General features: G+C 66.9%; 49 protein-coding genes, 1 tRNA gene and 3 pseudogenes (2 of these 53 cut by a window edge). 30 read left to right on the top strand and 23 right to left on the bottom strand.

What is annotated here, in order from left to right; genetic code table 11:
- The 5 genes and pseudogenes from QM789_RS13665 to QM789_RS13645 form a co-directional block, all read right to left on the bottom strand.
- Positions 1 to 178, bottom strand: the 5' portion of a protein-coding gene (locus tag QM789_RS13665) for a transglutaminase family protein (protein ID WP_420352418.1). The gene continues 710 nt to the left of window position 1, outside the view; the window shows 178 of its 888 coding nt (coding positions 1–178); the start codon lies at positions 176 to 178; its stop codon lies beyond the left edge, outside the window.
- Positions 179 to 184: 6 nt separating this feature from the next.
- Positions 185 to 2,605 carry a circularly permuted type 2 ATP-grasp protein gene (locus tag QM789_RS13660; RefSeq protein WP_420352417.1) on the bottom strand — a complete coding sequence of 807 codons (2,421 nt, stop codon included), beginning with the start codon at positions 2,603 to 2,605 and terminating at the stop codon, positions 185 to 187.
- A gap of 26 nt (positions 2,606 to 2,631) precedes the next feature.
- Positions 2,632 to 5,637 carry a DUF2126 domain-containing protein gene (locus tag QM789_RS13655; RefSeq protein WP_420352416.1) on the bottom strand — a complete coding sequence of 1,002 codons (3,006 nt, stop codon included), beginning with the start codon at positions 5,635 to 5,637 and terminating at the stop codon, positions 2,632 to 2,634.
- Between the two features lie 235 nt (positions 5,638 to 5,872).
- Positions 5,873 to 6,061, bottom strand: a pseudogene (locus tag QM789_RS13650) (transglutaminase N-terminal domain-containing protein); the annotation flags it as partial.
- 181 nt (positions 6,062 to 6,242) lie between these two features.
- Positions 6,243 to 6,803: a YcbK family protein gene (locus QM789_RS13645; RefSeq protein ID WP_420352415.1), complete on the bottom strand. Its 561-nt coding sequence runs from the start codon at positions 6,801 to 6,803 to the stop codon at positions 6,243 to 6,245.
- Between the two features lie 315 nt (positions 6,804 to 7,118).
- Between QM789_RS13645 and QM789_RS13640 the strand changes: the two genes are divergently transcribed.
- From QM789_RS13640 to QM789_RS13625, 4 genes and pseudogenes are all read left to right on the top strand, one after another.
- The gene (locus QM789_RS13640) at positions 7,119 to 8,747 is read left to right on the top strand and encodes a L,D-transpeptidase family protein (RefSeq protein WP_420352414.1); all 1,629 of its coding nucleotides are present in this window, start codon (positions 7,119 to 7,121) and stop codon (positions 8,745 to 8,747) included.
- 27 nt (positions 8,748 to 8,774) lie between these two features.
- Positions 8,775 to 9,878: a UDP-3-O-(3-hydroxymyristoyl)glucosamine N-acyltransferase gene (lpxD, locus tag QM789_RS13635; RefSeq protein WP_420352413.1), complete on the top strand. Its 1,104-nt coding sequence runs from the start codon at positions 8,775 to 8,777 to the stop codon at positions 9,876 to 9,878.
- 6 nt (positions 9,879 to 9,884) lie between these two features.
- Positions 9,885 to 10,157: an acyl carrier protein gene (locus QM789_RS13630; RefSeq protein WP_420352412.1), complete on the top strand. Its 273-nt coding sequence runs from the start codon at positions 9,885 to 9,887 to the stop codon at positions 10,155 to 10,157.
- Positions 10,157 to 11,351: pseudogene (locus QM789_RS13625) on the top strand (beta-ketoacyl-[acyl-carrier-protein] synthase family protein). The gene QM789_RS13630 and the pseudogene QM789_RS13625 overlap by 1 nt, the downstream one beginning before the upstream one ends.
- 39 nt (positions 11,352 to 11,390) lie before the next feature.
- On the opposite strand, the gene QM789_RS13620 reads toward QM789_RS13625, so the two are convergent.
- The gene (locus tag QM789_RS13620) at positions 11,391 to 12,074 is read right to left on the bottom strand and encodes an invasion associated locus B family protein (protein WP_420352411.1); all 684 of its coding nucleotides are present in this window, start codon (positions 12,072 to 12,074) and stop codon (positions 11,391 to 11,393) included.
- A 410-nt stretch (positions 12,075 to 12,484) separates the two neighbouring features.
- Here QM789_RS13620 and QM789_RS13615 point away from each other — a divergent pair, with 410 nt between their 5' ends.
- Entirely contained in the window at positions 12,485 to 14,008 is a 1,524-nt protein-coding gene (locus tag QM789_RS13615) for a helicase HerA-like domain-containing protein (RefSeq protein WP_420352410.1), read from the top strand.
- Here QM789_RS13615 and QM789_RS13610 read toward each other — a convergent pair.
- Entirely contained in the window at positions 14,005 to 14,316 is a 312-nt protein-coding gene (locus tag QM789_RS13610; RefSeq protein ID WP_420352409.1) for a DUF6477 family protein, read from the bottom strand. The genes QM789_RS13615 and QM789_RS13610 overlap by 4 nt on opposite strands.
- Before the next feature lie 215 nt (positions 14,317 to 14,531).
- On the opposite strand from QM789_RS13610, the gene QM789_RS13605 reads away from it, so the two are divergent.
- Complete coding sequence (locus tag QM789_RS13605) at positions 14,532 to 15,635, top strand: DUF6456 domain-containing protein (RefSeq protein ID WP_420352408.1); 1,104 nt, start codon at positions 14,532 to 14,534, stop codon at positions 15,633 to 15,635.
- Between the two features lie 12 nt (positions 15,636 to 15,647).
- Here QM789_RS13605 and QM789_RS13600 read toward each other — a convergent pair whose 3' ends face one another.
- Together QM789_RS13600 and QM789_RS13595 are read right to left on the bottom strand one after the other, a co-directional pair.
- Positions 15,648 to 16,619 (bottom strand): phosphotransferase enzyme family protein, encoded by a 972-nt coding sequence (locus QM789_RS13600; RefSeq protein ID WP_420352407.1) that lies wholly within the window; start codon positions 16,617 to 16,619, stop codon positions 15,648 to 15,650.
- A gap of 7 nt (positions 16,620 to 16,626) precedes the next feature.
- Positions 16,627 to 17,241, bottom strand: coding sequence for a TetR/AcrR family transcriptional regulator (locus QM789_RS13595; RefSeq protein ID WP_420352406.1), 615 nt, complete (start codon positions 17,239 to 17,241; stop codon positions 16,627 to 16,629).
- Between the two features lie 142 nt (positions 17,242 to 17,383).
- On the opposite strand from QM789_RS13595, the gene QM789_RS13590 reads away from it, so the two are divergent.
- Entirely contained in the window at positions 17,384 to 19,408 is a 2,025-nt protein-coding gene (locus QM789_RS13590; RefSeq protein WP_420352405.1) for an NAD(P)-binding protein, read from the top strand.
- A 222-nt stretch (positions 19,409 to 19,630) separates the two neighbouring features.
- Here the strand turns inward: QM789_RS13590 and QM789_RS13585 are convergent, their stop codons facing one another.
- Positions 19,631 to 20,701 (bottom strand): zinc-binding metallopeptidase family protein, encoded by a 1,071-nt coding sequence (locus QM789_RS13585; protein WP_420352404.1) that lies wholly within the window; start codon positions 20,699 to 20,701, stop codon positions 19,631 to 19,633.
- A gap of 73 nt (positions 20,702 to 20,774) precedes the next feature.
- Positions 20,775 to 24,195: pseudogene (gene putA, locus QM789_RS13580) on the bottom strand (bifunctional proline dehydrogenase/L-glutamate gamma-semialdehyde dehydrogenase PutA).
- Between the two features lie 110 nt (positions 24,196 to 24,305).
- Between putA and QM789_RS13575 the strand changes: the two are divergent.
- Positions 24,306 to 24,776 carry an Lrp/AsnC family transcriptional regulator gene (locus QM789_RS13575; RefSeq protein WP_420352403.1) on the top strand — a complete coding sequence of 157 codons (471 nt, stop codon included), beginning with the start codon at positions 24,306 to 24,308 and terminating at the stop codon, positions 24,774 to 24,776.
- Positions 24,777 to 25,215: 439 nt separating this feature from the next.
- Here QM789_RS13575 and clpA read toward each other — a convergent pair whose 3' ends face one another.
- A complete protein-coding gene (clpA, locus tag QM789_RS13570; RefSeq protein ID WP_420352402.1) occupies positions 25,216 to 27,537 on the bottom strand; it encodes an ATP-dependent Clp protease ATP-binding subunit ClpA in 2,322 nt (773 codons plus the stop codon).
- Positions 27,538 to 27,825: 288 nt separating this feature from the next.
- Positions 27,826 to 28,593, bottom strand: coding sequence for a hydroxyacylglutathione hydrolase (gene gloB / locus QM789_RS13565; RefSeq protein ID WP_420352401.1), 768 nt, complete (start codon positions 28,591 to 28,593; stop codon positions 27,826 to 27,828).
- 61 nt (positions 28,594 to 28,654) lie between these two features.
- On the opposite strand from gloB, the gene QM789_RS13560 reads away from it, so the two are divergent.
- From QM789_RS13560 to QM789_RS13535, 6 genes are all read left to right on the top strand, one after another.
- Positions 28,655 to 29,434: a methyltransferase domain-containing protein gene (locus QM789_RS13560; RefSeq protein ID WP_420352400.1), complete on the top strand. Its 780-nt coding sequence runs from the start codon at positions 28,655 to 28,657 to the stop codon at positions 29,432 to 29,434.
- A 245-nt stretch (positions 29,435 to 29,679) separates the two neighbouring features.
- Positions 29,680 to 30,240, top strand: a complete 561-nt coding sequence (locus QM789_RS13555) for a F0F1 ATP synthase subunit delta (RefSeq protein WP_420352399.1) — start codon at positions 29,680 to 29,682, stop codon at positions 30,238 to 30,240.
- Entirely contained in the window at positions 30,240 to 31,769 is a 1,530-nt protein-coding gene (gene atpA / locus QM789_RS13550; protein WP_420352398.1) for a F0F1 ATP synthase subunit alpha, read from the top strand. The genes QM789_RS13555 and atpA overlap by 1 nt, the downstream gene beginning before the upstream one ends.
- An 18-nt stretch (positions 31,770 to 31,787) precedes the next feature.
- Complete coding sequence (locus QM789_RS13545) at positions 31,788 to 32,663, top strand: F0F1 ATP synthase subunit gamma (RefSeq protein ID WP_420352397.1); 876 nt, start codon at positions 31,788 to 31,790, stop codon at positions 32,661 to 32,663.
- A 19-nt stretch (positions 32,664 to 32,682) separates the two neighbouring features.
- A complete protein-coding gene (gene atpD, locus QM789_RS13540) occupies positions 32,683 to 34,101 on the top strand; it encodes a F0F1 ATP synthase subunit beta (protein WP_420352396.1) in 1,419 nt (472 codons plus the stop codon).
- 10 nt (positions 34,102 to 34,111) lie between these two features.
- Positions 34,112 to 34,513 (top strand): F0F1 ATP synthase subunit epsilon, encoded by a 402-nt coding sequence (locus tag QM789_RS13535; protein WP_420352395.1) that lies wholly within the window; start codon positions 34,112 to 34,114, stop codon positions 34,511 to 34,513.
- A gap of 58 nt (positions 34,514 to 34,571) precedes the next feature.
- On the opposite strand, the gene QM789_RS13530 is transcribed toward QM789_RS13535, so the two are convergent.
- Complete coding sequence (locus QM789_RS13530) at positions 34,572 to 34,910, bottom strand: hypothetical protein (protein WP_420352394.1); 339 nt, start codon at positions 34,908 to 34,910, stop codon at positions 34,572 to 34,574.
- A 77-nt stretch (positions 34,911 to 34,987) separates the two neighbouring features.
- On the opposite strand from QM789_RS13530, the gene QM789_RS13525 reads away from it, so the two are divergent.
- Entirely contained in the window at positions 34,988 to 36,118 is a 1,131-nt protein-coding gene (locus QM789_RS13525) for an S-(hydroxymethyl)glutathione dehydrogenase/class III alcohol dehydrogenase (RefSeq protein ID WP_420352393.1), read from the top strand.
- A gap of 92 nt (positions 36,119 to 36,210) precedes the next feature.
- Here the strand turns inward: QM789_RS13525 and QM789_RS13520 are convergent, their stop codons facing one another.
- Positions 36,211 to 37,692: a DEAD/DEAH box helicase gene (locus tag QM789_RS13520; RefSeq protein ID WP_420352392.1), complete on the bottom strand. Its 1,482-nt coding sequence runs from the start codon at positions 37,690 to 37,692 to the stop codon at positions 36,211 to 36,213.
- 206 nt (positions 37,693 to 37,898) lie between these two features.
- Here QM789_RS13520 and argS point away from each other — a divergent pair, with 206 nt between their 5' ends.
- Genes argS through QM789_RS13490 form a run of 6 tightly spaced genes read left to right on the top strand, consistent with a single transcriptional unit; the run spans position 37,899 to position 43,252 of the window.
- Positions 37,899 to 39,641: an arginine--tRNA ligase gene (gene argS, locus QM789_RS13515; RefSeq protein ID WP_420352391.1), complete on the top strand. Its 1,743-nt coding sequence runs from the start codon at positions 37,899 to 37,901 to the stop codon at positions 39,639 to 39,641.
- A gap of 46 nt (positions 39,642 to 39,687) precedes the next feature.
- Positions 39,688 to 40,719, top strand: a complete 1,032-nt coding sequence (locus tag QM789_RS13510; RefSeq protein ID WP_420352390.1) for an SPOR domain-containing protein — start codon at positions 39,688 to 39,690, stop codon at positions 40,717 to 40,719.
- On the top strand, positions 40,719 to 41,681 hold the full coding sequence (locus QM789_RS13505; protein ID WP_420352389.1) for a glycoside hydrolase family 3 N-terminal domain-containing protein: 963 nt from the start codon (positions 40,719 to 40,721) through the stop codon (positions 41,679 to 41,681). Before QM789_RS13510 ends, QM789_RS13505 begins: the two co-directional genes overlap by 1 nt.
- 1 nt (position 41,682) lies before the next feature.
- Positions 41,683 to 42,480, top strand: coding sequence for a segregation and condensation protein A (locus tag QM789_RS13500; protein WP_420352388.1), 798 nt, complete (start codon positions 41,683 to 41,685; stop codon positions 42,478 to 42,480).
- Complete coding sequence (gene scpB, locus QM789_RS13495) at positions 42,477 to 43,094, top strand: SMC-Scp complex subunit ScpB (protein WP_420352387.1); 618 nt, start codon at positions 42,477 to 42,479, stop codon at positions 43,092 to 43,094. The genes QM789_RS13500 and scpB overlap by 4 nt, the downstream gene beginning before the upstream one ends.
- Positions 43,091 to 43,252, top strand: a complete 162-nt coding sequence (locus QM789_RS13490) for a hypothetical protein (protein WP_420352386.1) — start codon at positions 43,091 to 43,093, stop codon at positions 43,250 to 43,252. The genes scpB and QM789_RS13490 overlap by 4 nt, the downstream gene beginning before the upstream one ends.
- Here QM789_RS13490 and QM789_RS13485 read toward each other — a convergent pair.
- From QM789_RS13485 to QM789_RS13450, 8 genes are all read right to left on the bottom strand, one after another.
- A complete protein-coding gene (locus tag QM789_RS13485; RefSeq protein ID WP_420352385.1) occupies positions 43,249 to 44,325 on the bottom strand; it encodes a 2'-deoxycytidine 5'-triphosphate deaminase in 1,077 nt (358 codons plus the stop codon). The genes QM789_RS13490 and QM789_RS13485 overlap by 4 nt on opposite strands.
- 52 nt (positions 44,326 to 44,377) lie before the next feature.
- A tRNA-Pro gene (locus tag QM789_RS13480) sits at positions 44,378 to 44,455 on the bottom strand.
- A 63-nt stretch (positions 44,456 to 44,518) separates the two neighbouring features.
- Complete coding sequence (locus QM789_RS13475) at positions 44,519 to 45,091, bottom strand: MerR family transcriptional regulator (RefSeq protein ID WP_420352384.1); 573 nt, start codon at positions 45,089 to 45,091, stop codon at positions 44,519 to 44,521.
- A 12-nt stretch (positions 45,092 to 45,103) separates the two neighbouring features.
- Positions 45,104 to 45,406 carry an integration host factor subunit alpha gene (gene ihfA, locus QM789_RS13470; RefSeq protein WP_420352383.1) on the bottom strand — a complete coding sequence of 101 codons (303 nt, stop codon included), beginning with the start codon at positions 45,404 to 45,406 and terminating at the stop codon, positions 45,104 to 45,106.
- Between the two features lie 109 nt (positions 45,407 to 45,515).
- A complete protein-coding gene (locus QM789_RS13465; protein WP_420352382.1) occupies positions 45,516 to 46,490 on the bottom strand; it encodes a beta-ketoacyl-ACP synthase III in 975 nt (324 codons plus the stop codon).
- Complete coding sequence (gene plsX / locus QM789_RS13460) at positions 46,487 to 47,599, bottom strand: phosphate acyltransferase PlsX (RefSeq protein WP_420352381.1); 1,113 nt, start codon at positions 47,597 to 47,599, stop codon at positions 46,487 to 46,489. Before plsX ends, QM789_RS13465 begins: the two co-directional genes overlap by 4 nt.
- 75 nt (positions 47,600 to 47,674) lie before the next feature.
- Positions 47,675 to 47,881 (bottom strand): 50S ribosomal protein L32, encoded by a 207-nt coding sequence (gene rpmF / locus QM789_RS13455; protein ID WP_420342681.1) that lies wholly within the window; start codon positions 47,879 to 47,881, stop codon positions 47,675 to 47,677.
- A gap of 185 nt (positions 47,882 to 48,066) precedes the next feature.
- Complete coding sequence (locus QM789_RS13450; RefSeq protein WP_420352380.1) at positions 48,067 to 48,624, bottom strand: YceD family protein; 558 nt, start codon at positions 48,622 to 48,624, stop codon at positions 48,067 to 48,069.
- Positions 48,625 to 48,725: 101 nt separating this feature from the next.
- Here QM789_RS13450 and QM789_RS13445 point away from each other — a divergent pair, with 101 nt between their 5' ends.
- The 9 genes from QM789_RS13445 to proB form a co-directional block, all read left to right on the top strand.
- Positions 48,726 to 49,199 (top strand): outer membrane protein assembly factor BamE, encoded by a 474-nt coding sequence (locus QM789_RS13445; protein ID WP_420352379.1) that lies wholly within the window; start codon positions 48,726 to 48,728, stop codon positions 49,197 to 49,199.
- 65 nt (positions 49,200 to 49,264) lie between these two features.
- Complete coding sequence (locus QM789_RS13440) at positions 49,265 to 49,990, top strand: GNAT family N-acetyltransferase (protein ID WP_420352378.1); 726 nt, start codon at positions 49,265 to 49,267, stop codon at positions 49,988 to 49,990.
- A 38-nt stretch (positions 49,991 to 50,028) separates the two neighbouring features.
- Complete coding sequence (locus QM789_RS13435; RefSeq protein WP_420352377.1) at positions 50,029 to 51,840, top strand: ABC-F family ATP-binding cassette domain-containing protein; 1,812 nt, start codon at positions 50,029 to 50,031, stop codon at positions 51,838 to 51,840.
- Between the two features lie 93 nt (positions 51,841 to 51,933).
- Entirely contained in the window at positions 51,934 to 53,040 is a 1,107-nt protein-coding gene (locus tag QM789_RS13430) for a CaiB/BaiF CoA transferase family protein (RefSeq protein ID WP_420352376.1), read from the top strand.
- Between the two features lie 165 nt (positions 53,041 to 53,205).
- Positions 53,206 to 53,592: a 50S ribosomal protein L21 gene (gene rplU / locus QM789_RS13425; RefSeq protein WP_420352375.1), complete on the top strand. Its 387-nt coding sequence runs from the start codon at positions 53,206 to 53,208 to the stop codon at positions 53,590 to 53,592.
- A 15-nt stretch (positions 53,593 to 53,607) separates the two neighbouring features.
- Positions 53,608 to 53,877: a 50S ribosomal protein L27 gene (gene rpmA / locus QM789_RS13420; RefSeq protein WP_420352374.1), complete on the top strand. Its 270-nt coding sequence runs from the start codon at positions 53,608 to 53,610 to the stop codon at positions 53,875 to 53,877.
- Positions 53,878 to 54,061: 184 nt separating this feature from the next.
- The gene (locus QM789_RS13415; protein ID WP_420352373.1) at positions 54,062 to 54,601 is read left to right on the top strand and encodes a GNAT family N-acetyltransferase; all 540 of its coding nucleotides are present in this window, start codon (positions 54,062 to 54,064) and stop codon (positions 54,599 to 54,601) included.
- 146 nt (positions 54,602 to 54,747) lie between these two features.
- Positions 54,748 to 55,773, top strand: a complete 1,026-nt coding sequence (gene obgE, locus QM789_RS13410) for a GTPase ObgE (RefSeq protein WP_420352372.1) — start codon at positions 54,748 to 54,750, stop codon at positions 55,771 to 55,773.
- 44 nt (positions 55,774 to 55,817) lie between these two features.
- A protein-coding gene (gene proB / locus QM789_RS13405) for a glutamate 5-kinase (RefSeq protein ID WP_420353314.1) crosses the window boundary here: on the top strand, positions 55,818 to 56,870 show its 5' portion. 24 nt of this gene lie beyond the right edge of the window; only the first 1,053 of its 1,077 coding nucleotides appear in the window; the start codon lies at positions 55,818 to 55,820; its stop codon lies beyond the right edge, outside the window.

Here is a 56,870-nt window from a genome sequence, read left to right as displayed (position 1 = left end):
TGCCGAAGAAATCCAGCATGTCGCGGCGTTCGTCCGGCGCGGGATCGACGTTCAGGTGCCGCACGATCACCCGCTGCCTGCCCTCGATGTCGAAGGGCAGCAGCCGCAGCAGGTTGCGCGTATGGTCCGAGGGCGCGGCATAGCTGTAGTCGATCACCAGGCGGATGTCGTAAAGCATGGTCCCTCACCGCAGATAGGCCGCCCCGATCAGGTCGGAGATATGGGCCAGTTCGCCGCGCAGCCGGTTCAGCCGGGCGGTGTCGATTTCGGACGGGTTGGCAACGGCGAATTCCGCCTCGATCGGCGCGATCGCGCGCGACAGCGGCGCCAGCCGTCCGTTCACCTTGGCATTCGGCAGATCCGCCGCCAGAAGCCGCAGCCGCTGCACCTGAAACAGGATCGCGCGCGGGTTGTCGGCATCGAGCGCCAGCAGATCGACCACGGTATTGCGCGAGGTCTCCACCCGGTAGCGGCGCTGATGGGTGATCACGCTGTCCGCCACCTCCACCGCCATGCCGAGCGAGCCGTCGGGCGCCTTCGGATCGGCGAATTCCGCGAGGAGCGCGGCCAGACTGTCGGCCCGTTCCAGCGCGCGCCCAAGGCTGAGGAACCGCCAGCCAGAGAAGCGATACATGTTTTCATGCACGAGGCCGGAGAAGCCGGTGATCTTGCGCACCAGAACCGACATCGCGCGGGCGGCATCGTCGCCCGGCTTCGCGGTGGTCGTCATCCGCCGCGTGGTCTTGGCCAGATCGTTCAGCGCGGCCCAGCCATCGGTTGAAAAGCGGTCGCGCACCTTCGCCGCACAGCCGCGCGCCCATTCGATCCGGTCGAGCAGCGCTTCCGGGATCGGTTGCGACAGGTCGTAGCCGTAGCCCTCCATGAAGGTGTCCAGCCGGCTCAGGCGCGGATCGGCGGGGTTGTCGGTCTGTGCCAGCCGCAGGTTGTAGGCCCGGATCAGGCGGATCGCATCCTCGGTACGCTCGACGTAGCGGCCGAGCCAGAACAGGTTGTCCGCCGCGCGGGCGGGCAGGATGCCGGGGGTGGCGCGGCGGAAGTTCTGGTCGTCCTCGCGCGGGGCGAGGGTCTCTTGCGGCACCGGCCGGTCGGAGACCACCCAGACATCGGCGACCGAACCGCCGCGCTGCATCGCCAGCGCCATCGCATCGCCGGTGCGGCCGATCCGGGCATAGCCGCCCTTCATGAACTGCCAGCCCGCAGGGGTGCGCGCGGCAAAGACCCGCACCGTCATCGGGCGCGGTTCGACCCGGCCGCCCTCGTCGCTATCGGCCCAGGCGGGGGTGGTCGAGAGCGACACGGCCTCCTGCCCCACGAGCGTCTTGCCCTCGGCCTCGATCCATTCGGCGATCGAGCGGCTTTCCTTGCCGACGAAGGCGCCGCCAAGCGCGGTGGTCGAGCCCATGTCGAAGGGCAGGTCCACCGCATAGGCCGAACCGATCATCATCTTCCCGGCATTGGCGCGGACATAGGCGCGTTCGCTGTCGCCGCCACACCACCACGTCGCGATATTCGGCAGTTTCAGCGGCGCCCCGGTCAGCACCTGCGAAATGCGCGGGAAAAACGCCATCATCGCCCGCATTTCGAGAATGCCCGAGCCGAGCGCATTCACCAGCGCAAGGTTCCGGTCCCGCGCCGCCTCCATCAGGCCGGGCGTGCCGATCTGGCTTGACGGGTCGAGCTCCAGCGGGTCGGCGAAGGCCGCGTCGATCCGCCGCCACAACAGCCCCACCGGCTGCGGCCCCTGAATCGTGCGCACCATCGCCTGGCCGTTCTCGACCAGCAGGTCTTCGCCTTCGAGCAGCATCATGCCCAGATAGCGCGCGATATAGGTGTGTTCGTAATAGGTATCGTTCGACGGCCCGGGCGTCAGGATCGCGGCGTAACGGTCGCGCCCGCCGGGGCCGCGGGCCAGATGTTCCATCGCCGTGCGGAAGGCACCGAAAAAGCCCGCCAGCCGGTGGATATGCGCGCGCGGGAAGCGTTCGGGGAAGATCCGCCCCGTCGCCATCCGGTTTTCCAGCGCGAATCCGGCCCCCGAAGGCGCCTGCGTCCGGTCGCCCAGCACGAACCACGACCCATCCGGCGAGCGCCCGATTTCAAAGGCCAGGAAGTGCAGGTAATGCCCGCCGCGCGGCTGCACCCCCACCATCGGCCGCAGCCATTGCCGCGACCCGGCGATGAGTTCCGCCGGAAGATGCCCGTCCTGCACCAGCCGCCCGGGGCCATAGAGATCCGCCATCACCGCTTCGAGCAGATCCGCCCGCTGCGACAGCCCCTCGCAGATCTGCTGCCATTCGCCCTCGTGCAGGATCACGGGGATATGGCTCAGCGGCCATTCGCGTTCCTGTAGCGGATCGTTGGAATACTGCCGGTAGAACACGCCCGCATCGCGCAGATAGAGGTTGCCGCGCTCGAACCGCGCGGCAATCTCCTGTGGTGTCAGGCGGGAGAAGCGGTCAACGAAGCGGCGCCAGACCGGCCGCATCCGGCCCTGCGCATCAAACAATTCATCCGCGACCCCCGGGGTCAGCCGGTAGTCGGAAAAAAGGTCCGGGGCAGAGCGCTTGGGCGCAGGGTCTGTCATGTTGACTCACTGGTCAAAAATTCCGTCTACATCAGCCCGATCGGCCTGCGAAGGTCAAGCGTCAACGGAAACTCCGGGTGCGGAACCTCGGTGTGCGGGGTGTAGGCGCCGGGGCTGTGGCCATAGGGTTCGAACCGGGCAAGGCGCCGCGCCTCCGCCTCATAGGCATTGACCGGGAAGACATCGTAGTTCCGCCCGCCCGGATGCGCGACGTGATAGGTGCAGCCCGCCAGCGCATGGCCCGTCCAGTCGTCGTAGATGTCGAAATGCAGCGGCGCATTGACGGGCAGGGTCGGGTGCAGCGCCTCGGGCGGCTGCCAGGCCTTGAACCGCACGCCGCCGACCGACACGCCCGAGGTCTGCGTGTGCTGAAGCGGCACCGGGCGGCGGTTGACCATCACCCGGTAGCGGTCCTGATGCAGCGTCGTCAGCTTGACCTGCAACCGTTCCACAGAGCTATCCGTATAGCGCACCGTGCCGCCGATCGCGCCGGTTTCGCCCAGAACGTGCCAGGGTTCCAGCGCCTGCCGCACCTCCAGATGCACGCCTTCGGCCTGAATCTGGCCGCAGAAGGGGAAGCGGAATTCGGCCTGCGCCTCGAACCAGACCGGATCGAAGTCGAAGCCGTGCAGGCGCAGATCCGCCAGCAGCGAGAGCAGATCCTCCCACAGGAAATGCGGCAGCATGAAGCGGTCGTGCAGCACCGTCCCCCACCGCACGGGCCGCCCCTCCACCGGCGCCTTCCAGCAGCGCGCGATCAGCGCCCGGATCAGCAGTTGCTGTGCCAGCGACATGCGCGGATGCGGCGGCATCTCGAACCCGCGGAATTCGACCAGCCCCAGCCGTCCGGTCGGGCCATCGGGGGAATAAAGCTTGTCGATGCAGATTTCCGCGCGATGGGTGTTGCCGGTGACATCGGTGAGCAGATTGCGCAACAGCCGGTCCACCAGCCAGGGCGGCGGCGCCATGCCGGGCTTGATCTGGCTGAGCGCGATTTCCAGCTCATAGAGCGTATCACGTCGGCCCTCGTCGATGCGCGGCGCCTGCGAGGTCGGCCCGATGAACAGGCCGGAGAACAGGTAGCTGAGGCAGGGGTGCCGCTGCCAGATCAGGATCAGCGATTTCAGAACATCGGGGCGGCGCAGGAACGGGCTGTCGTTCGGCGTCGCGCCCCCCACGACGACATGATTGCCGCCGCCGGTGCCGGTGTGGCGCCCGTCGATCATGAACTTGTCGGCGCCGAGGCGGCTGAGCCGCGCCTCCTCGTAGATCGCTTCGGTGGTGGCGACGCAATCGTCCCAGCTATGGGCGGGGTGGATGTTCACCTCGATCACGCCCGGGTCGGGGGCGACGCGGATCACGTTCAGGCGGGGGTCGTTCGGCGGGGCGTAACCTTCGATATGGATCGGCAGGTTCAGTTCCGCCGCCGTCGCCTCCGCCGCCGCGATCAGTTCGAGATAGTCTTCGAGCCTGTCGCAGGGCGGCATGAACAGGCACAGCTTGCCGTCGCGCGGCTCCATCGCGATGGCGGTGCGCACGCCGCTGCCGGCCGGATCCACGCCGTCGCCCAGATGGCGGTCCTGCGGCACCCATTTCTGCCGCTCGGCCTCCGCCGCGCCGGGGCGGGCGCCCTGACTGCGGCCGGGGGTGACGGGGGGCATCATCTCGGCGCGCTCGGCGTCTTCCTGCGCGAGGCGGTCGATCTCCTCCTGCACCTTGCGGCGGCGCTCCATCATCGCCTGATAGTCGGGCAGGGGCTGTACCGGCACGGTCGGATCGGCGGGGTAGCTGTAGGGATATTGCGCGGGCGGGATATAGGGCAGCGATCCCAGCGGCAGCCGGAACCCCACCGGACTGTCGCCCGGGATCAGGAAGATATGGCCGCGCCGGGGCCGCCACAACTCGGACCGCCAATGCGAGGGCTTGTCCGCCGATTGCCACCACCGCTGGATCGGCAGGACATAGCCCGAGGGTTCCGTCAGCCCCCGGTTGAACACGCGGGCATAGCGGGCGCGGTCCTCGGGGTTCTTCAGCTTGCTGTTCTCGGGCGTGACATTCGGCGGCAGGTTGGCTTCCTTGAGGATCCAGTCGCCGGGGTCTTCGTAGGCCGGTTGCGCATAGCCCGAATCGAGCCCGAGGTTCTGCGCGAAGGCGGCCATGAAGCGGCCCGCCTCGGTGGAGCCTGCCTGTTGCGCCGGGGTCTCGCGCGCGATCAGGTCGGGGTTCTTCCACACCGGCAAGCCATCGTGCCGCCAGTAAAGCGAGAAGGTCCAGCGCGGCAGGCTTTCGCCCGGATACCACTTGCCCTGACCGTAATGCAGGAAGCCGCCGGGCGCGAAGCGGCTTTGCAGCCGCCGGATCAGCGTATCGGCCAGCCCGCGCTTTTGCGGGCCGACGGCGGCGGTGTTCCATTCGTCCGACTGGAAATCATCGACCGAAACGAAGGTCGGCTCGCCCCCCATCGTCAGGCGGACATCATCCGCCGTCAGGCTGGCGTCGACCTGATGGCCAAGGGCGTTCAGCCGGTCCCATGCCGCGTCCGAGAACGGCTTGGTGATGCGCGGATGTTCGGCCACCCGCTTGATCTGCATGTCAAAGGCGAAATCGGTGTTCACCGGGCCGGTCGCGGTGAAGCCGCCCACGATCGGCGCGGCATTGCGGAAATGCGGCGTCGCGGCCAGCGGGATATGGCTTTCACCGGTCAGCAGGCCCGAGGTCGGGTCGAGCCCGATCCAGCCTGCGCCGGGCAGGTAGACCTCGCACCAGGCATGCAGGTCGGTGAAGTCGTGATCCGTCCCGGCGGGACCGTCGAGCGACACCACATCCGGTTTCAACTGGATCAGGTAGCCCGATACGAATCGCGCGGCAAAACCCAGATGCCGCAGCGTCTGCACCAGAAGCCAGCTCGAATCGCGGCACGACCCGGAGGCGAGGCCCAGCGTTTCCTCGGGCGTCTGTACCCCGGGTTCGAGCCGGATCGTGTAATTGACGATCTGCGAGATCTTCGCGTTCAGTTCGACCAGAAAATCCACCGTGCGCTTGCGGCCATAGTCGAGCGTGCCGAGGAACTGCGCCAGCTTCGGCCCGGCGGCTTCGGGCGTGCGGTAGATGACCAGATCGTCCTTCAGGTCGGCGGGATAGTCGAAGGGCCAGAACTCCGCCGAATTCCTCGACGAAGAAGTCGAACGGGTTGTAGACGGTCATGTCGGCGACCAGATCGACCTCGATCTTGAACTCGGTCACCGGCTCCGGAAAGACGAAGCGCGCCAGCCAGTTGCCATAGGGATCCTGCTGGTGGTTGACGAAATGTCCGCCGGGCGAAACGCGCAGGCTGTGCGAGATCACGCGCGTGCGCGAATGCGGCGCGGGGCGCAGGCGGATGATCTGCGGGCCCAGGCTGACGGGCTTGTCGTATTTGTAATGCGTAAGGTGGTAGATGGATGCGTAGATCGCCATGGCCGCTTCCCTGAAAGTTCAGGGCACAGATTAGGCATGGCGGGGCGGGGAGCCACCCTGAAAGTTAACTGACGTCCCTGCGGCGGGGGAAAATCTGGGCATCTGCCCGTTTATCAGGCAGTCGTCCGGGCAAAGAAAAAGCGCCGCAGAAGCGGCGCCTTTTTCGCGGTCCGGCGGGCGGTCAGCCGCGCCAGGTGCGGACCTGACCGCAATCCATATGCACGAAGCCCGAACCCGCATAGCGCCCGACGCCCCCGGCATTGCAGGCGGCCGCGGCGGCGAAGATCTGATTGACCGAGCGCGATTTCATCCGCAGGTCGGCAGCCATCCCGCTCATGTGCAGCGAATTCCGCGCCACCCCGCGCGACCGGGACCGCAGCATCGCGTTCGTCTCGGGCGAGCGGTAGCCCGACAGCATCATATAGGGTTCGTTCGTTTCCATCAGCCGGTGCGAGGCGGCGGCGATGTCCACCGTGCGCGGGTCGATGGCCTTCATCTTGTCGTTGCGCCAGTCGCGCATGAAGTAGTTGATTTCCTTCAGCGCCTCGGGGACGTATTTCCCCTCGATCCAATAAACCGTGTCGATGCTTTCGCCGGTGCGGCCGGAATACATCCGGATGCGGCGAATATCGCCCGCGCCGCGCAGAAAGCCGAAGGCGTTGGACGCGGTTGGTGCTGCCGTGATCGCCGTGGCGGCGAAGGCTGCCAGCAGCCCACGGCGGGAAAGTCGCATGTCGCTCATTTGTCTGCCTGTCCCCGATGACATGTAGCCGTTTCTGATTGGCGGCTTACCGTGCCAGAACCTCAGTAACCATGTGGTGTTTATGGCACAGGGTTTCTGTTTCTCCAACAAACGATTCCGGAGGCGCGCGGCTCCCCCGCGCGTAATCGGCTGATTTTCGCCAAGTCCAGCCCGAAGGTGCCGATTGCGGCGGGCTGTGGCCTTCGTGCATCGGTGCGCCTGCCGGGCGGCAAATTTACCCTGCGGGCCGGGGAGTGCTGGACTTGCTGCGATTTTTCCGCGAACGCTGGAAAAAAACGCGGTCGGAGGCCGGAAATGACGGGCAGGTTCGGAATCGGTTTCGCGGCGCTGGCGGCGGCCTGGATCGGGCAGGCGGCGGTGGGGGCCGAACTGCCGGTGGTCAGGACTCTGGCGCCGGTGATCTATCCCGCGCCCCTCGCGCCGTTCGACCTCGGGCTGGCCGAGGAACTGGCTGATTCCCCGGCGCTGCTGGCGGCCTATGCGGCACGCTCCTATGCGCCGGTCTGGACCTCGGCGGCGGATGCCGGGCGGCGGGCGGCGCTGTTCCGTGCGGTCGAAGAGGCCGATGGGCTTCCCGCGCGGCGCTACCGCACCGAGGAGCTGCGCCACGCGATGGACACGCCGGGGAACGCGCGTGCCCGTGGGCGGCTCGAAGCGCGGTTCGCGCGGAGTTGGGCGCGCTATGCGCAGGACGTTTCCCATGGCGTGCTGACGCCGAAGCGAGTCGATCCCGGGCTGGTGCGCACGGTGGCGCGGCGGGATGTGCGGGCGGATCTTGCGGCTTTCGCGCAGGCCGGGGATCCGGCGGAATGGCTGCACGGGCTGACCCCGACGGATCCGCGCTTTCTCGCGCTGCAACAGGCGCGGCGGGATCTGTCGCGGCAGATCGCGGCGGGCGGATGGGGCAAGCCGGTTCCGGGCGGCACGCTGCGCCCGGGCGACAAGGGGCCGGCGGTCGGTGCGCTGCGCGACCGGCTGCAAAAGATGGGTTATCTCGGCCCCGGCGCCCCGGCGCATTATGACGGCGCGATGCAGAAGGCCGTGCAGCGCTGGCAGGCCGATACGGGGCAGGTGGCGGATGGAATCGCGGGCCCGGCCACGCTCGCCACGCTGAACCTCCCGCCCGAAGACCGGCTGCGCGCGGTCAATGTGGCGATGGAGCGGATGCGCTGGATGAACGGGCTGGATCTCGGCGCGCGGCATGTCTGGGTCAATATCACCGATTTCACCGCCCGGATCGTCGATCATGGCCAGACGGTGTTCGAGACCGTCACCGTGGTCGGCAAGAACGCCGACGACTACCGCACGCCCGAATTCTCCGACCAGATGGAGATGATCGTGATCAACCCAAGCTGGCATGTGCCGCGTTCGATCACCGTGCGGGAATATCTGCCGAAGATGCAGCGCGACCCGAATGCCGCCGCGCAGATCATGCTGGTGGATGCGCAGGGGCGGGAGGTGCCGCGTTCGCAGGTGAATTTCGCGGCCTATGACGAGAAGACCTTCCCCTACCGGATGCGGCAGGCGCCGTCGGATGACAATGCCCTGGGGCAGGTGAAATTCCTGTTCCCGAATCCGTGGAACATCTACCTGCATGACACGCCGTCGAAGCGGCTGTTCAACGAAAGGGTCCGCGCCTTCAGCCACGGCTGCATCCGGATCGGCAAGCCGTTCGATCTCGCCTATGAGCTGCTGGCGCCGCAACAGCCCGATCCCGAAGGGTATTTTCAGGAGATCCTGAAGACCGGGAAGGAGAAGACCGTGCGTCTGGATCCGCCGGTGCCGGTGCATCTGGTCTATTTCACCGCATGGCCGGATGGCCGCGGCGGGATCGAATATCGCGATGACATCTATGGCCGGGATGCCGCGATCTGGGCCGCGCTGGAAAAGGCGGGGGTGGAATTGACCGCGCGGGGCGACTAGATCGGGGGCAGAACAAGGAGGGGTATCATGGCTCAGCAGACCGTCGAAACCATCGCAAAGGCGCTCGCGGCGGAGGCGGAGGGGGATCTGTCCCTGCCGATCGACGGGGCGTCGGAGCCGCAGGCCGCCGGGCCGCGTCAGGTCGCGCTGGCGATGGCGCCGAAATATCTGGAGGCGCTTGCGCAGGGCGGGGCGCTGGCGGCGCTGGTTCCGGTGGGCACGGACTGGCGGGCGCTTGGGCTGAAGGCCGCGATCTTCGTGCCGCGCCCGCGTCTGGCGATGGCGGGGCTGTCGAAGGCGTTCGACCCCGGCCCGGTGATCGCACCCGGCATCCATCCGAGCGCGGTGGTGGACCCGACCGCCGAAATCGGCGAGGGCGCGGCCATCGGCCCCTTCGTCTATATCGGACCGGGGGCGAAGATCGGCCCGCGTGCCCGGATCGCGGCCCATGCGGTGGTGGCGGAGCATGCCCGGATCGGGGCGGATGCGCTGCTCTATTACGGGGTGAAGATCGGCGCGCGGGTGGTGATCGGCGACCGGTTCATCGCACAGCCGGGGGCGAGCGTCGGCGGCGACGGCTTTTCCTTCGTCACGCCCGAGAAATCCGGGATCGAGGAAATCCGCGAGACGCTGGGCCACCGCGAGGGCTTCCACGAACAGCACTGGACCCGGATCCATTCGCTGGGCACGGTGGAGATCGGCGATGATGTCGAACTGGGTGCCAACTCCACCATCGACCGCGGCACGATCCGCGCGACCACCGTCGGCCGGGGTACCAAGATCGACAACCTGGTGATGATCGGCCACAACGTGCAGGTCGGCGAGGATTGCCTGTTCTGTTCGCAGGTCGGCGTTGCGGGATCGACGCGGATCGGCAATCGGGTGGTGCTGGCCGGGCAGGTGGGGGTGAATGACAACATCTTCGTCGGCGATGACGTGATCGCGGGCGGCGCGACCAAGATCTTTACCAACGCGCCCAAGGGATCGGTGCTGCTGGGCTATCCCGCGCTGAAGATGGAGAGCCACGTCACCGCCTGGAAAAACATCCGCCGCCTGACGCGATTGTTCGCGCAGGTCGCCGAACTTCGCGAAACTGTTGCAAAGCTGACCGAAAAGAAGGGCACGGAGTAAAGACTGATGAGGTCCGACGTGCAGAGCAAGATCATTGACATCATCGCGCGCGAGGCGGTGGTGGAGCCGGAGCAGGTGCGCCCGGAGATGACGCTGGAGGAGCTTGGTCTCGACAGCCTCGGGCTGGTCGAGATGATCTTCGCGATCGAGGAGACCTTCGGCATTTCGGTCCCGTTCAACGCGAATGAACAGAAGGGCGAGTTCGACCTGTCCTCGGTCGGCGCGGTGGTGCGCGCGGTCGAGGCGCTGATCGCGGGGCGCGGCGCGGCGGTCGCCTGATGCGGCGGGTCGTGATCACGGGGGCGGGCACGGTCAATGCGCTGGCGGCGGACGTGCCCGGCACCCTTGCGGCGATGGCGGCGGGGCGTTCGGCCATCGGTGCGCTGGAGTTCCCGGACGTCGAGCGGCTTTCGGTGCGGATCGGCGCGCAGGTGAAGGGCTGGGATCCGCTGCCCTGGGTCGATGCGGCGCGGCTTCTCGCTTTGCGACCGGTTCACGCAATTCGCGCTGGCCGCCGGGATGCAGGCGATGGAGCAGGCCGGTTTCGCGGGCGATATGGGGCCGCGATGGGGGTCTGTCATCGGCACGGCGGGCGGCGGCAATGGCACGGTGAACGAAGCCTATCGCGCCGTCTATGCCGAGGGCAAGAACCGCGTTCATCCCTTTACCGTGCCGAAGCTGATGAACAATGCCGCTGCCTCGCATCTGTCGATGCGGTTCGGGCTGACGGGGCCGGTGTTTTCGGTCGCCACTGCCTGCGCGAGTGCGAACCATGCGATCGGGCTGGCGTTCCAGATGATCCGGGCCGGAATGGCGGATGGGATGCTGGCGGGCGGGGCGGAGGCGATGCTGAATTTCGGTGGGTTGAAGGCCTGGGAAGGGCTGCGGGTGATGTCGCCCGACGCCTGCCGCCCGTTCAGCCTTGGCCGCAACGGCATGGTGCAGGGCGAGGGTGTGGCGGTCTTCGTGCTTGAGGAACGTACGGCGGCGATTGTGCGCGGGGCCGATATTCTGGCGGAAATCAATGGCTTCTGCATGACCTCGGATGCAGGGGATATCGTCATGCCTTCGGCCGAAGGGGCCGCGCGGGCGATGCGCGGCGCGCTGGAGGATGCGGGGCTCGCGCCGGAAGCGGTGGGTTATATCAACGCGCATGGCACCGGCACGGCGGCGAATGACCGCACCGAAGCCGCCGCGATCCGCACGGTTTTCGCCGATCCGCCGCCGGTGTCTTCGACCAAGGCGATGCACGGGCATTGCATCGGCGCGACCGGGGCGATCGAACTGCTGGCCTGTCTGATGGCGCTGCGGGATGGGATTCTGGCGCCGACGGTGGGGTTTCAGGCGCCGGATCCGGATTGCCCGCTCGACGTGGTGCCGAATGTGGCGCGGCGGGCCGAGGTGGGCGCGGCGATGTCCAACGCATTTGCCTTCGGTGGGCTGAACGCGGTGCTGGTTCTGGGCCGGGCCTGAAAGAACGATGCCGCCCCCGGAGGGACGGCATCGCGGGGATCATTTCGCGGGTGCTTGCAGCTTCGCGTTGTTCTTGGTGACTTCTTCGAAGGCCGAGGTGAAGCCCTTGAGCGAGATCGTCACCTGCACCGGCTGTTCCGGGCTCGCGACGGGAACGATCGACATCGTGACCTTGTTGCCCTTCTTGAACGCGGCCAGTTCCTCGGGCGTCAGGCCGATGCGCGCGAAGCAGCCCGGAGGGGCGCAGAAGGTGAACGGGTAGACCTTCGGCTGCTGGTTGTCGATCGTAAGCTGGAGGTTCGCGGTCAGCAGGGTTTCGAGCGGGGTCATGATCGTCGCCCCGGCCACGGCCTTTCCGCCCGCCGGAAGCGCGACCATCGAAATATCCGCGACGTTGTTGCCCTTGGCATCCTTCAGAAGCTGATACATCTGGCACGGATCGTTGCCATCCGCAGAGCGGAAGCATTGCAGGCTCCAGTCGTCGAGCGTCTTGGCAATGTAGCTGCTGCCGGGGCCGTCCGCCGGCTGCTGGGCGGGGTCGGACTGCGGCGCCGGGGTTTCTGCCGCAGGCGCTTCGCTCGTGGCCGGTGCTTCGCCCGTGGTTGCGGCGGGTGCCTCGCCCGTCGCGGGGGCAGGGGTGGTGGCATCCTGCGCGAAGCCTGCCGACGCGGCGAGGCAGAGCGCCAGCGCTGTCGCGAAGGATTTGCTCAAATCCATAGTCATCTTGACCTTCCATCCTGAACGGGATCGCATGCCACTTATCACGCCGCACGACCTATGTCAGGTGCAAAGCGCCAATGCGGCGGGCGGGGTTCATACAGTTGTGTGAAATTTGACTTTGGCGGAAAAGAAAGGGTTCCGTTGGCGGAACCCTTTCCGATTACCCCCTGTCGGACCGGCCGACTTTGTCATTAACATGACGCTAGAATGGAAGCACATTTGCGTCAACAGACAAATGGGATCTTCTACGGCGGGTCGCGGCCATGGAAAAAAGCCGCACCCGGAGGGGTGCGGCGAGTTTGACAGGGAGGAAGCGCCCGACCCGAAAAGGACGGCAGCGGGCCGGGCAGGCTCATACTGGCACGAACGGATTAATGGATTATTGTGGCTGCACGCGCAGCAAGGAGAGACGCATGACCGGAGTTCTGACCGAGGCGGGGGTTTTCGTCGGGGGCGGTGGCGAAGGCTATGCGGCGCCGCAGGAGCTGTTGCTGAAATACGGCAACCGGCATGGCCTGATCGCAGGGGCGACGGGTACCGGGAAAACGGTGACGTTGCAGGTTCTGGCCGAGGGGTTCTCGACGGCGGGGGTGCCGGTCTTCATGGCCGATGTGAAGGGCGACCTGTCGGGCATCGCCGCCGCGGGCAGCGAGGGTGGCAAGACGCATGCGGCCTTCGCGACGCGGGCGCAGACCATCGGCTATGATCTGGCCTATCGGGACTATCCGGTCACCTTCTGGGATGTGTTCGGCGAACAGGGCCACCCGGTGCGCACGACGATTTCCGAGATGGGGCCGCTGCTTCTGTCGCGGCTTATGGGGCTGAGCGACGCGCAGGAGGGGGTGCTGAACATCGCCTTCCATCTGGCCGATAGCGAGGGGCTGGCGCTGCTGGACCTGAAGGATCTGCGCGCGATGCTGACCCATGTCAGCGAACGGGCCGCCGATCTGACGGCGCGCTATGGCAATGTGGCGCCGCAGACGGTGGGCGCGATCCAGCGGCAGCTTCTGGTGCTGGAGAATCAGGGTGCGGTGCAGTTCTTCGGCGAACCGGCGCTGGAACTGTCGGACATGATGGCGCCGACGCCGGACGGGCGGGGGCGGATCAACATTCTGGCGGCCGACCGGCTGATGGGGTCACCGCGGCTTTATGCGACCTTCCTGCTGTGGCTGATGTCCGAACTGTTCGAGGAGCTGCCCGAAGTCGGGGATGTGGACCGGCCGAAATTCGTGTTCTTCTTCGACGAGGCGCATCTGCTGTTCGACGACGCGCCAAAGGCGCTGGTCGACAAGGTGGAGCAGGTGGCGCGGCTGATCCGGTCGAAGGGCGTGGGGATCTATTTCATCACGCAGAACCCGGCGGATGTTCCGGATGCGATCCTGGGGCAGTTGGGCAACCGAGTGCAGCATGCGCTGCGGGCCTTTACCGCGAAGGATCAGAAGGATCTGAAGCGCGCGGCGGAGAACTACCGCCCCAATCCGCGCTTCGACACCGGGACGGCGATCCGCGAAGTGGGCACGGGCGAGGCGGTGACCTCTTTCCTTGAGGCAAAGGGCGTTCCGGGAATGGTGGAGCGGACGTTGGTGCGACCGCCGCAGTCGCGGCTGGGGCCGCTGACGGTCGAGGAGCGGCGGGCGGTGATGGCGGCCTCTCCGTTCGGGGCGAAATATGGCCGGGCGGTGGATCGCGAGTCGGCCTATGAGATCCTGACCGCGCGGGCCGCGGCGGCCGCTGCGCCGCAGGAGGCGGAGTTCAACAAGGCGCGTCGGTTCGAGCCGTTCGAGCGCCCGGCGAAGACGACCCCGACCAAGGGGGCGTCTTCGCGTTCGGATTCGATCCTGGAAACCTTTGGCAAGAGCCTCGCGCGGCAGATCGGCTCGAAAGCCGGTCAGCAGATCGTGCGCGGGGTTCTGGGGTCGCTGTTCCGCGCGCGTTAAACGAGCGAGAGGCGGGGGCGCCAGGCGCGCGACTCGGCCATCAGTGCGATCAGGACGTCGACATGCCGGGCGAAGCTGTAGCTGGCCGCGCCTTCCGCCCGGTCATGTTCCAGCCGCTCTTCGAGGGCGACGAGCGCGCGCAGGCTGGCTTCCGACCCGGGCCCCAGACGCGGATCGACCAGCCGCTTCAGATCCCGCGCGCGGTGGTAGCCCTGCTGGCCGCAACGCGCGGCGCGCACCAGAAGGCGCGGGCGGCGCAGCGCGGAAATGGATTGCTTCAGGTCGATGAAGGCGGGTTGGTCGAACATTGCGGTCTCCTCGATTGGATGACCCCAAAATGCGGCGGAAAAGGGGGCGTTGCGTCTTTTGGTTAAGAAGCGCACGCAACATTCCGAGATATTTAGATTTTTTAAGAAATTCTCAACCACGCCCAAGTTCTTAACGAACGGGTAACCAAAGAAACCCACGGTTGATCGGTCCGGAGGCAATCTCCCTGCCGAGCCACGCCACTCTGGGGGAAGGAATGACGACGACCATCACAGGCGGGTCTATCCTGCCCGCCTGGCTGCCCGACTATGCCAGGCTCTACCTGCGCCACATCGAGGACGGAGTCCCCATCCGGCAACTGGCCCGGGCGGAGGGCTGTCACGCCTCGACCGTGTTGCGGCGCGTCCGGCGCATCGAGCAGCGGCGGGAAGATCCGCTGGTCGACGAAGCCCTTTCCCGGCTGGGTTCGGGCAGCAGTCCCGACCGTTCGACCGATACTGACACTGGAGAAATGCCGATGACCGCTCCGATCCGCTCGCAAGTGATGCCCGCCGACGAGGAACGTCTTGCCGCCGAAGCGCGCCGCGTGCTGCGCCGACTGGCGGAACCGGGGGCCGTGCTGATCGTGGCGCCCGGCATGGAAAAGGCGGTGGTGCTGCGCGGCACGGTGCGCACGGCGGTGATCGAGCGCGATATGGCACAGGCCTTCGCGCTCAAGGACTGGATGCAGGTGCGGCATTCGGGGCGGGTCACCAGCTATGAGATCACCATGGCGGGGCGCGCGGCGCTGAAGCGGATGCTGGAGGAGGATCAGGCCGCGCGCGGCGCGGCGGAACCGGAGGCCGATGCCTTCGGCGACCAGCACCGCGACTGGGGCGAGCGCGAGGTCTCCGAAAACGGTGCGCGCCGTCGGATGCGGGCGAACCTGGCCGAAAGTCCGCTGGGCGTTCTGGCGCGGCGGCGCGACGTCAACGGCAAGCCCTTCCTGTCGCCGGAACTGGTCGCGGCGGGCGAACGGCTGCGCGAGGATTTCGAGCTGGCGCAGATGGGGCCGCGCGTGGCGCAGAACTGGGAGCGGTTCCTGACCGGGGGCGATCGGGGGCAATACCGGATCGACAATGGTTCGGGTGGCGGCTCTGAGCGGGCGCGCGAACGCGTGGCGGCGGCGCTGCGCGATCTTGGGCCGGGGCTGGGGGATATGGTGCTGCGCTGCTGCTGTTTCCTCGAAGGGCTTGAGGCGGCGGAGCGGCGGCTGGGCTGGTCGGCGCGGTCGGGCAAGATCGTGCTGCGGATCGCGCTGATTCGCCTGAAGCGGCATTACGAGGAAACCTATGGCGGGGCTTCGCCGCTGATCGGCTGAGCATTGGGGGCGTCAGCCCCCCAGCCACCGCCGGGCAAGATCCACCGTTCCGGCGGTATAGCCGGGCAAGGCAAGCGCCGTCGGCGTTTCCGCATGCGAGGCCAGCCAGGCCGTCAGCTGCATCCGCCGCAGCATCACGAACATCGGCAGGGCGGCCTCGATCCCCGGGTCGAGCGGCGCGACATCGCGATACCCCGCGACCCAGGATCGCATCAGCTCCGGTATCAGCGGGGAATCCTCGATAAAGCTGATGGCGGCGGCGAAATCATATCCGTGCCAGCCGAAGCCGCAATCATCGAAGTCGATCACCACCATCCGATCGCCCTGCACCAGCAGGTTGGCCGTGCGCATGTCGCCATGGATCAGGCCGAAGCGATCCGGCCCCATGCCATGCGCGCGCGTGGCCAGGCGCAACGCGGCATCGGTGCGCTCCAGCAGGTGCCGGTCGTCCTCTCCCAACCCCTTTGCCGCCCGCCAGTCGCCCCACCAGGCGCGCGGGCCGATGATCGTTTCCCAGGTCCAATGCTTGCGGCGAAAGCCTTTGGGCAGCGTGAACCGGCGCGCATGGCCATGCAGCCGCGCCGTGATCCCGCCCAGATGATGAAACCAGCGCGGCAGGTCGGCATCGGCATCGGGCTCCGCCCCCGGCACATGTTCGAAACAGACCGCATGGCGCAGCGCTTCGCCATCGTGAAAGGTCTGGAGCAGGCTGCCGTCCAGCCCGGGCAGCGGGCGCGGCACCGGAACCGCATCCTCGTCGCGCAGGGCGGCGATCCAGGCCAGTTCGCTCAGGATCTCGTCCCGGTCGTGATAGCCGGGGCGATGTACCCGGAACACCACCAGCTCCGGGCCCTCGACCAGCCAGGTCGCGTTTTCCGAAATCGTGAGCAGGCGCAGCGGCGCATCCTCGGGCAGGCCCCAGGCGGGCAGGTTCGTGCGCAATCCGGTTTCGAGCCGGTCCAGAAAATCATTGGCGTAAAGCATGGGGCCTCTATTGGTGCCGCGCGGTGAAGCGGGCGATTTCGGAGGCGGTCGGGCGCTGGCCACAAAAAATCTCGACATAGGTCGGGATCCGGTCCAGCCGCTCCGCCAGGGTTTCTTGCGCGCGCATCGAGATATAGCCGACCTGCGTCAGATAGGCCGCCCGCGCGCGGGTATCCGCCTCGGTCGGCGTCAGGCCAAAGCGGCAGAACATCGCGGTCAGCGCGGCGAGCCGCGTGGCATCGGCCGCGCGCAGCCGGGCATCGGTCTCCGGCGCGGTCAGCGCCCAGTTGCGCACCGCGAATTCCAGCGCCATGTCGAAAAGCTCCGGGTCGAGCCAGCAGTCGATGACGTTCAGCATCGCTTCGGCCAATGTCTCGGCATAGGCGTCGCAGCGCGCGGCGAGCCTGCCGGTATTGTCCTCCCAGCGGAGGAGCAGCGCGGCGAGCATCGCGTCGCGATCCGCGAAATGGTGATAGAAGCTCGTCCGCGACAGCCCGACCTTCTGCGCGAGCGGCGCGATGCGCACGGCTTCGACCCCGCCTTCGATCAGCAAGTGATAGGCCGCGGTGAGCCACAGATCGGGAGTGCCGCGCCAGCCGCGGTCCGGGGGGGTGCCATCCATGGCGGCAGAATAGGCGTCAAAGCCCCACCTGTGCAAGGTTTCGACCAAGGCGACGATAAATTCGACATATGTGTCGAATTTGCGATTGACGGGTGCGGATGCGCGAATTGCGTGGATCCGGTATTCAGCCAGAGGCCCGCCCATGTCGAGAGACCCGCTGCTCCAGCCGTTTCAGCTTCGCCACCTGACGATGCGCAACCGCATCCTGACCACCAGCCACGAGCCCGCCTATACCGAGGACGGGATGCCGAAGGACCGCTACCGCCTCTCCCATCTGGAGCGGGCGAAGGCGGGGGTGGCGATGGTGATGACGGCGGGTTCGGCTGCGGTGAGCCGCGACAGCCCGCCGGCCTTTGGCAATGTGCTGGCGTGGAAGGATGAGGTGGTGCCATGGATGCGCTGCCTGTCGGACGATTGCCACGAACCGGGCGCGGTGGTGATGATCCAGCCCACCCATCTGGGCTATCGCACGCGGTGGGACCGGGGCGACTGGCTGCCGGTTCTGGGCGCTGGGCCTGCGCGCGAACCCGCGCACCGGCATCAGCCGAAGGTGATCGAGGACTGGGACATCGCGCGGGTGATCGGTGATTTCGCCGATGCCGCCGAACGGATGCGGGACGCCGGGCTCGATGGGGTCGAGATCGAATGCTACGGCCATCTGATGGACCAGATGTTCTCGCCGCTCACGAACCGGCTGGCGGCACCCTGGGGCGGGGATTTCGACAACCGCCTGCGCTTTGCCGAGAGCGTCCTGCGCGCCTGTCGCGATCGCGTCGGGCCGGAGTTCCTGATCGGCATCCGCCATGTCGCCGACGAGCAGGAGGACCGCGGCATCACGCTCGACGACAGCGTGGAGATGGTGCGCCGGTTCCGTGACGCGGGGCTGGTCGATTTCGTCAACGTGATCCGGGGGCGGATCCACACCGATGCCGCGCTCACCGATGTGATCCCGGTGCAGGGGATGCGTTCGGCGCCGCATCTCGATTTCGCCGAGCGGGTGCGGGCAGAGGTCGGCCTGCCCACCTTCCACGCCAGCCGGATCCCCGATGTGGCCACCGCGCGGCATGCCATCGCCTCGGGCGCGCTCGATATGGTGGGGATGACGCGGGCGCATATGGCGGATCCGCATATCGTGACGAAGATCCGCGAAGGGCGGGAGGAGGAGATCCGGCCCTGTGTCGGCGCGACCTATTGCCTGGACCGGATCTATCAGGGCGGGATGGCGCTGTGCATCCTCAATGCCTCGACCGGGCGCGAGGCCGAGATGCCGCACCGGATCGCCCCCGCCGCGCGGCGCAGGACGGTGGTGGGGGTCGGGGCGGGGCCTGCGGGGCTCGAAGCGGCGCGGGTCGCGACGGAGCGTGGCCACCGGGTGGTGGTGGTCGGGGCGGCGGACCTGCCGGGTGGTCAGATCCGGCTGATCACACGCACCCCGCGCCGGGCCGAGATGATCGGCATCATCGACTGGCGGATGGCGCAATGCGCGGCGCGTGATGTCGAGTTCCGCTTCAATATTTGGGCCGAGGCGGAGGACGTGCTGGCGCTGTCGCCCGATGTGGTGATCATCGCGACGGGGGGCATCGCGCAGACCGGGGTGCTGGAGACGGGAGAGGATCTGGCGGTCTCGGCCTGGGATATTCTTTCCGGCGATGCGCGGCCCGGGCGCAATGTGCTGGTCTTTGACGAAGCGGGCGATCATGGCGGGCTACAGGCGGCGCAACTGCTGGCCGAGGCGGGCGCGGTGGCCGAGGTGATGACCCCCGACCGCAGCTTTGCGCCCGAGATCATGGGGATGAACCTGGTGCCCTATATGCGGGCGCTACAGGATAGACAGGTGACCTTCACCGTGACCTGGCGGCTGAAAGCGGTTGGGAGGCAGGGCAACGGGCTGGAGGCGCTGATCGGATCGGACTACATGGCCGCGATCCGGCGGCGGGAGGTCGATCAGGTCGTTGTCAATGCCGGGACGGTGCCGTTGGACGATCTGTATTTCGTACTGAAACCGTTGTCCGGCAATGGTGGCGCGGTTGATTACGACGCGCTGGTATCCGGCCGCGCGCAGCCGGAAGTTCCGGGGTTTCAGCTGTTCCGGATCGGCGATGCGGTCGAGGCGCGCAACATTCACGCGGCGATTTTCGATGCGCTCAGACTGATGCGGCAGGTCTGATGCCAGACCTGCGGAGGCGCCCCCGTCGCCGTTCCGCCTTGCACTCCGGTTTCGCCGGGGGCGCCACAACCGTTGGCCTTGGCCCCTGCGCCGCCAACGCCCCGCCGAACCGGAGGGCCGCGAACCGCCGGGGCAGAGGCCGCCGCTGCCCTGCGCGCCCCGGGCGAAACCGGGGTGCAAGGCGGAACGGCGACGGGGGCGCCTTCTTCCGATGGATCCCGCTTAACGGAGGCCGTTCTGGCGCGCCGTCGCCACCAGGTCATGCACGAAGGCCAGCTTGCGTTGCACCGGCTCGGGCAGGGTGAACGGATAGATGTCCGCCATCCCCATCGACCTGTTCATCGCATTTAGCGCGACCGTCAGCGGCATCCAGGCCGCGAGCAGCCGCTTCACGTTGCGCACGCGATAGGGGTCGAAGTTGATATCCGCCGTCAACTCGCCCTCTTCATCGACACCCGGGTCGATCTCCATCCCGAAGGCCGCCGCCGTTTCCAGCGTATCGACCATATGCAGGTAATGCGCCCAGGTCTCGGCCCAGTCCTCCCATGGGTGCATCGTCGCATAGGAGGAGACATATTCCTGCGGCCAGTCGGGCGGCGCGCCGTTTTCGTAATGGTGTTGCAGCGCCGCGCCGTAATCCAGGCTCTCGTCCCCGAACATCGCGCGGAACGCCTCGGTCGCGCCGCCGTCACGCACGAGAATATCCCAGTAGTAATGCCCCACCTCATGCCGGAAATGGCCCAGCAGCGTGCGATAGGCCTCGCCCATGTCAGAGCGCATCTTCTCCCGTGTGGCGTCATCGGCCTCGATCAGCGCGATCGTCACCACGCCGTTGTCATGGCTGGTCAGAACCCGCTCTGCGCTGTCGGGACTGTCGGCGAGGAAGTTGAACACCAGCGGCTCGGGATGGCCATCGCCCGCCACCGGCATCGGCAGGCCAAGGTGCATCAGCGAATAGATCAGGCGGCGCTTCGCGGCCTCGATCTTCTGCCAGCGGGCGTGGTTTTCGGGGTCGGACAGGTCGGGGATCGTGTGGTTGTGCCGGCAGGCCGGGCAGAATTCGGTGACCCCATCGGCCGGAACCATCCAGTTGCAGCCGCTCAGTTCCCAGTTCTTGCAGAACCGCCAGAGCTCGGGCCCGCCCTCGGCCACCAACCAGGCGGCGCCCTCGGGCTCCATCGCCTGCATCTCGTCCCGTTCGGGCAGATAGCCCAGATAGTGGCCGCAGCGCAGGCAGACCGTATTCTCGAAATGCAGAACCTGTCCGCAGCACTGACATTGAAACAGTTTCACCGCAGCCTCCCGCCTTTGTGTGTCGGGACAATGCGGGGGGCGCGCGCGGGTTCCCGCCGCGCGCGCCTTTATTTCAGCCCGCAGAGGCCAGCAGCGCCGCGTTGCCGCCCGCCGCCGTGGTATCGACGCACAGATGCCGTTCGTGCAGCGCATGGGCCGCATCGGGTTGCGCGGTGATCAGCGGCAGGATCGGGCCGTCGCGGCGGGCAAGCGCCTGCGCATAATCGCGCGCCGCTGCGTCATCGCCCCACCACAGCACGGCGGAGAAACCGCCGAGCGTGGTCAGGGCCGCAGCCGCCACCGCACCCCCGGCGGTTACCGCAGCACCGCCAAGCGCGGTGACCGCGCGGGCCTGCGCGGCCTCCGCCTCCGGACCGGGGCCGAGGCAGAGCACCGCCGGACGCGGCTCGAAGGAGAGGCGGTTCATCTCGCCGGTCGGGCCGGGCATGTCCTGCGCGGCGCGGCCCGCGCCCGCGGGTGCCGCAGCCAGACGCTCCGCCAGACCCGAGGCCGGAGCCACCGTCGCCGCCGCCTGCTGCGCCGGAGCCGGGGCCGAGAACCGCGCGAGGTAAAGCGGCCCGCCCGCCTTCGGCCCGGTGCCCGAAAGCCCCTCGCCGCCGAAGGGTTGCGAGCCGACCACCGCGCCGATCTGGTTGCGGTTGATATAGATGTTTCCGACATGGACCGCCGCCGAAACCTCCTGCACCCGCGCGTCGATCCGGGTGTGCAGCCCGAAGGTCAGCCCGTAGCCCGTGACGTTGATGGCATCGACCACCGCACCGAGCTCACCGGCCTTGAAGGTGGCGAGATGCAGCACCGGGCCGAAGATCTCGCGCTTCAGATCGGCAATGCCCTTCACCCGGATCAGCGTCGGCGCGACGAACAGCCCCTCCGCCGGGGTGGCCAGTGCATGCAGGACATCGCCCCGCTTCGCCGCGATATAGGCGGCGATCTGGTCGCGGGCTTCGGCGTCGATCACCGGGCCGACGTCGGTGCGCAGGTCGAGCGGATCGCCCAGCCGCAGCTCGTCCATCGCGCCCTTGAGCATTTCGATCATCTTGTCGGCGACGTCTTCCTGCACGTAGAGGCAGCGCAGCGCCGAACACCGTTGCCCCGCCGAGCGGAAGGCCGAGGCGACGATATCGCGCACCGCCTGTTCCGGCAGCGCGGTCGAATTCGACGATCATCGCATTCAGCCCGCCGGTTTCCGCGATCAGCGGCGCGCCGGGGGCCAGATTGGCGGCCATTGCCGTGCGGATGATCCGCGCCGTTTCGGTCGAGCCGGTGAACACCACCCCCGCGATCCGGGGGTCCGAGGTCAGCCGCGCGCCCACCGTGGCGCCATCGCCCGGCAACAGTTGCAGCGCGCTTGCGGGCACGCCCGCCTGATGCAGCAGCCGCACCGCCATCGCCGCGATCAGCGGCGTCTGCTCGGCCGGTTTCGCCAGAACCGCATTCCCCGCCGCCAGCGCCGCCGCAATCTGCCCGGTGAAGATCGCCAGCGGGAAGTTCCACGGGCTGATCGCGGTGAAGAAACCGACAGGCTCGGGGTTCGCGGCCTCGGCCTCCCCGGCATAGTAGCGCAGGAAGTCGCAGGCTTCGCGGATTTCGGCCACGGCATCGCCCAGCGTCTTGCCCGCCTCGCGCGCCAGAACGGCGAAGATCGGGCCGAAGTTCTGCTCATACAGGTCCGCCGCCTTGCGCAGCGCCGCCGCGCGCTCGGCCACCGGCGCCTGCCACAGCGCCGCCCCCGCGATCGCTGCGGCGACGGTGGCGTCATCGGCCTCGGTCACCTGCGCGATGACCTCGCCCGTCGCCGGGTTGGTCACCGGGCGCAGCGCGCCGCCGGCCTGACCCGCGGCAATGATCGGCGCCGCATCGGGCAGGGCGCATTGCCGCGCCGTTTCGATCTGCGCCAGAACATGGCTGTCCGACAGATCGAACCCCATGGAATTGACGCGCGCGGGCTGGAACAGGTCGGCGGGCGCGCGCAGCAGGGCAGGGGCCTTCGCCGTGGCCAGCGCCTCGAACGGGTCGCGGGCAATGGCTTCGGGGGCGATGTTCGCATCGACGATCTGATGCACGAAGGACGAGTTCGCCCCGTTCTCCAGCAGCCGCCGCACCAGATAGGCCAGCAGGTCGCGGTGCGCGCCCACCGGCGCATAAATCCGGCACCGGCCCTTGGTCTCGCGCAGCACGATGTCGTGCAGTTGCTCGCCCATGCCATGCAGGCGCTGGAACTCGAACGGGCGCCCTTCGGCCAGTTCGAGGATCGCCGAAACCGTATGCGCATTGTGCCCGGCGAATTGCGGATAGATCCGGTCGCCCAGCCCGAACAGCTTCTTCGCCAGGCAGATATAGGCGACATCCGTGGCCGTTTTCGAGGTGAACAGCGGGAAGCCCGGATGCCCTTCGACCTGCGACAGCTTCATTTCGCTGTCCCAATAGGCGCCCTTCACCAGCCGGATGTTGATCTTCTGGTCATGCCGCCCGGCCATGTCATAGAGCGCGTCGATCGCCGCGCCCGCCCGCTTGCCATAGGCCTGCACGACGATGCCGAACCCGTCCCAGCCCTTGAGCGCCGGATCCGCCATCACCGCGTCGATCACCTTGAAGCTGAGGGTGAGGCGCGCCTGTTCCTCGGCATCCACATGCATGCCGATCCCGGCGGCCCGCGCGGCCTTGGCGAGCTTCGCCACCACCGGCACCAGTTCCGCCATCACGCGCTCTTCCTTCGCGACCTCATAGCGCGGATGCAGCGCCGAGAGTTTGATCGAGATGCCCGGGTTGGCCGTCACCGAACCCCGCGTCGCGACCTTGCCGATCGCCGCGATGGCGCGTTCGTAATCAGTGGCATAGCGCGCGGCATCACCCGCCGTCATCGCCGCTTCGCCCAGCATGTCATAGCTGTAGGTGAAGCCGATGGCCTCGCGCTCCTTGGCATTGTCGAGCGCCTGTTCGATGGTCTGGCCCAGAACGAATTGCCGCCCCATTTCCTTCATCGCCCGGCCCACGGCGGCCCGGATCACCGGCTCGCCCAGCCGCTTGACCGCGCCGCGCAACACGCCCGCCATGCCCGGCGCATCATCGTCCAGCACCTTGCCCGTCAGCATCAGCGCCCAGGTCGAGGCATTGACCAGCGACGACGCCGCCTGACCCATGTGGCGGCCCCAGTCGGCGGGGGCGATCTTGTCCTCGATCAGCGCGTCGATCGTGGCATTGTCCGGCACCCGCAGCATCGCCTCGGCGAGGCACATCAGCGCGATCCCCTCGCGCGTCGAAAGCCCGTATTCGGCCAGGAATTTCTCCATCAGCCCGGGCTTGCCGCCTTCGCGGATCCGGCGCACCAGCGCGGCGGCACTGGCCGAAATCCGGCTGCGGGTCTCCGCCGGAATAGCCGCGGTGGCGATCAGGCTGGCGAGGGTTTCGGCTTCGGGGGCGAATTTCACCTCCGGGCCTTCAAGGGAATCGAGGCGGTCGAGCGGTTGCGACATGGGGAATCTCCTGTTCACCGCCATCTTAACGTTACCAGGATGGACGGTTCGCCTGAAGATGGCTATTTCTATGGTCTATCAGGCCAAAGAATTTCATGATGGAGTGCTGATTGCCTAACGATCTGGATGCGATAGATCGCCGGATCCTTGCCGCGCTGATCGCCGACGCACGCCAGCCGGTGACCGAGATCGCCCGGCAGGTCGGTCTGTCGAAAACGCCCGTCGCTGCCCGGATCAAGCGGCTGGAGGAAATCGGCCTGATCACCGGCTACCGCGCCATCCTCAGCCCGATCAAGCTCGGCCTGACTCATGTGGCCTTCGTCGAGGTGCGGCTGAGCGACACCCGCGAAAGCGCGCTGCGCCGCTTCAATACCGCCGTCCGCGCCGTGCCCGAGATCGAGGAATGCCACATGATCGCGGGCGGCTTCGACTATCTGCTGAAGGTGCGCTCGCATGACATCGCCGAATATCGGCGGGTGATGGGCGAAAAAATCTCGGCGCTGCCCTTCGTCACCGCGACCTCGACCTATGTCGCGATGGAGGCCGTCGTCGAGGTCGGCGAGGCGCGGGGCTTTGCCTGACACGGGCCTTACGATTGTCATGGTGCCGCACCGTTTCCCATGCCGACAGTGGCCCGTTTGCCGGATCGCCGCCACCTACCCGACGCCATTACCGTTCAACCAACCGTCGGTGCCTGGGGGTACGTTTCGCGCCCGGATCCACGGTTGTTTGACCTGTTGGGGCAAGTAAAAGCCCCGCGCGTGGATCCAGCGCAGGTTTCCGGCAGGCAGGCGGCATCCTTCAGAAAAGCCCCTGCGCGCGGATCCAGCGTTCGGCTTGCTGGTTGGAGGCGTGTTTGTCCTGAAAGCCCCGCGAGCGGATCCAGCATAATCAGACACGCGTCCAGCGCGCTTGATACGTTTCCTGCGCGCTTGATACGTTTCCTGCGCAATACGCACGATGCGCCCCTTGCAGGGACGCATCGCCTTGCGCCTAGTGCGCCATCCGGTCGCGGCCCGATCAGCCCGCTGGCAGAAGCCGGGGCTTCGACCCCATCAGCCGCGGTTTGCCATGCTCGGAAATGTCGAGCTGAATCGCGCCGTCCTTCACCGTGACCCGCACGACACCGCCCTTCGTCAGCCGACCGAACAGCAGTTCCTCCGCCAGCGGCTTCTTCAGGTGCTCCTGGATCACGCGGCCCAGCGGGCGCGCCCCCATGCGGTCGTCATAACCCTTTTCAGCCAGCCAGTTCGCGGCCTCCGGGCTCAACTCGATATGCACGTTGCGGTCGATCAGTTGAGCCTCCAGTTGCAGCACGAATTTGTCGACAACCTGAAGGATTACCTCCCGCGGCAGCGGGGCGAAGTTGACCACGGCATCCAGACGGTTGCGGAATTCGGGCGTGAAGGTCCGCTCGATCGCCGCCGTATCCTCGCCCTCGCGCTTGTCGCGGCCAAAGCCGATTGCCGCCTTCTGCATGTCCGCAGCGCCCGCATTCGACGTCATGATCAGGATCACGTTGCGGAAATCCACCTGACGGCCGTTGTGATCCGTCAGCTTGCCGTGATCCATCACCTGCAACAGGATGTTGTAGACATCCGGATGCGCCTTTTCGATTTCATCGAGCAGCAGCACGCAATGCGGGTGTTGATCCACCCCATCCGTCAGCATCCCGCCCTGATCAAAACCGACATAGCCCGGAGGGGCGCCGATCAGACGGCTGACCGCATGCTTCTCCATATATTCCGACATGTCGAAACGCAGCAGTTCCACGCCCAGGATTTTCGCCAGCTGGCTTGCGACCTCGGTCTTGCCGACACCGGTCGGCCCCGCGAAAAGGTAGTTGCCGATCGGCTTTTCCGGTTCGCGCAGGCCAGCCCGCGCCAGCTTGATCGCCGAGGACAGGGTTTCGATCGCCTTGTCCTGCCCGAAGACCACCCGCTTGAGCGTCTTTTCCAGGTCGCGCAGCACTTCGGCATCGTCCTTCGAGACGTTCTTCGGCGGGATCCGGGCGATCTTGGCCACGACCGCCTCGATCTCCTTTTCGCCCAGCGTCTTGCGCCGCTTCGAGGCCGAAACCAGATGCTGCGCCGCGCCCGCCTCGTCGATCACGTCGATCGCCTTGTCGGGCAGTTTGCGGTCGTTGATGTAGCGCGCCGAAAGCTCCACCGCCGCCTTGATCGCGTCATTGGTATAACGCAGGTCGTGGTGCTTCTCGAAATAGGGTTTCAGCCCCATCAGGATCTTGATCGAATCCGCCACCGACGGCTCGTTGACGTCGATCTTCTGGAACCGGCGGGACAGCGCGCGGTCCTTCTCGAAATGCTGGCGGTATTCCTTGTAGGTGGTCGAGCCCATGCAGCGCAGCTTGCCGCCCGCCAGCGCGGGTTTGAGCAGGTTCGACGCATCCATCGCCCCGCCCGAGGTCGCCCCGGCGCCGATCACGGTATGGATTTCGTCGATGAACAGGATCGCGTTCGGATGGTCCTCCAGCTCCTTCACCACGGCCTTCAGCCGCTCCTCGAAATCGCCGCGGTAGCGGGTGCCCGCGAGCAGCGCGCCCATGTCGAGCGAGAAGATCGTGGCCTTGGCCAGGATCTCGGGCGTTTCGCCGCGGATGATCTTCAGCGCCAGCCCCTCGGCGATGGCGGTCTTGCCCACACCCGGATCGCCCACCAGCAGCGGGTTGTTCTTGCGCCGGCGGCACAGCACCTGAACCGCGCGCTCGACCTCTTCCTCGCGGCCGATCAGCGGGTCGATGTCGCCCTTCTGCGATTTCACGTTCAGGTTGACGCAATATTTGCCCAGAGCGGATTCCTTGTTTTCCGCCTGCGTCGCCTGTTGCTCCTGCTTCGGCTCTTCATCCGATCCGATGACCGGGCGCGGCTCGCCGAAGGCCGGATCCTTCGCCACGCCATGCGCGATGAAATTCACCGCGTCGTAGCGAGTCATGTCCTGCTCTTGCAGGAAGAAGGCAGCGTTGCTTTCGCGTTCGGCAAAGATCGCGACGAGAACATTCGCCCCGGTGACCTCGGTCCGGCCGGAGCTTTGCACATGGATCGCCGCGCGCTGGATCACCCGCTGGAAGGCGGCGGTGGGCACGGCCTCGGACCCTTCGACCTCGGTGATCAGGGTCGACAGGTCGTCGTCGATGAATTCGGTCAGCGTGCCGCGCAACTCATCGAGGTTCACCCCGCAGGCGCGCATCACGCGGCTGGCATCGGGCTCGTCGATCAGGGCGAGCAGCAGGTGTTCGAGCGTGGCCAGTTCATGCTTGCGGGCATTGGCGAGTGCCAGGGCCCCATGAATGGCTTGTTCGAGCGTGGTCGAGAACGACGGCATCTGATGCTCCTTTCTGCGGCGCGGGGTGTCCCGCCGACACTGGCCTCATGAGGTTAAAGTTCGGTGGATTGCCCCGCGCTTCAAGTCCCATTTGCGCAAAAATCGTTCAAACTTATCTGTCTGCCCAATTTGTGATCATGCTGCGCGCGCAAAATCACCGGGCCAAGGCACCTGAGTTAGGAACGCTTCCGCCTTGCATCAAGGGAGGGCCGGGTTCCATGGGTAGGAAAGCCATGAGAGCAGGGCGGAGACAAGAGATTCGTCCCGCGCCACGACCATCTGACGGGGTTAGAAACTGTCCTTGCGCGCCCGCGCCTCGGTAAAGATCTCCAGCGCGCTTGCCCCCTCCGGCAGGCCGAGCGCCCGGCGCAACCCGTCGTCCGCGCGCAGGAACGGATTGGTCTGCAATTCCTCCGCGAGCGTCACCGGCAGGGTCGGCTCCCCCTGCGCGCGCAGCGCCCGGATCCGCTCCATCCGCGCCAGCAACGCCGGGTTCCCGGGTTCCAGCGACAGCGCGAACCGGCCGTTCGCCTCGGTATATTCGTGCCCCGAGCAGACCCGCGTTTCGGGCGGCAGCGCCGACAGCCGCGCCAGCGTGCCGAACATCTGTGCGGGCGTGCCCTCGAACAGCCGCCCGCAGCCCCAGCTCATCAGGCTGTCCCCCGAAAACAGCAGCCCCGCCTCCGCCATGTAATAGGCGATATGGCCGATCGTATGCCCCGGCGCGTCGATCACCTCGACCGTCTGCATGCCCAGCGGGAAGCGGTCCCCGGGCGCCACCGGCGCGGTGAGCGGCGGCAGCCGGGCGGCATCCTGCGCCGCGCCGATCACCCGCGCTCCGGTCATTTCGTGCAGCGCCTCAACGCCGCCGATGTGGTCGGCGTGGTGATGGGTGATCAGGATATGGCTCAGCCGCCAGCCATGCGTGCGCAGCGCTTCCAGGATGGGCGCGACCTCGGGCACATCGACGACCGCCGTCGTGTCCGTGGCTTCCTCATGGATCAGCCAGGCGTAATTGTCCTTCAGGCAAGGGACGATGATCAGTTCGAGGGTCATGGCGTTCGGCGGCCTTTGCTTTATGCTGGCCCGAGCATCGCCGAAGGAGGCTCGTCGCGCAATGCATCTCGATGTGCTGGACCTGCGCAATTTCTATTACCGCACGCAGCTCGGACGGGCCGCGCAGAAGGCGGTGCGCGACCGGCTGCAACAGATCTGGCCCTCGGGCCCGGCGGAGATGACGGGGCAGACGGTGGTGGGCTATGGCTTTGCCGTGCCGCTCCTGCGCCCCTATCTGGCGACGGCGCGCCGGGTGATCGGGCTGATGCCGGCGGAGCAGGGGGTGATGCCCTGGCCCGCGGGGATGCCCAATGTCTCGGTGCTGTGCGACGAAGCGCGCTGGCCGCTGGAGACCGGGATGGCCGACCGGCTGGTGCTGCTGCACGGGCTTGAGGTCTCGGACAATCCCGACCTGCTGCTGGAGGAATGCTGGCGCGTGCTGGGGCCGGGGGGGCGGGCGATGCTGATCGTGCCGAACCGCTCGGGCCTCTGGGCGCCGCGCGAGACGACGCCCTTCGGCTTTGGCCGGCCCTATACGCTCGCGCAGCTCGACCGGCAGGCGAGGCGCGCCGGCTTCGTGCCCGAGCGTCACGCCGCCGCGCTGTATATCCCGCCCTCGCACCGCCGGTTCTGGCTGCGCTCGGCGACGATGTGGGAGCGGCTCGGCGGGCGGCTGACGGGGCTGATCGCGGCGGGGGTGCTGATGCTCGAAGTCTCGAAACAGGTCCACGCGCCGCGCAGGCCCGGCCTGGGCGCGACCGTGCGCCGCCCGCTTTCCGTCCTCGAAGGCGTCGGACAGCCTGGCCTGAGCGCGCGGGTGAAAGAATCACCGCCGCGCTGATGCCGCTCCGGTTTTCCGGCATCCGGCGATGTTAGCGCGCCAACTCCGCGCCCCCGGAACGGGCAGGCCAAAATACGGCTCCGTCAATCACATTCTGTTGTCCAAGACGGTTGCGAGGGGGGGGGGCGCTCTGCTAAACGCAACGCCGAATGGGGTGTTCGGCAGGTTGTCCGCGCACCGGCAACGAAGACCCTGGTCCGGTTGATCGCGACCGCAGGCCGGGGCAGAACATCGGAAGGGTGGACGTGTCCGAACCAGCTTCGATTTCCGCAGCCATCGCCGGGCGTTATGCCCAGGCCATTTTTGAACTTGCGCAGGAGTCCGGCGGTCTCGCCGCGCTTGAGGCGGATGTCGGGGCGATGACGGCGGCGCTGGCGGCCTCTTCCGACCTGCGCGACCTGATCGCTTCGCCGATCTATGCCCGCGACGACGAGGCCAAGGCCGTCGAAGCGCTGGCCCGGGCGATGAACCTGTCGGCGCCGATGGCAAACGGCCTCGCGCTGGTCGCCGAGAAGCGGCGCCTGTTCACGCTGCCACATCTGCTCAAGGAACTGACCGCCCTGATCGCCGAGGCGAAGGGCGAGGTCACCGCCGACGTTACCGCGGCGACCGAACTGACGACGGCGCAAGCTGCGGAACTCGCCGCCGCGCTGAAGGAAAAGACGGGCAAGACCGTCAAGCTGAACGTGACCGTCGATGACTCCCTGATCGGCGGTATGATTGTCAGGCTGGGGTCGCGGATGATCGACACGTCGGTCCGCGCGAAACTCGCCTCCCTGCAGAACACCATGAAAGAGGTTGGATAATGGGCATCCAGGCAGCTGAGATCTCTGCGATCCTCAAGGAGCAGATCAAGAATTTCGGGCAGGATGCCCAGGTGGCCGAAGTCGGTCGCGTGCTGTCCGTCGGTGACGGTATCGCCCGCGTCTACGGGCTGGACAATGTTCAGGCCGGCGAAATGGTCGAGTTCCCCGGCGGCATCCGCGGCATGGCGCTGAACCTCGAAGTCGATAACGTCGGGATCGTTATCTTCGGCTCCGACCGCGACATCAAGGAAGGCGATACCGTCAAGCGCACGAACGCGATCGTGGACGTGCCGGTCGGCCCGGCCCTGCTGGGCCGCGTCGTCGACGCCCTCGGCAACCCGATCGACGGCAAAGGCCCGATCGAGGCGACCGAGCGCCGCGTGGCCGACGTGAAGGCTCCCGGCATCATTCCGCGGAAATCGGTGCATGAGCCGATGGCGACCGGCCTGAAATCGGTCGATGCGATGATCCCGATCGGCCGTGGCCAGCGGGAACTGATCATCGGCGACCGTCAGACCGGCAAGACCGCGATCGCGCTCGACACGATCCTGAACCAGAAGGCCTACAACGCGGCCAATCCGGCGGCGAAGCTGCACTGCTTCTACGTCGCAATCGGGCAGAAGCGTTCGACCGTCGCCCAGCTGGTGAAGAAGCTCGAAGAAACCGGCGCGATGGAATACACTACCGTCATCGCCGCGACCGCTTCGGACCCGGCGCCGATGCAATACCTCGCACCCTATACCGCGACCGCGATGGCGGAATATTTCCGCGACAACGGCATGCACGGGCTGATGATCTATGATGACCTGTCGAAGCAGGCCGTCGCCTATCGCCAGATGTCGCTGCTGCTGCGTCGTCCGCCGGGGCGTGAAGCCTATCCGGGCGACGTGTTCTATCTGCATTCGCGTCTGCTGGAACGTTCGGCGAAGCTGAACGAGGAATTCGGCTCGGGCTCGCTGACCGCGCTGCCGATCATCGAAACCCAGGCGGGCGACGTGTCGGCCTATATCCCGACCAACGTGATCTCGATCACCGACGGCCAGATTTTCCTCGAAACCGAACTGTTCTACCAGGGCATCCGTCCGGCCGTGAACACCGGCCTGTCGGTGTCGCGTGTGGGCTCCTCGGCGCAGACCAATTCGATGAAGTCGGTGGCCGGCCCGGTGAAGCTGGAACTGGCGCAATACCGCGAAATGGCGGCCTTCGCTCAGTTCGGCTCGGACCTCGACGCGGCGACGCAGAAGCTGCTGAACCGTGGTGCGCGCCTGACGGAGCTGATGAAGCAGCCGCAATATTCGCCGCTCACCAATGCGGAAATCGTCGCGGTGATCTATGCGGGTACCTCGGGCTTCCTCGATGGCGTTGCGGTGAAGGACGTGGGCCGCTGGGAAGCCGGTCTGCTGGCCTATCTGCGCAACTCCCGCAAGGACATCCTCGAATGGCTCACCAAGGACGATCCGAAGATCAAGGGTGACGCCGAAGCCAAGCTGAAGGCCGCGATCGAAGAATTCGCCAAGACCTTCGCTTGATCCTGAAAGGACAGGGACATGCCCAGCCTTAAGGACCTCAAGAACCGGATCACGAGTGTCAAGAACACCCGGAAGATCACGAAGGCCATGCAGATGGTCGCGGCGGCCAAGCTCCGTCGCGCCCAGGAAGCCGCCGAAGCCGCCCGCCCCTATGCGGACCGGATGACCGCGGTGATGTCGAGCCTCGCCGCTTCGGTGGGCGGATCGGACGCGCCCCGGCTTCTAGCCGGGACGGGGTCGGACCGGACCCATCTTCTGGTGGTGATGACCGGCGAGCGTGGGCTCTGCGGCGGCTTCAACGCGAATATCGCGAAGCTGGCGCGGCACCATGCGCAGGATCTGCTGGCCGCAGGCAAGACGGTGAAGATCCTCACCGTCGGCAAGAAGGGCCGCGACGCGCTGCGCCGCGACCTGGGTCAGTATTTCATCGGCCATGTCGATATGAGCGACGTGAAGAAACTCGGCTACGACAATGCCCAGGTGATCGCGAAGGATGTTCTTGCGCGCTTCTCCGAAGGGGAATTCGACGTCGCCACCCTGTTCTTCTCGCGTTTTGAAAGCGTGATCAGCCAGATCCCCACGGCGCGCCAGGTCATCCCGGCGCAGTTCGAGGCGGATGCCGCGGGCCACGGGGTTTCGGTCGATTTCGACTATGAGCCGAGCGAGGAGGCGGTCCTTGCGGATCTGCTTCCGCGCGGTGTCGCCACGGCGATCTTCACGGCGCTGCTGGAAAACAACGCCTCCTTCAACGGGGCACAGATGTCGGCGATGGACAACGCAACGCGCAACGCGGGCGACATGATCGACAAGCTGACGATCCAGTACAACCGCTCGCGTCAGGCCGCGATCACCACCGAACTCGTAGAAATCATTGCGGGCGCCGAGGCGCTCTGACGGAATCCGGAGACAGATAATGGCAAGCAAAGGCAAAGTGATCCAGATCATCGGCGCCGTCGTCGACGTTCAGTTCGATGGCGCACTTCCGGCGATCCTCAACGCCCTTGAAACCACCAACAACGGCAAGCCGCTGGTGCTCGAAGTCGCCCAGCACATGGGCGAGAACACCGTCCGCACCATCGCGATGGACGCGACCGAAGGCCTCGTGCGCGGCGCCGAAGTCCATGACACCGGCGCGCCGATCACCGTTCCGGTGGGCAACGCAACGCTCGGGCGTATCCTGAACGTCATCGGCCAGCCGGTGGACGAAAAGGGCCCGGTCGCGCAGGACACCACCCGCGCCATCCACCAGCCCGCCCCGGAGTTCGACCAGCAGTCGACCGAGACCGCGATCCTCGTCACCGGCATCAAGGTCATCGACCTGCTGGCGCCCTATTCCAAAGGCGGCAAGATCGGCCTGTTCGGCGGCGCCGGCGTGGGTAAGACGGTTCTGATCATGGAACTGATCAACAACATCGCCAAGGTGCACTCGGGCTTCTCCGTGTTCGCCGGTGTGGGCGAGCGGACCCGTGAAGGGAACGACCTCTATCACGAAATGATCGAATTGGGCGTTATCAACACCGAGAAACTCGAAGAATCGAAGGTGGCGCTGGTCTATGGCCAGATGAACGAGCCTCCGGGGGCCCGTTCGCGCGTGGCGCTGACCGGCCTGACGTTGGCCGAACAGTTCCGCGACCAGTCGGGCACGGACGTTCTGTTCTTCGTCGACAACATCTTCCGGTTCACCCAGGCGGGTTCGGAAGTGTCGGCGCTGCTCGGCCGTATCCCTTCGGCCGTGGGTTACCAGCCGACGCTGGCGACCGACATGGGCGCGCTGCAAGAACGCATCACCTCGACCAAGGCGGGCTCGATCACCTCGGTTCAGGCGATCTACGTTCCGGCCGACGACCTTACCGACCCGGCACCGGCGACCTCCTTCGCCCACCTCGACGCCACGACGGTTCTGTCGCGGGCGATCTCGGAACTCGGGATCTATCCGGCGGTGGACCCGCTCGACTCCTCCTCGCGGATTCTCGATCCGCAAGTGGTCGGGCAGGAACACTATGACACCGCCCGCGCCGTTCAGGGTATCCTGCAACGCTACAAGTCGCTTCAGGACATCATCGCCATCCTCGGGATGGACGAACTGTCGGAAGAGGACAAGCTGACCGTGGCCCGCGCGCGCAAGATCCAGCGTTTCCTGTCGCAGCCCTTTGACGTGGCGAAGGTCTTCACCGGCTCGGACGGGGTTCAGGTTCCGCTCGAAGACACAATCAAGTCGTTCAAGGCGGTGGTCAACGGCGAATACGACCATCTGCCGGAAGCGGCCTTCTACATGGTCGGTGGCATCGACGACGTGATCGCCAAGGCCGCCAAGCTCGCCGCTGCGGCGTAAGGGGGCTTAGATGGCCGATACGATGCAGTTCTACCTCGTGACGCCGGAGCGGAAGTTGTCTTCCGTCCCGGTCCGCGAGGTGCGGCTTCCGGGTAGTCAGGGCGACCTGACCGCGATGCCCGGCCATGCGCCGATGATCACCACGCTGCGCCCGGGGATCGTCACGGTCGTTGCCGCGGATGGGTCGATTGATGAGTTCGGGGTCACCGGCGGCTTCGCCGAGATCATGGGCGATATGGTCAATCTGCTGGCGGAGCGGGGCGTTCCGAAAGAGGAACTCACCGCCGCGTTGGTGGCGCAATATGTCGCCGATGCGAAGAAGGCGCTCGAAGAGGCCGCTCCGGACGCAGTTGATGCGGCGGTGAAGATGCTTGCCGACATGCAGGCGCTTGACGCGCATATCAACGCCTGAAGCGTTCGGTATCGGAAAAGAGGCCCGCGGGGAAACCTGCGGGCCTTTTCGTTTGCGGTCAGCCGCAGTCGATGTTGAAGATCTTGCCGGTCTGGTCGAGCCGGAACACGATCCGCTGCGGGTTGTATTCCTGCGGCTCGATCCCGCGCCATTCGACCACGTTGATCGGGCGGGAGATGCCCAGCGTCGGGATCACCGAGGCGGGTTGGCCAAGCGCCGCGACCTGATCCCCGGCGTGGCAGGTGTCGGGCTCGCGCTGTTCGAGCGCACCCTCCTGACTTACGGCGGGGGTCAGGTGGGGGGCCGGAACGGGATCGGTCGGAGCCGGATCCTCGGTCGTGCTTTGGCAGCCGGCAAGCAGGCCGAGGCTGACGGCAATGGCGGAAAAGCGGATCATCATGTCGCACCCATTATTGCGTTACCCTGTGCTTTCGCTCAGGGTCTGGCATGACTCTATACAGGGAGATTCTGTCAATGAGAACCCGTGCTGCGGTAGCTGTCGCCCCCGGAAAACCGCTTGAAATCATGGAAGTGAACCTCGACGGCCCGAAGGCGGGGGAGGTTCTGGTTGAGATCAAGGCGACGGGTATCTGTCATACCGACGAATTCACGCTCTCGGGCGCCGATCCGGAGGGGATCTTCCCCGCGATCCTGGGCCATGAAGGGGCGGGGATCGTGCTGGAAGTGGGCGAGGGCGTCACCACGCTGAAGCCCGGCGACCATGTGATTCCGCTCTACACCCCCGAATGCCGGCAGTGCCCGAGCTGCCTGAGCCAGAAGACGAACCTCTGCACCTCGATCCGGGCGACTCAGGGGCAGGGGCTGATGCCGGACGGGACCACGCGGTTTTCGATGCTCGACGGCACGCCGATCTACCACTACATGGGCTGCTCGACCTTTGCGCAGCACACGGTGGTGCCGGAAATCGCGCTGGCGAAGATCCGCGACGACGCGCCCTTCGATAAGGTCTGCTACATCGGCTGTGGCGTCACCACCGGCATCGGCGCGGTGATCAACACGGCGAAGGTCGAAATCGGCGCCAAGGCGGTGGTCTTCGGCCTGGGCGGGATCGGGCTGAACGTGATCCAGGGCCTGAAGATGGCCGGGGCAGACATGATCATCGGCGTCGATCTGAACAACGACAAGAAGGAATGGGGCGAGCGCTTCGGCATGACCCATTTCGTCAACCCGAAGGAGATCGACGGCTCCGTCGTTCAGCACATCGTCAACATGACGAAGACGCCCTTCGATCAGATCGGCGGCGCGGATTACAGCTTTGACTGCACCGGCAATGTCAAGGTGATGCGCGATGCGCTGGAATGCACCCATCGCGGCTGGGGCGTTTCGGTCGTCATCGGCGTCGCGCCCGCCGGGGCCGAGATCCGAACGCGGCCGTTCCAACTGGTGACGGGCCGCGTGTGGAAGGGCACGGCCTTCGGCGGCGCGCGCGGCCGGACCGATGTGCCGGGCATCGTCGACTGGTATATGAACGGCAAGATCGAGATCGACCCGATGATCACCCACACCCTGCCGCTCGAACGCATCAACGAAGGCTTCGACCTGATGCACAGGGGAGAATCCATCCGCGCTGTGGTGGTCTACTGACGAAACAGCCCCCGGTGTGATGACACCGGGGGCTTTGACTGCTTTCGGGGGCGGCAGGTTCACGCCGTGGCGGGATCCCGCGCTCTGGCCGGTTACGCTTCGGAGGTTTCGCCGACTTCCTCGGGCACTTCTTCCACCGGCTTGGTGGTGCGGAAGGACCGCAGCAGAAAGTCCGGCACATGGTCGCCCATACCGATCACGACCGGGCCGTCATCCCGGTCCCGCCCGCGATGGCGCTCGCGGCGTTCTTCGCGATGGGGCGGAGCCTCGCGATGCGGAGGGGTTTCGACCACGGGGGCCACCGCTTCGGCGGCGGGTTCGGGGCGGCGACGTTCGCGCTCGCGTCCGCGGCCACGCCCGCCACGGCGCTCCTCGCGGTCGTCGTATTTCTTCGGCTCGCGATGCGCGGCTTCGGACGGGGCAAAGCCTTCGGGCAGGTCCGCCCGGGGGATCTGCATCTTCACCAGATTCTCGATCTGGCTCAGATATTTGTCGTCCGAGGGCGTCGCGATCGAATAGGCCGTGCCCAGACGCCCGGCCCGGCCGGTACGGCCGATGCGGTGGACGTAATCCTCGGCATGGCTCGGGATGTCGTAGTTGAACACATGGCTCACGGCGGGAATGTCCAGCCCGCGCGCCGCGACGTCCGAGGCGATCAGCAGTTGCAGCTTGCCTTCACGGAAGTCGTCGAGCGTCTGCATCCGCTGCCGCTGTTCCAGGTCGCCATGGATCGGCGCGGCATTGAAGCCGTGCGTTTTCAGCGACTTGGCAACGATGTCCACATCGACCTTGCGGTTGCAGAAGATGATCGCGTTGGTGCAGCTCTCGCCCTCGGCCCGGATCAGCGCGCGCAGCAGTTCGCGCTTCACCTTCGCGGCCTGATCGCGGCGCGGCGGGGTGATCTGCACCAGCTTCTGGGTGATGGTCTCCGAAGTCGTCGCCTGCCGCGCCACTTCGACCCGCGCGGGGGCGTGCAGGAAGGTGTTGGTGATCCGCTCGATCTCCGGCGCCATCGTGGCGGAGAAGAACAGCGTCTGCCGGTTGAACGGCGTCAACTGGAAGATCCGCTCGATATCCGGGATGAAACCCATGTCGAGCATCCGGTCGGCCTCGTCCACCACCATGATCTGCACCCCGGTGAGCAGCAGTTTGCCACGCTCGAAATGGTCCAGCAGCCGGCCCGGCGTCGCGATCAGCACATCGACGCCGCGGTCGATCAGCTTGTCCTGCTCGCCAAAGGACACGCCACCGATCAGCAGCGCCTTGGTCAGTTTGGTATATTTCGCGTAAACGTCGAAGTTCTCCGCCACCTGCGCGGCGAGTTCGCGCGTAGGGGCCAGCACCAGCGAACGCGGCATCCGTGCCCGTGCCCGGCCATGCGCGAGGCGCGTGATCATCGGCAGGGTGAAGGAGGCGGTCTTGCCGGTGCCCGTCTGCGCAATGCCCAGAACATCGCGGCCTTCGAGCGCGGGCGGGATGGCGTCGGCCTGAATCGGCGTCGGCGCTTCATAGCCCGCTTCGGCGATGGCCTGCATGACATTGGGGTCGAGGTTGAGATCGGTAAACTTGGTCATTGGCGTCCATAACAAGGCGCGGACGGTTCCGCGCAAGGGTTTGGGACGCAATTTTCCGGGCGTCCCGGGCAGAGTGCCGCCGGGGTGCGGCTGCGTGTTCCCTACTGCAAAACCCTTGTCACGTCAACAAACCGGCGGGTTCGGGGCCGCAGGCGTTGACGGCGCGGGCCACCTCTGGCAGGGGAGGGGCAACAGAGGATGCCGAGATGAACCTGTTTGCCGATATGCGCGCGGTGGTAATTGCCGCGCTGGACGAGATGATGGCCGGGGGCGCGCTGCCTGCCGGGCTGGACACTTCCAATGTGACGGTGGAGCCGCCGCGCGATGCGCTGCATGGCGATATGGCGACCAATGCGGCGATGGTGCTGGCGAAACCGGCGGGGCTGAAGCCGCGCGAGATCGCCGAGACGCTGGCGGCGAAACTGTCGGCGGATCCGCGGATCGCTGCGGCCGAGGTGGCCGGTCCGGGGTTTCTGAACCTGCGTTTGGCGCCCGGCGTCTGGGGCGATGTCACCCGCGCCGCGCTGGCCGAGGGGAACGACTACGGCCGTTCGACGCTGGGGCAGGGCGTGAAGGTCAATGTGGAGTTCGTTTCCGCGAATCCGACCGGGCCGATGCACGTCGGCCATACCCGGGGCGCGGTGTTTGGCGATGCGCTGGCGGCGTTGCTGGATTTCGCGGGCTATGACGTCACGCGGGAATATTACATCAACGACGGCGGCGCGCAGGTGAATGTTCTCGCGCGCTCGGCCTATGAGCGTTACCGCGAGGCGAACGGGCTCGAACCCGAGATCCGCGAGGGGCTCTATCCGGGCGACTACCTGATCCCGGTGGGCGAGGCGCTGAAGGCGAAATACGGCGACAGTCTGCTGAACCGGCCCGAAGCCGACTGGCTGGACGAGGTACGCGAATTCGCGACGGCCGAGATGATGGCGATGATCCGTGCGGATCTGGCGCTGCTGAACGTGAAGATGGACGTCTATTCCTCGGAAAAGGCGCTTTATGGCACGGGCAAGATCGAGGCGGCGCTGGCGCGGCTGAAGTCGCTTGGCCTGATCTATGAGGGTGTGCTGGAACCGCCGAAGGGCAAGCTGCCCGAGGATTGGGAGGAGCGCGAACAGACGCTGTTCCGTTCGACTGCCTTTGGCGATGATGTCGATCGCCCGGTGCAGAAGTCGGATGGCGCCTGGACCTATTTCGCCCCCGATATCGCCTATCACTTCGACAAGATCGAGCGCGGCTTCGACCAGTTGATCGACGTCTTCGGCGCCGATCATGGCGGCTACGTCAAGCGGATGAAGGCCGCCGTCGCGGCGCTGTCGGAAAACCGTGTGCCGCTGGACATCAAGCTGATCCAGCTGGTGAAGCTGTTCAAGAATGGCGAGCCCTTCAAGATGTCGAAGCGGGCAGGGACGTTCGTCACCCTGCGCGACGTGGTGGAGCAGGCGGGCGCGGACGTGACCCGGTTCCACATGCTGACCCGCAAGAACGACGCCCCCCTGGATTTCGACTTTGACAAGGTGCTTGAACAATCGAAGGACAACCCGGTTTTCTATGTGCAATATGCCCATGCCCGGGTGGCGTCGGTGCTGCGCAAGGCGGCGGAGCAGGGGGTGGATGTGTCCCCCGAGGCGCTGGCCAGGGCGGATCTGTCGGGCAATACCCACGAAGCGGAGCTGACGCTGGCGAAGAAGATCGCCGAATGGCCGCGTCTGGTGGAAATCGCCGCCCGCGCGAATGAGCCGCATCGGGTCGCGTTTTTTCTCTACGATATCGCGTCGGACCTGCATGCGCTGTGGAACCGGGGGAATGACGAACCCGCGCTGCGCTTCGTGCAGGAGGATTCCGACGTCACTTCGGCGAAAATCGCCCTTGCGAAGGCCTGTGCGGTTGTTATTTCGGCGGGCCTTGGTATTCTTGGCGTGACCCCGGCCGAAGAGATGCGCTGAAGCGCGCCCCGCCGGGATCGAGGCAGAGATCGGCGGCGAGGCGAGCATGGTCAGCACACAGGGCCGCGACGACGGCTATGGGTATGAGCCCGAAACTCCGCATGGCTTCGCGGAGCCGGTCTCCCGTTGGGTGCAATATGCCGGTGCGGCGACGTCGATCGCGCTGATCCTGGGAGTTGTCATCTGGGGCTACAAGCTTGCGGTGCGGGATGTGTCGGGCGTGCCGGTGATCCGGGCGATCGAGGGCCCCGCGCGGATCGCGCCCGAGGATCCTGGCGGCGATCTGGCGCGCCATGTCGGGCTGGCGGTCAATGAGGTCGCGGGCAAGGGGCTGGCCGCGCCGGGCCCGGAGCGGGTGGTTCTGGCGCCCGCGCCGGAGGGCCTGTCGCAGGACGACGCGCCGATGTCCGGTGTCAAGTCGCTGGTCCGCGTGAACCGCAACGAACCCGAGGCGCTGGCCGAGGCGGAGCCTGCCTCCGCGCCGGTGCCGGTGGTGCCGCAGGGTACGGCGCTGGCCGTAGAGGCGGAGGCGCTGCCCGTGGACGGCCCCGAGGAATCCGAAGGCGCTGCCGCCGCCCAGATCCGCGCGGCGGCCGCAGAGGCCAACCGCACCCGCCCGGTGCCCCGCGTCGTGCCGGAGATCCCGAAGGGCGCCGGTTCGACCGTCACCACGCTTTCGGATGCGGTGCCGGATGATGCGCCGGGGGTGAAACAGTCCCCGCGTCCGGTGATGCGCCCGGCTCGCGCGCCGATTGCCAAGGTCAAGCCGGTCGAGACGCCGGTGGCGGCCGCCCAGGTCGAGGAAGTCGATCCCGCGACCCTGCCCGAAGGCGCCCGCGTGGTGCAGATCGGTGCCTTCGACACGCCCGATCTGGCGCGGGCGGAGTGGAACCGGGTCGCCGCGAAATTCGGCGCACAGATGTCGGACAAGCGCCGCATCATCCAGGAAGCGGTCTCCGGCGGGCGTACCTTCTACCGGTTGCGGGCCGAGGGGTTCCGTAACGTGGACGATTCGCGGAAGTTCTGCGCGGCGCTGGTCGAGGGCGGGATCAACTGCATTCCGACGGTTGCACGCTGATGACTTCGGCCACGATCCTTGGCTGTGCGGGCCTGCGGCTCGACCGTGACGAGCGCGCGTTTTTCCGGGAGGCGGACCCTTGGGGGTTCATCCTGTTCGGCCGCAATGTCGAGACGCCGGAGCAGATTTATCGCCTGACGAATGACCTGCGCGAGGCGGTGGGGCGCGATTGTGCGATCCTGATTGACCAGGAGGGCGGGCGGGTGCAGCGGCTGCGCGCGCCGCATTGGCGCGAATGGCTGCCCCCGCTGGAACAGCCGGGAGGGCCGGAGGCGTTCCGGCTGCGCGCGCGGATCATGGCGGCGGAATTGCGCGCGGTGGGGATCGACGCGAATTGCGCGCCGACCTGCGACGTGGCGGGGCCCCAGACGCATCCCTTCCTGCGCAACCGCTGTCTTGGGACGGATCCGGAGACGGTGGCGCTGAAGGCTCGCGCGCTGGCCGAGGGGCTGCTGGCGGGGGGCGTGCTGCCGGTGATGAAGCATATGCCGGGGCATGGCCGCGCCACGGCGGACAGCCACCTGCACCTGCCGGTGGTGAGCGCACCCGAGGAGGAGCTGGAGGCCGATTTCGCCCCATTCTGCGCGCTGAACGACCTGCCGATGGGGATGACGGCGCATATCCGCTTTACCGCGCTGGACGATGCCCCCGCGACGCAATCGCCGCGGCTGATCCGGCTGATCCGGGAGCATATCGGCTTCGACGGGTTGCTGATGACCGATGATATCGCGATGCAGGCGCTGTCGGGCACGATGGCGGCGCGGGCAGCGGCTTCGGTCGCGGCGGGCTGTGACGTGGTGCTGCATTGCAACGGCGACCGGGCGGAGATGGAGGAGGTCGTCGCGGCGGCGGGGGCCTTGCGCGCGGTGGAGCGGGCGGAGGCCGCGCTGGCCCGGCGGCTGGTGCCGGAGCCGGTTGACATCGCGGCCCTTGCGGCGGAACTTGAGGCTTTGGCAGGCTGAGATGGCCGAGGAAATCCATCTGTTCGAGGCGACGAGCGTCAGCGAGCGCCTCGCCGCCGAGGCGCTGATCGTCGATGTGGACGGGTTCGAAGGGCCGCTCGACCTGCTGCTGATGCTGTCGCGCACGCAGAAGGTGGATCTGCGCAAGATTTCCGTTCTGCAACTGGCCGAGCAATATCTGCGCTTCGTCGATCAGGCGAAGGCGCTGCGGATCGAACTGGCCGCCGATTATCTGGTGATGGCGGCATGGCTCGCGTTCCTGAAATCGCGGCTGCTGCTGCCGCCCGATCCCACTGCCGAAGGGCCGAGCGCCGAAGACCTCGCCGCGCATCTGGCGTTCCAGCTGGAACGGCTTCAGGCGATGCGGGAGGCGGCGGCGCAACTGATGGCGCGCGACCAGCTGGGGCGCGACTTTTTTGCCCGGGGCGAGGAGCAGGGGATCGAGCGGATCCGCCGCATCAGCTTCACCGCCAGCCTGCTGGACCTGATGCAGGCCTATGCCCGGATCCGCACGCGCGACGAATTCCGCCCCTATGCCTTCGACCGCAGGGATCTGTTCACGATGGAACAGGCGCTGGAGCGGATGCGCGGCGTCGTCGGCTTCGCGGGCGACTGGACGGACCTTGCGCAATATCTGCCGGATGGCTGGGGCGAGGATCCGAAGCGGCGGCGCTCGGCCACGGCGGCGACCTTCGCCGCCTCGCTCGAACTCGCCAAGCAGGGCGTCGTGGAGATCCGCCAGCGCGAGACCTTCGCGCCGATTTCGATCCGCGCCCGCCAGATCCCGAGGGGAGAATGACCGAAAATTCGCTGTTTCCCGCGCCGCCGCTCGCCGAACAGGAGCGGATGGTGGAGGCGATGCTGTTCGCATCCCCCGCGCCGCTGACCCTGCGCGAGCTGGAGGCGCGGATGCCGCATGGTTGCGATGTGGCCGAGGCGCTGGCCTTTCTGCGCCGCCACTATGTGGGGCGGGGGGTCAATCTGGTGCGGGTGGGGGATGCCTGGGCGTTCCGCACGGCGCCTGACCTCGGCTTCCTGATGAGCCATGAGGTGGTGGAGCAGAAGAAGCTCTCCCGCGCCGCGATCGAGACGCTGGCGATCGTCGCCTATCACCAGCCGGTCACCCGCGCGGAGATCGAGGAGATCCGAGGTGTGGCGGTGTCGCGCGGGACGGTGGACCAGCTTCTGGAACTCGACTGGATCCGGTTCGGGCGGCGGCGGATGTCGCCGGGGCGGCCGGTGACCTTTGTGGTGACGGAGAATTTCCTTGACCATTTCGGGCTGGAAACCGCGCGCGACCTGCCGGGGCTGAAGGAGTTGCGGCAGGCGGGGCTTCTGGATAACCGGCCGATGCCGGGCGCGGAGCCGGAGGACGAGGAGGCGGTCGGCCAGAGCGAGATGTTCGAGGAATGAACGCGCTGATCCGGATGCTGCTGCGCGCGTTCATGGAGACCGGCATCAAGGCCGCGACCCGGACGGACGGCACCATGACGCCGGGGCAGAAGGCCGGCAAACGGCGTTTGCGGCAGGCCCTGCAACGGCTGCGCCGGGGCATGCGGCTCTGGCGTTAATCGGCGCGGAAGTTCTTCGCGAGCTTCAGCCCCTGGCCCTGGTAATTCGACGCGATTCCCGCGCCGTAAAGCCGTTCGGGCCGCGCCTGCATCCGCTCGTAGACCAGCCGCCCGACGACCTGCCCATGTTCCAGCACGAAGGGCGCCTCGTGGCAGCGCACCTCCAGCACGCCGCGCGAGCCGGTGCCCCCCGCCGCGCCATGGCCGAAGCCCGGGTCGAAGAACCCGGCGTAATGCACGCGAAACTCCCCCACCATCGCCAGAAAGGGGGCCATTTCGGCGGCGTAATCGGGCGGGATCGTCACCGCCTCGCGCGAGACGAGGATATAGAAGGCGCCGGGGTCGAGGATGATCCGGCCATCGCGGCTGTGCAGTTCCTCCCAGAAATCCGGGGCGGGGTAATGCGCGATCCGGTCGAGGTCGATCACCCCGGTATGCGGCTTCGCGCGGTAGCCGACGAGAGTGCCCTGTGCGGGCCGCAGATCGACGGAGAAACCGAGACCGCCGTCGATCACCGCCTCGCCGGTGACCAGCGGTTCGGCGCGGTGCAGCATGGTCAGTTCGGCGTCGCTCAGCGTGGCGGGGCCATGGCGGAAACGGATCTGGTTCAGCCGCATCCCCGGCCGCACCAGCACGGAAAAGCTGCGCGGGCAGATTTCCGCATAAAGCGGGCCGGTGTAACCCTCGGGGATTCGGTCGAACTCGGTGCCGCCATCGGTGATGACCCGTGTCAGCAGGTCGAGCCGCCCGGTCGAACTCTTGGCGTTGGCGACGGCGGTAATGCCCGGCGGCAGGGCCAGCCCCTCGACCAGCGGCACGAGGTAGACGCAGCCCTTTTCCAGCACCGCCCCCGCGCCCAGATCCATCCGGTGCATCTCCAGATCGGCGAGCTTCGCCGCGACGGGCGTGGCCTTTCCGGCAAGGAAGGAGGCCCGGATCCGGTAGGCCACCCGCCCCAGCCGCAGATCGAGGCTGGCGGGCTGAATCTGCGCTTCGGTGATCGGAAGGTCGGCTGTGATCCCGCCTTGGGAGATCATCGCGCGGATCGCGCTGTCGGGCAGGACTCCGGGCATCGGGATCTCCTCAACTGCGAACGCCCACCCCGAAGGGTGGGCGTTTCGGTAATGGTCGGGCCGGAGAGATTCGAACTCTCGACCTTCCGCCCCCCAGACGGACGCGCTAACCAGGCTGCGCCACGGCCCGACGAGGGGCATATAGAGGCATCCGGGTGGCGGGCGCAAGCGGCAAAACGCAACTTTCGCACGCTCAGGCCCCGGTTGCGGTCATCCGTCCGCGCAGGGCGCACGCGCGGTCGTAAAGCGACAGCAGCCGCAGCCGTTCGACCGGCGGCAATTGCCCCGGAGCGATGTCCCGCAGAGCGCGGGCGGTGGTCGCCGCATCACGCCGAGGGCAGGGCGCCGGTTCGTCCCGCGTCGGAACCGGCGCGATTCCGGAATGGATGAGTTGCACCACGCGCCCGAACGGATCGCCTTCGGCGGCAACGACATCAAGCGCGATCGGCGCCTCCTCCGCATCGGGGGGAGAATCGGGTGCCTCCGCCGTCACCACCACCTCGGACAGTGCCATGACATGGCCGATTCCGCGTTCGCGCAGAACCTTCTGCACACCGCGAATCGTCAGCCCGTCCTCATGCAGCAGCCGCTTGATCCCGCCCAGCAGGGCCACATCGGCGGGGCGGTAGTACCGCCGCCCGCCCGCGCGCTTGATCGGCTTCACCTGCGGAAACTTGCCCTCCCAGAACCGCAGCACATGGGTAGGCGTCTCCAGGATCTCGGAAACCTCCGAGATGGTGCGGAATGCCTCTGCCGATTTGCTCATTGCCGCACCGGCTCAGTTGCCGTTTCCGGCGGCCACACGGTCCTTCATCAGATGCGAGGGACGGAACGACAGCACCCGGCGCGGGCTGATCGGCACTTCTTCGCCGGTCTTCGGATTGCGGCCCATACGCGAAGATTTGGCCCGCACCGAGAAGGTGCCGAAGGAGGAAATCTTCACCGTCTCGCCGCGCACCAGCGCATCGGACATGTGTTGCAGCACGCTTTCCACGAGTTGCGCGGATTCGTTGCGCGACAACCCCACCTCGCGGAACACGGCTTCGCTCAGATCCATGCGCGTCAGGGTCTTGTCGGACATCATCTCCTCCGGGAGCATTTCGGGCGGGTGCATTTTACATACGATGCGGGGAATGAATTCCCGAGTCAATATCAATGGCTTGCGGCGCGGCCGCGAAGGGTCGATTCGCCTACCAGCGCAGCACGACCGACCCCCAGGCCAGACCGCCGCCGATCGCCTCGGTCACCACCAGATCGCCCTGTTTCAACTGTCCGCGCGCCTTGCCGACCGACAGGGCGAGCGGGATCGACGCGGCGGAGGTGTTGCCATGGTCCTGAACGGTGACGATCACCCGCTCCATCGGCACGCCCATCCGGCCCGCCGTGCCGGTGATGATGCGCAGATTCGCCTGATGCGGCACGATCCAGGTGACATCCTCCGGCCCCAGCCCGGCCTTCTCCAGCGCGGCATGGGCGGTTTCGGCCAGCTTCTGTACGGCATGTTTGAAGACCGCGTTGCCCTGCATCCGCAGATGCCCGGCGACACCATTGCTGGACACCCCGCCATCGACATAGAGCAGGTCGCGGAAACGCCCGTCGGAATGCAGGTCGACCGCAAGGATCCCGCGGTCCTGCGGCGTTCCGGCCGCGTCGACGCCCTCCACCACCAGCGCCCCGGCCCCGTCGCCGAACAGCACGCAGGTGCCGCGGTCGGTCCAGTCCATGATGCGCGAAAACGTCTCGGCGCCTATCACCAGCACCCGGTTCGCCTGCCCCGAGAGGATCATCCCGTTGGCATTGGTGAGCGCGAAGACGAAGCCCGCGCAGACCGCCTGCACGTCATAGGCAAAGCCCGAGGTCATGCCGAGCCCGGCCTGCACCATCGTCGCGACGGAGGGGAAGGTGAAATCCGGCGTCGAGGTCGCCACCACGATCGCGTCGATGTCATCGGGCGTCAGCCCGGCATCGGCCAGTGCGGCCTGCGCGGCCTTGATCGCCAGCTGGGAGGTGGTTTCACCCTCGGCCGCGAAATGGCGCCGCTCGATACCGGTGCGGGTGCGGATCCATTCGTCGGTCGTGTCGAGCGTCTTCTCGAACTCGGCGTTCTCGACGACACGCTCCGGCAGGTAGTGGCCGACACCCCGGACCACGGCTCTGATTGTCATTTGGCGGACTCGTTGCTGGCCTCTCCCGAACGGGCATCCTGCCCCGGCGGCTGGGCAGAGGCAACCCGTGCCGCGAGCCTTTCGGCAAAGCCCGACCGCGCCAGCCGCGCGGCCAGGTTGAGCGCGGCGGCCACGCCCGTCGCATCGGCGGAGCCATGCGACTTCACCACCGTGCCGTTCAGGCCCAGAAACACCCCGCCATTGGCCCGGCGCGGGTCCATCCGTGCGCTCAGCGCCTTCAGCGCCTTCATCGCGAGCAGCGCGCCCAGCTTCGCCATCAGCGAGGAACTCAGCGCCTCCTTCAGCAGCCGTGCCGCCATCCGCGCCGTGCCCTCGCCGGTCTTCAGCGCGACATTGCCGGTGAAACCGTCGGTGACGATCACATCCACCCGGTCGGAGGGTAGGTCGTTGCCCTCGACGAAGCCGATGAATTCATAGCCGCCACGCTCCTGCCCCTGGGTCAGCAGCTCATGCGCGGCGCGCAGTTCGGCATTGCCCTTGTGTTCCTCGGTCCCGACATTCAACAGCCCGACGCGCGGCCGCGTGAGCCCGAGCGCATTGCGCGCATAGGACGCCCCCATCAGCCCGTAGGTCAGCAGATCCCGCGCGTCGGCGCGGACATCGGCGCCCATGTCCAGCATCACATTCCAGCGGGTCGGGTTGAAGGAGGGCCAGAACGAGGCGATCGCCGGGCGATCCACGCCGGGCAGCTTGCGCAGCCGCAGCATCGACACCGCCATCAGCGCGCCGGTATTGCCGCAGGACACCGCCACGGCGGCCTCATGGCTACGCACCGATTCGATCGTCGACCACATCGACGTATCCGACCCCCGGCGCATCACCTGCGAGGGCTTGTCACGCATCGTCACCACACCCCCGGCGTGGCGCAGGGTGCAGACATTTCCCAACCCGTGCCGCGCGATCAGCGGCGCGACCTCGGTCTCGCGGCCATGCACGACGAATCGCAATTCCGGATCGGCGCGATGCGCCTTGGCGATTCCCTCGACGACGGCCGAGGGCCCACGGTCTCCGCCCATCGCATCGACAGAGATGACAACGGCGCCGGACGAATCCGGCGCCCCGGCCGCGGAATCGCGGCGCTGCGTCATGGCGCTATCGTGCTGGCCCGGGACCGGCGTCTGCTCCTGCTCGGGGTGCATCTTCAGCGGGCTCGGGCGACCGGCTTACGCCGCGTCGTCGTCCAGATCGACCTCGGCGGCCTTCGCCACCACTTCGCGGTCATCGTAGTGACCACAGGCGCCGCAAACGTGGTGCGGGCGCTTCAGCTCGCCACAATTCGGGCATTCCGCCGGATTGCCGGCAACAAGAGCGTCATGCGCGCGGCGCATGTTGCGGCGGGAACGCGTGACTCGGTTCTGCGGGACAGCCATGTCTCAACCTCGGTGCTATGCGGGCCAAGGCCCTGATTATCCTGGAGTATCGTCACTTGGCGCCGGGAAACGGACCGGGTGCGAACCCTAACTCGAATGAGGCCGGGAACATACTGCGATTTCCCGGCGTTGCAAGCCCTTTCTTGCCCTTTGCGGCGGGCATTTCCCGCGCGCCGCAAAAGGCGTCACGCGTCCGGTTTCCGCGCCTCCATCAGGCTGCGCAGATTGGCGAAGGGCTTCACGTCCTCGTCGGTGATCGGCGCGGCGCCCGGTTCGGTGACGGTGGTGTCGCTGAATTCCGCGCCCTCCGCCCGGGGATAGAGCGGCAGCGCGAGTTCCAGCGCCTCCAACGCCACCGCCGCAAGGTCGATCGTCGCGGGCAGGGGCTCGGCGCTGTCATCCTCGGGCATCTCGATCTCGTCGCCCTCGGGTTCGGGCATGTCGGCAAGATAGCGCCGCTCCACCGTCTCGCTCAGATCGGTGACGACCGGGGTCAGCGTGATGACGCAGGGCTGTTCGACACGGGCGGTCAGCGCGGCCGTCAACAGCCAGTCGTGCCGCCCCTTCGGCGTCAGTTCGCCCTTCAGGCGCAGCGTGGCCAGCGCGGTGATCCCGGCCCATTCGGCGATGCACGCCCGGGTTTCGGCATCGGGGATCAGGTCGAAGCGCGTGGGTTTGCGCGCGGCCAGTTCCGCGATCTTCACCGGATGGCGCCAGGGCAGGGGGGTGTCCGGTTCGGTCATGGTGGTCCTTTCTGGCCGGTTTCAAGGGTGCTTGAGGCTCTGGCCCGGTTGTTGTAATCGGGATAAAAGGCCGCAGGCCACGAGGCAAGAGGGGGATGCAGGTGAGCACCGGAACCGTGACGCGAAAGCGGCGCGCCGCCATGGCGCTTGCGCTTGGCGTGGCCCTGCTTGTGGCTGGCTGCACCACGATTTACCGCGACCACGGCTATGTGCCGACGGAAGAGGATCTCGCCAAGGTCGCCGTGGGCAAGAGCACCCGCGACCAGGTTGCCGAGGCGGTGGGCAAGCCGACCTCGATGGGGGTTCTCGAAGGCGGGGACTGGTATTACGTCGGCTCGCGCTGGCGCTACTACGGCCCGCTGGCGCCGAAGGAGATCGAGCGGCAGGTGGTGGCGATTTCCTTCACCCCGCAGGGCGTGGTCGAGAATGTCGAGCGCTTCGGGCTGGAGCGCGGCGAGGTCGTCGTGCTGTCGCGGCGCGTGACCGGCACCAACATCAAGGGCATCGGCCTCGTGACGCAGCTTCTGGGCAGCCTCGGGCGGGTCAATGCGGGCCAACTGCTCGACAACCGGTAGGATTTCGTTGTCGCGACACGTTTCCGTGGCATAGGATTCGCAAGGGTTCGGTGCCGGAGGCGCAGATGTTCGCATTGTCCAAGGGGCGCTATGCCGCGCGCTTCGCCGCGTCCGGCGCGGATCTGTGCGCGGCGCAGGCTCTGCGCGGGCGCAGTTTCGGGGCACGCGCGCTGGATGCCGACCGGTTCGATTCGCTCTGTCGTCATGTCCTGATCGAGGAAGCCGGGCGGCTGGTGTGCTGCTTCCGGATCCTGCCGCTGCGCGACGGATCGCACATCGGCGAGAGTTATTCCGCGCAGTTCTACGACCTGTCGGCGCTGGCCGGGTTTCCGGGGCGGATGGCCGAGGTCGGGCGGTTCTGCATCGACGCCGGTTGCCGCGATCCGGATATTCTGCGCGTGGCCTGGGGGGCGCTGACGCGGCTGGTGGATGACGAGGGGATCGAGATGCTGTTCGGCTGTTCGTCCTTCCCCGGCACCGATTGGGAGCGGCACTCCAACGCCTTCGCCCTGCTGGCGCAGGGCCATCTGGCGCCGCCCGGCTGGGCGCCCGGGATCAAGGCGCCAAAGGTCGTGCCCTATGCGCGGCATCTGGCGGGACTTCCGGGCGATCAGAAACGGGCGCTGCGCGAGATGCCGCCCCTCTTGCGCAGCTATCTGCTGATGGGGGGCTGGGTCAGCGATCATGCGGTGGTGGATGCGGATCTGGGCACGCTCCACGTCTTCACCGGGCTTGAGGTGCGCGCGATTCCCGAGGCCCGGGCCCGCGCACTGCGGCTCGTCGCCGGGTGACCGTTGACCTTTGCGCGCGGCGCTTGTAGCGCAGGGGCATGGCACGCGCACCCATTCTTCAGCTTTCCGACATTTCGCTGACCTTCGGCGGCAATCCCGTTTTCGACGGGCTCGACATGGTTGTCCAGCAGGGCGACCGGGTGGCCCTTGTGGGCCGCAACGGTTCGGGCAAATCGACGCTGATGAAGGTCATGGCGGGGTTGATCGAGCCCGATCATGGCACGCGCGTGGTGCCCGCGGGCACGCAGGTCGGCTATATGGAGCAGGAGCCGGACCTGACGGGCTTTGCGACGCTCGGGGATTTCGCGGGCTCCGCCCTGCCGGAGGCCGAGCATTACAAGGTCGATGTGGTGGCCGAAGGGCTGAAATTCCGCCCCGATACGCCGGTTTCCACCGCTTCGGGCGGGGAGCGGCGGCGTGCGGCGCTGGCGAAACTGCTGGCCGAGGCGCCGGACCTGATGCTGCTCGACGAGCCGACGAACCATCTGGACATCGAGGCGATTGGCTGGCTGGAACAGCAGCTGCGCGACACCCGCACGGCCTTCGTGCTGATTTCCCACGACCGGGCGTTCTTGCGCAACCTGACGCGGGCGACGCTGTGGATCGACCGGGGGCAGGTGCGGCGGCAGGAGAAGGGATTCGAGGCCTTCGAGGACTGGCGCGAACAGATCTGGGCCGAGGAGGACGAGGCCCGCCACAAGCTCGACCGCAAGATCAAGGCCGAGGCGAAATGGGCGGTCGAGGGCATTTCCGCCCGGCGCAAGCGCAACATGGGCCGGGTCCGCGCGCTTCAGGACCTGCGCGAACAGCGCGCGGGGCAGATCCGCCGGCAGGGCGTGGCGGCGATGGAGATTGACTCCGGTCCGCAATCCGGCAAGCGGGTGATCGAGGCGAAGGGCCTGACGAAACGCTTTGGCGACAAGACCATCGTGCGGGATTTCGACCTGCGGGTGATGCGCGGCGACCGGGTGGCCTTTGTCGGGCCGAACGGGGTGGGCAAGACCACGCTGCTGAAGATGCTGACCGGGGAAATCGCGCCTGACGAAGGCACCGTGACGCTGGGCACCAACCTTGAGATCGCGGTGTTCGATCAGGCGCGGGCGACGCTGGATTTCAGCATGTCGCTGTGGGATGGGCTGGTGAACGATCCGGATATGCGGGTGTCGGGCCGGGCGGATCAGGTCATGGTGCGCGGTCAGCCGAAACATGTCGTGGGCTATCTGAAGGATTTCCTGTTCGACGAATCGCAGGCGCGCGCGCCGATCGGTTCGCTGTCCGGGGGTGAGCGCGCGCGGCTGCTGCTCGCGCGGATCATGGCGAAACCCTCGAACCTGCTGGTGCTGGACGAGCCGACCAACGATCTGGATGTCGAGACGCTCGACCTGTTGCAGGACATTCTGGGCGACTACGACGGCACGGTGCTGCTGGTCAGCCACGACCGCGATTTCATCGACCGGGTGGCGACCACGACCATCGCGATGGAGGGCGACGGGCGGGCGACCGTTTATGCCGGCGGCTGGTCCGATTATCAGGCGCAGCGCGGCGTGGTAGAGTCCGCGCCCGCGCCCGCGCCGAAATCCGCGCCCGTGGCCAAAGCTGCCCCGGCGCCCGCGGCGAAGAAATCCGGGCTGAGCTTCACCGAGAAGCACCGGCTGGACGCGCTGCCCGGCATCATCGAAAAGCTGGAATTCGAGATCGGCAAGCTGTCGGACCTGCTTTCCGACGCCGATCTGTTCAGCCGCGAGCCGGTGAAGTTCCGCAAGGCGTCGGACATGCTGGCGGAGCGGCAGGCCGCGCTGGCGGCGGCGGAGGAGGAATGGCTGGCGCTGGAGGAAAAGGCCGCTTCCTGACCTCGGCCCCCGCGAAATGCGCGGGCCTGACGTAGCGTCATTTGCCCGGCGCTCCGGGGTGGTGCTAGCCTTCGGCCAATCGGGGAGGGGAGCATGACCGAACAGACCGGCCCGCTGAAGGGCCTGCGCATCGTCGAGATTTCGGGGCTGGGGCCGACGCCCTTCACCGTGCAGTTGTTCGCCGACATGGGGGCCGATGTGATCCGTATCGCGCGGCCGGATTCGGCTGGGGCGGAGAAGCACCTTCTGGGGATGGAGAACGATCCGCTCGACCGGGGGCGTGACGTGCTGGAGCTGGACCTGAAGAGCGAGACGGGCCGTGGGGTGGCGCGGCGGCTGATCGTGCAGGCGGATGCGCTGGTCGAGGGAATGCGGCCCGGGGTGATGGAGCGGCTGGGGCTCGGCCCCGGCGATTTTCCTCAGAACCCGCGCCTGGTCTATGGCCGGATGACGGGCTGGGGCCAGTCCGGCCCGCTGGCGGATCGCGCGGGGCATGACATCAACTATATCGCGCTGTCGGGGGCGCTGCATGCGATCGGCACGCCCGAAACGCCGGTGATTCCGCTTAACCTGGTGGGGGATTTCGGCGGCGGGTCGATGTATCTGGCCTTCGGGATGATGGCGGCGCTGTGGCACGCGAAGGCGACGGGGCAGGGGCAGGTGGTGGATGGCGCGATCACCGATGGCGTGGCGCATCTGCTCGGCATGTTCCATGGCATGGCGGCGAACGGGTTGTGGCGCGACCATCGCGGGGTGAACCTGCTGGACGGCGGGCTACCGTGGTATGGGATCTATCCCTGCGCGGGCGGCGGCCATATGGCGATCGGCCCGATCGAGGAGAAATTCTGGGCCGCGTTTCAGGCGGGGATGGGATTCGCGCCCGGCGATCTGCCCGACCGGGCGGACAAGGCGCGCTGGCCGGAGATGCGGGCGATGATCGCGGAGCGGTTCCTGAGCCGGACGCGCGACGAGTGGGCGGCGGTGTTCGAGGGGACGGATGGCTGCGCGACGCCGGTTCTGTCGCTCGGCGAGGCGGTGCGGCATCCGCATAACGTCGCGCGGCGCGCCCATGTGGTGCATGAAGGCATGGTGCAGCCCGCGCCCGCGCCGAAACTGTCGCGCACGCCGGGGGCGATCGGGCCGGGATCCACGCGCAACCGGATCACGGCGGAGGTGGCGCTGGCGCGCTGGCAGGCTTGACTTGGCGGAGGGGATCCGTCATATGCCGCTGACCCGGCGGAGGACTCGCTTTCGCAGGGGGATTCTGTTTGAAACAACACCCCTTTGGGGTGCGCTGCCCGAGGCGGGGAAACCCGGTAACACCGCAAGGGGCCACAGGGCGCGGTTGATACGAAGGAAAGACCCATGTTCGCGGTCCTCAAGACGGGCGGCAAGCAATATACGGTTCGTGCGGGCGATGTGCTCCGCGTCGAACTGATCGCTGCCGAAGCCGGTGAAAAAGTTCAGTTCAACGAAATCCTGATGGTCGGCGGCGACAGCCTGACCGTGGGCGCGCCCCTCGTGGACGGTGCTGCGGTGGTGGCCGAAGTCATCGACACCATCAAGGCCGACAAGGTTATCACCTATCACAAGCGCCGCCGGAAACATTCGTCGCAGCGCACCCGTGGCCATCGTCAGAAGCTGACGCTGGTGCGCGTGACCGAAGTCCTCGCCTCGGGCGCGGCGGCTTCGGGGGTGAAGGAAGCTGTCGGCACCGCTGCCGCGCGCGTTGCCGCGCACGAAGCGAAGTAAGGGGAGACCACTACCATGGCTCACAAGAAAGCAGGCGGTTCGTCCCGCAACGGCCGCGACTCGGCCGGTCGCCGTCTTGGCGTGAAGCTCTACGGTGGCGAAGCCGCCATCCCGGGCAACATCATCGTGCGTCAGCGCGGCACCACTTGGTGGCCGGGCGAAGGCGTCATGATGGGCAAGGACCATACCATTTTCTCGGTCACCGAGGGGAAGGTCACGTTCAAGAAGGGCCTTAAAGGGCGCACCTTCATTTCGGTCCTCCCGGTCGCGGAGGCGGCCGAGTAAGCCGATCCGTAACCCGGACAGACATTTGGGGGATCGGTCGGAAGGCCGGTCCCCTTTTCGTTTCGGGCCTGCTTTGGAGGAGGGTGGGAACGAAATCTGAACGGTTGGGGTTCACATTGTCATGAACCTGACCCAATCTTGGAATAGGCCGGGGAGAGCCTAGCGTTTCGAGGAGGAGCGCCGAATGTATCAGGAACCTATCACGCAGCAGCCTGTGATCGAGGCGGGCCGGTTCATCCTGCGTCCGCTGCGGCGGTCGGATGCCGGATTGATCAGCATGTATACCGCCGACCGGCGGGTGGCCGAGGGCACGCGGGCGATTCCGCATCCGCTGCCGCCCGGCGCGACCGAGGCGTTCATCGCGCGGGCGGGATCCGAGAAGCGGACCGAGGATGTCTGGGCGATGGATGGCTCGGGCGAGGGGCTGGCCGAGGTGCTGGGGATCGTGTCGCTGACGCGGGTCGAGCCGGATCAGTCCGAGGTCGGCTTCTGGGTCGGGCCGGGGTTCTGGAATGCCGGTTTCGCCTCGGAGGCGGTGCAGGCGCTGGTCGCGGCCAATCCACATCAGTCGCGCACGCTGTTTGCCGAGGTGTTCCAGGACAATCCCGGTTCGGCGCGGGTGCTGAGCAATGCCGGGTTCGATTATCTGGGCGATGCGGAGAGCTGGTCGGTGGCGCGCAATGCGCGGGTACCGACCTGGACCTATCTGCGCAAGATGGGCTGAGGGGGCGGTCGGGGAGGGCCGGCCCTCCCCGAACCCCACCCGCCGGGAGGGCGCGCCCTCCCGGGCCCACCCGGCCCCTGAACAGCGGTGCTTGATCCGGCGGGCCGCGTGGCGTATGTCGGCGCCTTGCAATAAGGGGTCCGGTGATGAAGTTTCTCGATCTTGCCAAGGTCTATATCCGCTCGGGCGCGGGCGGTGGCGGCTGTGTTTCGTTCCGGCGCGAGAAGTTCATCGAATTCGGCGGGCCGGATGGCGGCGACGGCGGCAAGGGCGGTTCGGTCTGGGTCGAGGCGGTCGAGGGGCTGAACACGCTGATCGACTTCCGCTATCAGCAGCATTTCTTTGCGCAGAACGGTCAGCACGGCATGGGCAGCCAGATGACCGGGCGGGATGGCGACGACATCGTGCTGAAGGTGCCGGTGGGCACGGAGATCATCGACGAGGATGAGGAAACGGTGATCGCCGACCTGACGGAGGTTGGCCAGCGGGTGCTGCTCGCGAAGGGCGGCAATGGCGGCTGGGGCAACCTGCGGTTCAAGACCTCGACCAACCGGGCGCCGTCGCGGGCCAATCCGGGGCAGGAGGGGGTCGAGCGGACGCTGTGGCTGCGGCTGAAGCTGATCGCGGACGCGGGGTTGCTGGGGCTGCCGAATGCGGGGAAATCGACCTTCCTCGCGGCGGTGTCGAATGCCCGGCCGAAGATCGCGGATTATCCGTTCACGACGCTGGTGCCCAATCTGGGCGTGGTGGGGATCGACGGCAAGGAATTCGTGATCGCCGATATTCCCGGCCTGATCGAGGGCGCGTCCGAGGGGCGTGGGCTGGGGGATCAGTTCCTCGGCCATGTGGAGCGCTGTTCGGTGCTCCTGCATCTGGTCGATGGCACGTCGAGCACGATCACCAAGGATTACCGCACCATCATCGGCGAGTTGGAAGCCTATTCCGAGGAATTGTTCACGAAGCCGCGGGTGACCGTGCTGAACAAGGCCGATGCGCTGGACAGCAAGACCCTGGCCAGCCGGAAACGGTCGCTGGAAAAGGCGGTGGGGGGGCCGGTCATGGTGATGTCGGGCGTGTCGCGCAAGGGCGTGCCGGAGGTGCTGCGCGCGCTCTGGGCGCAGATCTCGGAGGACCGCAGGGATATTGAAGAGGCGACGCCGTGGCAGCCGTGACTCTGGACGTTTTGGTGAAGCCCGATCTGCGTGCGGCGCGACGGATGGTGGTGAAGATCGGCTCGGCGCTTCTGGTCGGGCCGGAGGGGCTGAAGACGGAGTGGGTCCGGGCACTGGCCGAGGATGTGGCGGCGGCGCGGGCGCGGGGCACGGATGTGGTGCTGGTGTCCTCGGGGTCGATCGCGCTCGGGCGGCGGGTGTTGGGGCTGCCGCTGGGGCCTTTACCTCTGGAACAGAGCCAGGCGGCGGCGGCGGTCGGGCAGATCCGGCTGGCGCGGGCCTATGAGGAAGTGCTGGCGCCGCATGGCGTGACCACGGCGCAGGTTCTGGTGACGCTGGAGGATACCGATGACCGGCGGCGCTATCTGAACTCGCGCGCGACGATGGAGACGCTGCTGGGCCTGGGCGTTGTGCCGATCGTGAACGAAAACGACACGGTGGCGACGGATGAAATCCGGTTCGGCGACAATGACCGGCTGGCGGCGCAGATTGCGGTGACGGTGGGGGCGGATCAGTTGATCCTGTTGTCGGATGTGGACGGGTTCTATTCCGCCAATCCGAAGGAAGATCCGGCGGCGGTGCGGTTCGAGATGGTCGAACATATCACGCCGGAGATCGAGGCGATGGCGGGGGATCCGATCTCCGGCCTGTCGAAGGGCGGGATGAAGACGAAGCTGCTGGCGGCGAAAACGGCGGTGGCGGGTGGCTGTGCCATGGCGATCACCGAAGGGTCGGTGCCGCGGCCGTTGCGGGCGCTGGCGGAGGGGGCGCATTGCACCTGGTTCCTGCCGGAGGGCGATCCGCAGGCGGCGCGCAAACGCTGGATCGCGGCGATGAAGCCGCGCGGCGAGGTCATGGTGGATGCCGGGGCGGTGGCGGCGCTGGCGCTTGGAAAGTCGCTGCTGCCTGCCGGTGTGGTGCGGGTCGCCGGGCGGTTCGGGCGCGGCGAGCCGGTGACGATTGCCGGGCCGGATGGGGGGGCGCTTGGCAAGGGGCTGATGCGCTACACCTCGGAAGAGGCCCGGCTGATCGCCGGGCATCGCTCGCGTGAGATCGAACAGATCCTGGGCTATCCGGGGCGCGCCGCGCTGATCCAC

It is taken from the genome of Paenirhodobacter sp., from assembly GCF_047600745.1.
Taxonomy (GTDB): Bacteria; Pseudomonadota; Alphaproteobacteria; order Rhodobacterales; family Rhodobacteraceae; genus Rhodobacter.
The sequence above is the reverse complement of the archived record's forward strand: the minus strand, read 5'-3'. Positions and strand labels throughout refer to the sequence as shown.

Bases quoted from the DNA above. Each gene is read 5' to 3' on its own strand.
- QM789_RS13660 (WP_420352417.1), bottom strand. From the start codon at position 2,605: ATGACAGACCCTGCGCCCAAGCGCTCTGCCCCGGACCTTTTTTCCGAC.
- QM789_RS13440 (WP_420352378.1), top strand. From the start codon at position 49,265: ATGTTCGCATTGTCCAAGGGGCGCTATGCCGCGCGCTTCGCCGCGTCC.
- QM789_RS13435 (WP_420352377.1), top strand. From the start codon at position 50,029: ATGGCACGCGCACCCATTCTTCAGCTTTCCGACATTTCGCTGACCTTC.
- QM789_RS13505 (WP_420352389.1), top strand. From the start codon at position 40,719: ATGACTTCGGCCACGATCCTTGGCTGTGCGGGCCTGCGGCTCGACCGT.
- QM789_RS13640 (WP_420352414.1), top strand. From the start codon at position 7,119: ATGACGGGCAGGTTCGGAATCGGTTTCGCGGCGCTGGCGGCGGCCTGG.
- obgE (WP_420352372.1), top strand. From the start codon at position 54,748: ATGAAGTTTCTCGATCTTGCCAAGGTCTATATCCGCTCGGGCGCGGGC.
- QM789_RS13430 (WP_420352376.1), top strand. From the start codon at position 51,934: ATGACCGAACAGACCGGCCCGCTGAAGGGCCTGCGCATCGTCGAGATT.
- QM789_RS13535 (WP_420352395.1), top strand. From the start codon at position 34,112: ATGGCCGATACGATGCAGTTCTACCTCGTGACGCCGGAGCGGAAGTTG.
- QM789_RS13465 (WP_420352382.1), bottom strand. From the start codon at position 46,490: ATGACAATCAGAGCCGTGGTCCGGGGTGTCGGCCACTACCTGCCGGAG.
- QM789_RS13490 (WP_420352386.1), top strand. From the start codon at position 43,091: ATGAACGCGCTGATCCGGATGCTGCTGCGCGCGTTCATGGAGACCGGC.
- QM789_RS13510 (WP_420352390.1), top strand. From the start codon at position 39,688: ATGGTCAGCACACAGGGCCGCGACGACGGCTATGGGTATGAGCCCGAA.
- lpxD (WP_420352413.1), top strand. From the start codon at position 8,775: ATGGCTCAGCAGACCGTCGAAACCATCGCAAAGGCGCTCGCGGCGGAG.
- QM789_RS13600 (WP_420352407.1), bottom strand. From the start codon at position 16,619: ATGCTTTACGCCAATGATTTTCTGGACCGGCTCGAAACCGGATTGCGC.
- rplU (WP_420352375.1), top strand. From the start codon at position 53,206: ATGTTCGCGGTCCTCAAGACGGGCGGCAAGCAATATACGGTTCGTGCG.
- QM789_RS13620 (WP_420352411.1), bottom strand. From the start codon at position 12,074: ATGACTATGGATTTGAGCAAATCCTTCGCGACAGCGCTGGCGCTCTGC.
- QM789_RS13525 (WP_420352393.1), top strand. From the start codon at position 34,988: ATGAGAACCCGTGCTGCGGTAGCTGTCGCCCCCGGAAAACCGCTTGAA.
- QM789_RS13520 (WP_420352392.1), bottom strand. From the start codon at position 37,692: ATGACCAAGTTTACCGATCTCAACCTCGACCCCAATGTCATGCAGGCC.
- QM789_RS13630 (WP_420352412.1), top strand. From the start codon at position 9,885: ATGAGGTCCGACGTGCAGAGCAAGATCATTGACATCATCGCGCGCGAG.
- rpmF (WP_420342681.1), bottom strand. From the start codon at position 47,881: ATGGCTGTCCCGCAGAACCGAGTCACGCGTTCCCGCCGCAACATGCGC.
- QM789_RS13415 (WP_420352373.1), top strand. From the start codon at position 54,062: ATGTATCAGGAACCTATCACGCAGCAGCCTGTGATCGAGGCGGGCCGG.
- QM789_RS13610 (WP_420352409.1), bottom strand. From the start codon at position 14,316: ATGTTCGACCAACCCGCCTTCATCGACCTGAAGCAATCCATTTCCGCG.
- argS (WP_420352391.1), top strand. From the start codon at position 37,899: ATGAACCTGTTTGCCGATATGCGCGCGGTGGTAATTGCCGCGCTGGAC.
- QM789_RS13530 (WP_420352394.1), bottom strand. From the start codon at position 34,910: ATGATCCGCTTTTCCGCCATTGCCGTCAGCCTCGGCCTGCTTGCCGGC.
- QM789_RS13595 (WP_420352406.1), bottom strand. From the start codon at position 17,241: ATGGATGGCACCCCCCCGGACCGCGGCTGGCGCGGCACTCCCGATCTG.
- rpmA (WP_420352374.1), top strand. From the start codon at position 53,608: ATGGCTCACAAGAAAGCAGGCGGTTCGTCCCGCAACGGCCGCGACTCG.
- QM789_RS13545 (WP_420352397.1), top strand. From the start codon at position 31,788: ATGCCCAGCCTTAAGGACCTCAAGAACCGGATCACGAGTGTCAAGAAC.
- QM789_RS13450 (WP_420352380.1), bottom strand. From the start codon at position 48,624: ATGACCGAACCGGACACCCCCCTGCCCTGGCGCCATCCGGTGAAGATC.
- scpB (WP_420352387.1), top strand. From the start codon at position 42,477: ATGACCGAAAATTCGCTGTTTCCCGCGCCGCCGCTCGCCGAACAGGAG.
- QM789_RS13475 (WP_420352384.1), bottom strand. From the start codon at position 45,091: ATGAGCAAATCGGCAGAGGCATTCCGCACCATCTCGGAGGTTTCCGAG.
- QM789_RS13500 (WP_420352388.1), top strand. From the start codon at position 41,683: ATGGCCGAGGAAATCCATCTGTTCGAGGCGACGAGCGTCAGCGAGCGC.
- QM789_RS13645 (WP_420352415.1), bottom strand. From the start codon at position 6,803: ATGAGCGACATGCGACTTTCCCGCCGTGGGCTGCTGGCAGCCTTCGCC.
- ihfA (WP_420352383.1), bottom strand. From the start codon at position 45,406: ATGTCCGACAAGACCCTGACGCGCATGGATCTGAGCGAAGCCGTGTTC.
- QM789_RS13615 (WP_420352410.1), top strand. From the start codon at position 12,485: ATGACCGGAGTTCTGACCGAGGCGGGGGTTTTCGTCGGGGGCGGTGGC.
- clpA (WP_420352402.1), bottom strand. From the start codon at position 27,537: ATGCCGTCGTTCTCGACCACGCTCGAACAAGCCATTCATGGGGCCCTG.
- plsX (WP_420352381.1), bottom strand. From the start codon at position 47,599: ATGACGCAGCGCCGCGATTCCGCGGCCGGGGCGCCGGATTCGTCCGGC.
- QM789_RS13560 (WP_420352400.1), top strand. From the start codon at position 28,655: ATGCATCTCGATGTGCTGGACCTGCGCAATTTCTATTACCGCACGCAG.
- atpD (WP_420352396.1), top strand. From the start codon at position 32,683: ATGGCAAGCAAAGGCAAAGTGATCCAGATCATCGGCGCCGTCGTCGAC.
- QM789_RS13605 (WP_420352408.1), top strand. From the start codon at position 14,532: ATGACGACGACCATCACAGGCGGGTCTATCCTGCCCGCCTGGCTGCCC.
- gloB (WP_420352401.1), bottom strand. From the start codon at position 28,593: ATGACCCTCGAACTGATCATCGTCCCTTGCCTGAAGGACAATTACGCC.
- QM789_RS13590 (WP_420352405.1), top strand. From the start codon at position 17,384: ATGTCGAGAGACCCGCTGCTCCAGCCGTTTCAGCTTCGCCACCTGACG.
- atpA (WP_420352398.1), top strand. From the start codon at position 30,240: ATGGGCATCCAGGCAGCTGAGATCTCTGCGATCCTCAAGGAGCAGATC.
- QM789_RS13485 (WP_420352385.1), bottom strand. From the start codon at position 44,325: ATGCCCGGAGTCCTGCCCGACAGCGCGATCCGCGCGATGATCTCCCAA.